Here is a 57,671-nt window from a genome sequence, read left to right as displayed (position 1 = left end):
AAGCAGTATGATAAATTTTTAATAGAGGTGAGTTATAGCACAAATAAAAAACAATTAGAAAGCGCTTTCTCAATCTAATGTCATTTTTAAGTTAACAGATCTAGGGGTGGTCAATTATCTGACATAAATAAAAAATAGTGATTCAAAATTGATCTTTTATATTATCTTTATGAATTTAATATCTTTTTTACTTTAACTTTATTGTTCATTAGTTTAGAAAAGTACACTCCCTGTGAAATTATTGTAAAAAATGTGTTGATCTAATTCATTTGTTGAATTAATGTTCGGAAAGCGCTTTCTTATCGAGGTTTTTTGGTCCAGTTTTTGAGAAAGCCCTTTCTGAGGCGCTAAAGGTTCAAACACACTTATATAACAGATGAAAGAGAGAGCGATCGTGACACACAAAACACCACACAAAAGTAAAATCGCAACAAGCTTGTCGTTAATACTGGGAACCGCATTAAGCAGTGGCGTTGTGTCACCGGTCGCCGCACAAGATTCGGACAGCGATATTGAAGTGATTCAGGTATCCGGTATCAGAAGCAGTGTTCAAGAGTCGATGGGAATAAAGCGTGACTCGTCGGGCGTTGTCGATGCCATTTCAGCGGAAGACATCGGAAAGTTTCCAGATACGAACTTAGCTGAATCCCTTCAGCGGATAACAGGTATCTCAATCAGTCGAAATAATGGTGAAGGTAGCCAAGTCACTGCCCGTGGTTTTGGACCTGATTTTAACATGGTCACCTTAAACGGTAGGACCATGCCAGGCTCTGCTTTACCTGGAGGCGGCGGGACGCCAAATTCTCGTGCGTTCGATTTTTCTGACCTTGCTTCTGAAAGTGTGCGGGCAGTGGAGGTGTATAAAACGGGCAGAGCGAGCATTGCCACGGGAGGTATAGGTGCAACGGTTAACATTCGAACTGCTCGCCCATTTGATGCAGCAGACAACGGTATAACTGCTAGTGTTGGTGCTAAAGCCTTGCACGATACAACAAATCGCGTGGGTGATGATGTTACGCCAGAACTGTCAGGATTTATTAATTATCTTAATGACGATAATACATTTGGCGTCACATTTACGGGCTCTTTCCAGCAGCGCGACAGTGCAGCACAAGGTGCATTTGTTAATCAATGGAGAGTAAACCCTTTCGATGGAACTGTTCCTCAATCTCCAGACCCAGCGAACCCAGACAGCGGTGACCCTGTTGTATTAAATAATGCGCCAGCTATGGGACAACTGTTTGCTATTCCTTCTGACCTTCGTTACTACATGGCAGACCGAGAGCGTGAGAGAACCAATGCACAGCTAACGTTCCAATTTGCGCCCTCAGAAAAAATGACGGCTACGCTTGATTATACTTATTCGAAACAAGATCTTTATGAAGCACGTGCTGAACAGTCAATTTGGATGGACGATAGGTATTTCGCTGAGCTAACTTTCGATGATGAAGCAGTTAAAACACCAATATTAATTTCACAAGAGCGCCGTGATTTGCTTCCTCGCGATTTAGGCCTAGCGCTACAAGAACTTAACCAAGTAAACGAAAATAAATCGATTGGCCTAAACCTTGAGTACTTCGTTAACGATGACTTTACGCTGGTTTTTGACCTTCATAACTCGTCAGCTGAAGGCCGCCCAGATGCCCCTTATGGGACGTGGACAAACTTAGGGCTAGGTGCAAATGTGGTTAAAGGGCAAGGCGTCGACTTTAGCGGCGATTTCCCTGTTATGTTTGTTGATTTTGACGATGCCGCGCGGGACAACTTGAACGGTAACGGCGTGTTAGATCAAGATGATGTGGGCACGTCAATTTTGGATATGAACTTTTCATCGCAAGATACTGAAATTACTCAAGCCCGTCTTGATGGGTCTTATACGATGGACACAGGAGGCATTAACTTTGGTATAGAGTCGCGTTCTATGGAAAGTACATCGCTTCAGTCACTAACGCGCCACACCATGGGTAATTGGGGTATAGAAAACCCTGGTGAATTGCCTTCAGGCTCGCTAACTCCGCTCGATTTAGCAAGCGAATTTGATGACTTCAATACCGATGGTATGTTTTCTCAAGGTTTTACTGGGAGCGTGGCTGAGATTGGTGCATTTGCAGCGCAGCAGTATGGTTTTGACTTAGTTGCTAACAACCCGTTTGCTACCAACAGAACTATTGAAGAAGATATTACCGCCGTTTACTTCGAGCTAGACTTATCGGGCGAATTAAACGGAATGGAATATAACCTTCTGACCGGTGTACGCTACGAAAATACCGATGTTACTTCAATTGCAAATATTAGTTTGCCCAGCGGTATAGCATGGGAAGGAAATAACGATTTCAATGTACGCTTCGGTAGTGAAATGGAAGACGTTGAAGTGGAAGCCAGCTATGACCATGTGCTTCCTGCGTTAGACTTCGATATTGAAATTATTGAAAATGTGATTGCTCGATTCTCTTACAGCAAAACAATTGCGCGCCCTACCTATAACAATCTAAGTGCTGCTGCGTCAGTGTCGCCGCAAAGTGGACCTACCCTGCTTACCGATAGTATTACTGCAACGGCGAGTTCTGGTAACCCATCTTTGATACCGCTTGAGTCTGATAATTTAGACCTATCTGTTGAGTACTATTTCGATGAAACAAGCTATGTGTCGGTGGGCTTTTACGACAAGCGGGTGAAAAATTTCATAGGTAATGAACAAGTTGAAGAGAACGTATTCGGCCTAAGAGATGTGACAAATGGCCCTCGCGCAGAAGCTGCGCGTGCAGAGTTAGAAGCCCGTGGAATACCGGTAAACGATACATCTCTCTTTAATATGGTTGCTGCCATAGAAAACGGTATTGAATATGACTCATTGACCGATGAACAATTTGAGCAGCAGTTCGATATTCTACCGAACAGCGACGACCCTCTCATCACTTTTATCAACTCAAAGCCAGTGAACAACAAAGCCGCAAATATCTATGGCTTTGAAGTAGCTGCGCAACACTTCTTTGGCGACAGTGGTTTTGGTGTGTTAGCGAACTACACGTCTGTTAAAGGTGATATCGGGTTTGACAATGAAGCGGCACCCTCAATTACTCAGTTCGCGCTAGTGGGATTAAGCGACACTGCAAACCTAGTATTCATGTACGAGAAAGACGCGCTTCAAGCTCGTATTGCATACAACTGGCGTGACAAGTTCTTAGACACTACGTCTCAGTATATTAATGAGCCGGGCTATACCGAAGCTTATTCACAAATTGATTTGAGTATCTCATACGATATAACCGAAGATTTAACAGTGGCCTTCGAAGGTATCAATATTACTGAAGAAAATATTCGTCGCCATGGACGCACCAGTGCAATGCTTTGGAACTTGGATGAGTTTGGCGCAAGGTATGCACTAAGTGCTAGATATACATTCTAAAAATTGGGGTGTGTTTGCCCGCTATAGCGCTTAGGGTTGCGCTTTAGCGGGCTTTTTTGTCATAGTGCTGTTTGAATAGTATACAAAAAGCTTCGACACGTGAGAGAAACAGAGCTTTTCAAGATAGCGTGGTTATCGTTTTATGAGTAATTCACAAAACCAATGCGGCCTACATCGGGTCGTCATTGTTGGAGGTGGTACTGCAGGGTGGCTTGCTGCTGGCGTTCTTGCAGCGAAGCTTAGCGAAAAACACTCGGTTACCCTTATTGAATCTCCTACGGTGTCATCCATTGGCGTTGGTGAAGGTTCATGGCCGTCACTTCGCGATACTCTTCTGGATATTGGCATTAATGAATCTGAATTTTTAACCCTATGCCAAGGTGCTTTCAAGCAAGGCTCTAGCTTTGTTAATTGGCGTAAAGGCGGGCACCACTATCATCATCCATTTACTATTCCAACGGGCTACAACGAACTTAATATTCATGCTTGTTGGCAAGCTTTTGCGCCTGACATACCATACGAAGACGCCTTTTCTCTACAATCGACAATGTGTGCAGCAGGCAAGGCGCCAAAGCAAATTGCTACGCCCGACTATGCTCATGTGCTTAATTACGGTTACCACTTTGACGCCACAAAGCTCGTTGATTTATTGAAAAAGCACTGTGTAAACAAGCTGAGCGTTGAACACGTTATAGGCCATATTGCCTCAGTCACTTCACATCCAAATGGCTACATTGAAAAAGTAGTAACAGAATGTGGACAGGAGGTGTTTGGCGATTTGTTTATCGATTGTTCCGGTAACAACGGTTTGCTTATTGATAAACATTTTGATGTTCCGTGGGTACCCGTTAAGTGCGTCATGCTTAACGATAGAGCCATAGCCTTGCAAGTGCCTTACGCAGACAATGATAACGAAATAAAAAGTACCACTGTGGCTACTGCACAAACCTGTGGGTGGACGTGGGATATTTCATTGCAGCACCGGCGAGGTACTGGCCTGGTTTATTCTTCCCAATTCACAAGTGAAGAGCAGGCAAAGCAGGCCCTTATTGACTATGTTTGTGAACGTTATTCTGGTGCAAATGAGCATGAACTTGCCTTTCGCACACTTTCTTTTGAGCCGGGCTACAGGTCACAGTTTTGGGTAAAAAACTGTTTGAGCTTAGGTATGTCTTCGGGGTTTGTTGAACCGCTTGAAGCATCAGCCATTGCCATGGTCGAGCTTGGCTTACGTATGCTCTGTGAGGCGTTTCCGCATAATAAAGAGCACATGGAAATAGTCAGTAAGCGCTATAACACGCGCTTTGCATATCGCTGGCAGCGAGTTATCGACTTTTTGAAGCTACATTATGTTCTTAGTGATAGAGAAGAGCCTTATTGGGTAGCACAGAGAAGTGATGCTTCAATTCCTGAGTCACTCGCTGAGCTGCTTAAACTGTGGAAGTATCAAAGCCCTTCACGCTTAGATCTTATCGAGAACGAAGAAATTTTTCCTTCTGCTAGCTACCAATATGTTTTGTACGGGATGGGCTTTACTACGTTAGGGCCGCCACTACGTTTAAACGAAAAAGATAAGCGTAAAGCCCTGCAAATTAGTGAAACGTTACAAAAGACTAAAAATACCTATTTGCAGGGGCTGCCAACTAATAATGCGCTGCTCAAAGATATCGCAAATCGCTATTACAATGAGCAGAAACACCTTCACTCTTATACTCTACGTCAGGACTATGGCAACGCTTGCGCTTCAAGTGAAGGTGATCGCGCTACAAATTTAAACAACAATACCTCTTCATATAAAAAGGACACCTCATATGGCCGTATCGGGTTTAGATAGCAGTAACAATCAAACGCCCGTTAAGAACGTTGTTATTGCAGGTGGCGGCACTGCAGGATGGATGGCGGCCACAGCGCTGTCACGGCTTTTGGGTAAGTCAATAAACGTTACGTTAGTCGAGTCGAAAGATATTGGTATTGTAGGTGTGGGCGAGGCGACTATTCCGCCTATTAGAACATTTCACAAGTTGCTTGGCATCGACGAAAAAGCATTTATGCGTGCCACACAAGCCACGTTCAAACTGGGTATTGAGTTTGAAAACTGGCGCGAACAGGGTCACAGCTATATTCATTCTTTTGGTATAACCGGAAGAGAGTGTTGGGCTGGCGAGTTTCACCATTTTTGGCTGAGGGCTAAAGAATACGGATTTGGTGGTGAATTTGGTGATTATTGCCCGGAACTTATTGCCGCTAAACAGAGCAAGTTCGCCACATCAGAAGCCATGTCGCTTAACTTTGCCTATCACTTTGATGCCGTTGCCTACGGTCGATTTTTAAAATCGTTAGCGTGCGAAGCTGGGGTGACGCACAAGGAAGGAGATATAGAAAAGGTCGATGTTTGCCCGCAATCAGGCAACATCCAGTCCCTACAATTAGCAAGCGGTGAAGTGGTAAGCGGTGACTTCTTTATAGACTGTACAGGCTTTAAAGGCCTGCTTATTGAACAAGCTCTTCATACTGGATACGACGATTGGCAGCACTATTTATTTTGCGATAAAGCAGTAGCCATGCAAACAGAGCTTACTGCTCCACCTGTGCCATACACCAAAAGCGTGGCACACAGGGCGGGCTGGCGTTGGCAGATTCCACTTCAAGAGCGCATGGGCAATGGATTGGTATTTTGTAGCCGCTTTATGAGCGAAGAGGACGCCATTAATACACTTAAATCGCAGGTAACAGGCGCACCAATTAATGAACCTAGAGTCATTCGTTTTACGCCTGGTAAACGCAGGCGAGGCTGGAATAAAAACTGCGTAGCGCTAGGGCTATCCAGTGGCTTTATTGAGCCACTAGAGTCGACCAGCATCCATCTAATCATGACCGGCCTTATACGCTTAATGCGCCTATTCCCTTTTGATGGCATCACCCAAAGCGCAATCGATGAATACAACAACAAGTTTGATAGCGAAATGTCGGCCATACTCGACTTCATTGTTATGCATTATAAGGTTACACATCGCGAGGACAGCCCTTTTTGGCAGCAATGCCAACGCATGGAGATTCCGCCGTCACTTAAACATAAATTGGCTTTATTTGCCGAAACTGGCCGCGTGTTTTTGGATGACGGAGATATTTTTCGTGTTGATTCCTGGACTCAAGTATTAATGGGCCAGGGCATGACACCAAGCCAGTACCATCGTGTTGCCGATGAAATGAGTGAACAGTCACTTAAGCAGTTTATGGCAGGGTTAAAGCAGCAGGTGGATAACCACGTAGCTAAACTTCCCACGCACGAGGCCTTCTTAACACAGTATTTGAAATGAACTATTAGAAGCGTTAGTTGTTAATAACAAATAGTGCGTTAACGGTGAGCCGAGCAGCTCCTAACTAAAGAGTTACCAAACATACTGCATCAGCACCATACCCACATAGAAGTCTGGGCTTAGTGCTATCTAAATTGGGAAAAACGCAAACAAAGTACTGACAAAGATAATCCATTTTATAGTTGGCGGTAGTTTGTTACTGGAAATGATTGTTGCTTTACATTGAAACGGTAGATTTCTACCGAAGCTGTGCTAATATTTTATACTAAACGGTAATAAACTACTGGATAGATGATGCAAACAGTCACACTGCAATTATTTAATCAAGGCCAATGGTGGGATGCTGCTACTTTGTGTTTTTCTGATGAGCGGATCAATGCAAGTTGTTCGCTGTATTATGAGCATGAATATATTGCTAAGGTCGCAAGCTATGAGCTTAAAGATTGCTGGGCATGTTCCGTCAATGCGCCTATTAGCATTGTTCCTAAAGACTACCCTCATTGGCCAGCTCTATTAGATGATATTTTGCCGGTGGGTAAGTCTCGAGATTGGTGGCTCAGTTATCTTAATGTCAGTCGCTCAGACGAGTTTCAACAAAATTACGCACTGTTGACTAATGCTTGTATGTCGCCCGTTGGTAACTTAAGAATAAAAGAAGCCGTACCGACAGAAGCTAATATCGACTCTCGCCGTTTTCCAATTGAGAACGTGATTTCATTACAATATGACTTTTTAGAGTATGCTAATGAACAAGGCGCCGCAGTAGGAGGGGCGACAGGAGCTGGTGGTGTTGCACCAAAACTGCTACTCATGCTTGAAGATGATAATGTTTTCATTGATGGGGACTTTGCAGGTAAGCCGTTGACCGCCACACCTTATTTAACCAAGTTTGCTAGAAATAGACGCTCAACTCGAGATAACAACATCTTAAAAGCTGAGGGCGTTTTTTATAAGGCACTTTCGGAGATTCTGAAGGGGACCAATGTTTCCACCATCGATGTTGAAAAGCTAAAAATATTAGAAGATAAACAAAGTGGCCAAGCTAGTTTATGGCTACCTCGCTTTGACGTCCGCATAGAAAGTGGTGTGGCTAGTCGTATTGGATTGGAAAGTATTTATTCAATCATTAATGCCGAGCCTGGCAGCTATCAAGATCATTTTGATGTGATGGAGACGGTGTGGCGAAGAATAAATTCTGCAACTCAAATGACGAAAAACGAATTTGCTAAGCAATATGTTGTTAGAGATTTTTTAAATATTGTCTTCGGTAACTCAGACAATCACGGCCGCAACATTTCATTTTTAAAATATGACGGCGATATTTGTTTTGCACCCATCTATGATTTTGCTCCTATGAAAGCCGATGAAGAAGGGGTAACCCGTTTATTTAAGTGGGGGCGAAGTTGCGAAGTAGGTGGGCACGTTAATTTTTTAATCATTGCAGAGCAGCTTTCAGATTATTGTGAGCCTTATGAAATAATTTTATTTTTGCGGCAACTGGCAGAAAAACTAATCGACTTGCCTGAGAGGTTGAAAAGATTGCACTGCCCAGATGAGATATTGAATTTTCCGGCGATTGGTTTTAGTAACACTAAAACTAAGTTAGTAGCAATGGGAGTCTATGATGGTTAGGTTGACGGGTGAACAACGAAAAGAAACTTTAGCTCAGCTTGAAGATGATCTTGCAAACAATATTATCGGCATAGGCGAACTAGTAAAGCAAGTTCGTACCCAACTTTATGGCATGACCCAAACACAGTACGCGAAATTTATTAAGGTGTCTGATAAAACATTGCGCGATATCGAGAAAGGGAATACCGATCCTCGCGTCTCGGTACTAAATAAAATTTTAGCGCCTGGTGGTTTTCAACTTTCTGTTCGATCAGTTCGCCGCGATATATAAAAATATCTTTGAGGTGCATCAAGCCATGGGGCTTCATAAAAATAAAAAAGCCCAGTATGGCTGGGCTTTAGCGGAGGCTTTTGGACTCCAACGGATATTATTCAATATTCTGAATTTGCTCGCGCATCTGCTCAATCAGTACTTTAAGTTCAACGGCTGACTGTGTGATGTCGGTGCTGATAGACTTTGAACCTAACGTGTTCGATTCGCGGTTAAACTCCTGCATCATGAAATCTAAACGGCGGCCCACTGCCCCGCCCTTCTTAAGGATATTGCGGGTTTCCTTAACGTGAGCATTCAGACGATCTAACTCTTCCGCCACATCTACTTTTTGCGCCAGCATGATCATTTCTTGTTCAAAGCGGCCTGCATCAAGCTCTACCTTTGCCTCTTCAAAGCGGGTTTGCACTTTTTCTCGCTGCCACACCATGATTTCAGGCATACGTGCGGCCACTTTTTCAGCTTCCACTTCAATGGCGTCTAGGCGCTGCGTGATCATACCTTTAAGGGCTTCCCCTTCTGTAGCGCGAGCACTGATAAAGTCGTTTAACGCTTGATCGAACGCTGCCATTACGTCACCGTGGATGGTATCCATATCGGCTTCTTCCGCTGCAATTACCCCAGGCCAGCGCAAAACGTCTAGTGGGTTTACACCCGTAGACTGACCATGTGACTGCACCCAGTCGGCAGCGTGAAGCACTTGTTTAGCCAGTTCTTCGTTTAGACTTAACTTGGTTACAGCAGCATCGTTAGCAGTAAAGCGAAGTGCACATTCAACTTTGCCTCGCGCTAGCTTTTTGCGGAATCGTTCACGTAAAACTGGCTCTAATGAACGAAACTGTTCCGGCAAGCGAAAATAGGTTTCTAAAAAGCGTTGGTTGACCGAGCGTATTTCCCATACGGCTGAGCCCCACTCTTTTTTGGTTTCTACGCGTGCAAACGCTGTCATGCTGTAAATCATAAATATCCTTTAAATTTAACTGAAAGCCTGCAAAAACAACCCGAACGTCGTGTTGTATACGTGAATATCTACAGCAGGTTTTCTTGTATTTTGTATATTAGCGCACATTTACGTAATTCAATAAGCAAACATGTAAAGTTCGTTTTTAACGGCCGCGGGTATTGCGTTATACTTAGGCGCAATTTCGTAGCTACATCGAATTTATAGGTTTTGACCGCGAATTGGGCTTTCTATTCACATATCGCCAATAAAACCTGTAAAACGCTACCCTTTTTTAAGCACTTACGTTGTGGAGAACACTATGCGTCCAAGCGGCAGAACCGCCAGTCAAATTCGCCCTGTTACAATTACTCGCCAATACACTTGTCACGCAGAAGGCTCTGTTCTTGTAGAGTTTGGTAACACTAAGGTGTTGTGTAATGCGACGGTAGAAGAAGGTGTGCCACGCTTTATGAAGGGCCAAGGGAAAGGCTGGATTACAGCTGAGTACAGCATGCTTCCACGTGCTACTCATACGCGAAGCGGCCGTGAAGCGGCGCGCGGTAAACAAGGCGGCCGCACGTTAGAGATCCAGCGTCTAATTGCGCGTTCACTACGCGCAGCGGTAGATTTAAAACTTCTGGGCGAAAACACCATTACGTTAGACTGCGACGTTATTCAGGCCGACGGCGGTACGCGTACAGCGTCAATTACCGGTGCGTGTGTAGCTCTTGTTGATGCACTTACTTACATGCGTGCAAAAGGCATTATCAAAACTAACCCGCTTAAACATATGATTGCCGCCCTTTCAGTAGGTATTTACGAAGGTACGCCAATCGCTGACCTTGAGTACACCGAAGACTCTGAGGCAGAGACAGATATGAACATCGTAATGACCGAAACCGGCAAGCTGATTGAAGTTCAAGGTACTGCAGAGGGCGAACCGTTCTCGTTTGAAGAGCTTGACGAGATGCTGAAAATTGGTAAGCACGGTTTACGTGAATTGTTCGACATTCAAAAAGCGGCGCTAGCGTAAGCGAGTCATCGACACGTAGTTAGAACCAACGCGTAAATTAGAAATTAAGAGGTCATCATGAAAGCGTTTCAGCGTGATTTTATTGAGTTTGCCATTGAACGTGGCGTACTGAAATTTGGCGAATTCACTTTAAAGTCAGGCCGCGTTAGCCCGTACTTTTTCAATGCCGGTTTGTTTAATCGCGGCGGCGATTTGGCCAAGCTAGGGCGTTTTTACGCTGATGCGCTAATGGATGCAGGTGTCGAGTTCGATGTACTGTTTGGTCCAGCGTATAAAGGCATTCCTATTGCGACGACTACCGCCGTGGCACTGGCCGATAGCCACAAGCTTGATGTCCCTTATTGCTTCAACCGTAAAGAAGCGAAGACCCACGGTGAAGGCGGCAATTTGGTAGGCAGTCCGCTTGAAGGCAAGGTTATGCTGGTGGATGACGTAATCACCGCGGGTACCGCTATTCGTGAATCGATGACATTAATTGAACAGCAGCAGGCAAGTTTGTCTGGCGTATTGATCGCATTAGACAGACAAGAGCGCGGTAATGGTGAACTGTCAGCTATTCAAGAAGTAGAGCGTGATTTTGGCACTCAGGTGATTTCTATCGTATCGCTAGCCGATGTGGTGGCTTATCTGATTGAGAAAGGCGGTTTTGATAATGAAATCAATGCCATTAACGCCTACCGTCAAAACTATGGCATCTGATTTTGATAGCGCCTTTAGCGCAGCAAGTCAGCATCTAGACGCACTAGGCTTACGTTGCCCGGAGCCGGTGATGATGGTGCGTTTAAATATTCGTAAGCTGGCCGATGGGGAAACCTTATCGGTCACGGCTGACGACCCATCAACGGCAAGAGATATTCCTAGCTTTTGCCGTTTTATGGATCATACATTGATAGCGTCTCAAACAGAGACTTTGCCTTACCAATATGTTATTAAAAAAGGGCGAGCTTAAGCGCCCTTTTATCATTCAAATTTAAGCTCTTAGCACCTTCCATTTAAATTTCCTACTCTACCTTTCTGTATTTCGCCTCCAGCGCACAATAAAGGCCGAACATAACAAAGCCTGCGCCTACTGCACCAATTAGATAAGGGCCGAAGGGTTGCATCATTAAGGTTTCTAGTGCTTTTTGTAATCCACCTGCTTGCGATGGGTTACTTAATATGGCGGCAAGGATAAAAAATCCACCTACTAAGGAATAAACGACTCCTCGTGCGGTATACCCCAGGCGACCAGTTACTTTCACACTCTTTCTAATGCGCTGATTTAAAGCGTTTAGTGAAAACTTCTTTAAAAAGTCTGCTGTGTAAGCATGTTTGAACTGCACAATGGCAAATATGATGATGCAAAGTCCGATTGCGGCTACAAGCAACAGCCCCCATTCGTATTGCATTAGAAATTCACTCACCTTCTTTCCACTACCTTGCGATGAAGAATCACTTTGTACTTCTAATAAGGTTTTACCCCCCGCGTAAGCAGCAACAAAATAGAACGCGCCTGATATAAAGAAGAACAGCTTATTTATAATGTGAATGAACCAACTGTCATCATCTGATTTTTCAGTAATGAAAATCTGCAGCCAACGCCAGCAGGCATAGCATGCTAAGCCAAGAACAAGAATGCCTAATAAGATCTGTCCGAGTGGTTGTTCTTTAAGTGTAAGAAAGACATTGGACTGAGAGGCTTTTTCACGGTTAAGCGCAGTAAATACAGATGTAAGAATGAAGACACCAAGCATAACGTACATGACGGTTTTGGCGCTATATCCCGCTCTAGCGGTTATCTCTTTCCATTTAGACGAAGGTTCCACGGTATCCTCTCATAGCTTAATTGCAAAATAAAAACGTTTGAGTTATTTATCCTGTATCAAGTTATGTTCCGTTTTGCTCCTGTCTGTATTATACGCTTGCGAGCTAGCGTTTCAGGTTAACGTTCTGAACTGTCTGCAACGGCTTTTAGCAGCAAGTTTTGAAGCGTACGTTTGCTGTGAGCACAATGGCAGTGAACATCTGTCATATGTAGAACTTCACCTTTAAGCATTTTTTGAAGTACAGATGCTCTCACACTTAAAGAGACAAAGCCGTCTTCATTTGGGATTTGTTTCGACATCATCATTTGCTCCTTCAACTGTTTGATTTAATGCAGAGCTGCAGAAGCAAGCTGTCTGCTAATTTGAGGTTCGTAGGTTTGCTCAAGCGTGTGCTGAATGGCGGATATAAGCCGGCATACAGACGGGTTAGTGGCATGCAAAGGCAATATGGCAATTAGCTGCTGTTGGCACTCCTGCAAAATTGCGTGAGATTCTTGTCTTTTGTGCTCTTGAGCAAGTAAAGATGATAAGTACATGCCCATAGTGCCGAACGCGAGTATATCTTCTTGCACCGCGTTTACTTTTTGAGAGGATATGGGCTGCAGCGCGTTAAGAATGGCCTTCGCGGCTTCAAAAGTTTGATAACCCAACTCTCTGGCATAATCTAATTCACCCTGTTGATGGGCTTTCTGCGTTTGTGCCTGCATTGCTAAGCGATGCTCTCGCGCGCTTGAAGGGTTTAGCTGTAGCCACTTTCTGTAAACTGGGCATAAACGTTGAACATTCATATAAGCACCTCCTGTTTTATATTACATTAGTGCAAATAAGAATCATTATCAAATGTAAAGTTCAAAAAATCTATTGGCGTAATTTGATTTGGGAATTTAAGGGGGAGCTCGCACGATTTAGTCGATGCTATCTTGATAGCTTTAGCGCCTTCAATTCGAAAGACTCTTCAGTTAGGAGAACATATTAGACAGCCACCACAGTAAGACTACCACTAGCGTGATAGCAAACACGGCTTTCATCTTGTAGCGTTTTATAAGTTGCTCTGCTTTGTCACCTGCGTAATACACCACTACTGCAAGGCCAAAATAGCGAATAGCGCGGGCAATAACCGTGGCTAAAAGGAAAAGCGGAAGAGAGTATTGGGTGGCACCGGCAGCTAACATGGCCACTTGAAAAGGAATAGGCGCGATGCCTAGCGTCATCACAAACCAAAAGCCTTGATTTTGCATTTGTTGTTTAACGCTGTCGAACTGGTCTTGACTAAAAAAGGTATCAATAACCCACTGACCAACAAGGTCGAAAAGGTAATAGCCAAGGGCATAGCCAAAAACAGCGCCAATCACACAGCCCACGGTAGCCATCAATGCAATTTTCCAGAGCGACTCTCGTCTAGCTTGCATTAACGGCACCATAACGGCTTCAAGCGGTATAGGAACAATGGTCGATTCTAAAAATGACGCTAAGGTAATACCCTTTAACATGTGTTTGGAATCGATAAGCTTTTTGGTTTTGTGCTTAACCTTTTTACCTAGTGCCATGTAACCTCTACCACTTTTATTGTTTTACTGCTTGTGAACTACCCCGTCTTTCATCACAAAAGACACGCTTTCCATAAGCGATATATCATCAAGCGGATCGCCTTGAACAGCAACAATGTCTGCTAACTTGCCTTGTTCTAACGTACCTAAAATGTCGCTTATGCCCAGTAAATCTGCGCTATTAACGGTAGCACTAAGTAGCGCGTCAGCAGGTTTCATTCCCGCTTCAACCATTAAAGAGAATTCCTGTGCATTGTCGCCATGGGCCGATACACCACTGTCTGTACCAAAAGCAATTTTTACGCCCGCTTTGTGGGCTTGTTCAAAGGTATTTTGAATTAAAGGTCCGATGGCTGCTGCTTTAGGGCGAACGAGCTCAGGAAAGAAACCATCAATCTTGGCTTTATCTGCTACAAACTTCCCAGCCAGTATAGTAGGTACATAATAGGTGCCGTGCTTCTTCATTAGGGTGCGAATTTCATTGTCCATGTAGGTACCGTGCTCAATAGAATCCACTCCTGCTTCTATTGCGCGTTTCATGCCCTCTTTACCATGAGCATGCACTGCCACCGTCATACCGTAATCTTTTGCTGTATCGACAATCGCTTCTAATTCGTCGGTCATAAACTGAGGGTTTTGGCCACTTTTAGCTACGCTTAGCACGCCGCCAGTTGCAGTAATTTTGATTAGGTCAGCACCATCTTGATAACGGGCTCGCACCGCTTCGCGGGCTTCCACTTCGCCGTTAACTACGCCCTGTTTAGGGCCTACATCTGGTCGAAGTAAGTGAGACATACCATTGCTTGGGTCGGCGTGTCCGCCTGTAGTCGCAATAGATTTAGCTACCGTGTAAATACGTGGGCCGGTAGCATAGCCTTTCGCAATAGCATTTCTTAAAGCCACTGTTTCGTTATAGCCATCACCAAGATTACGCACTGTGGTAAAGCCTGCATCTAAGGTTATTTCTGCGTAGTTTGCTGCACGCAGTGCGTAATCGGCTTCATTAAGTGAAAAACGTTCTAAGTAGGTTTGCGGCCCGCCGTGTTGCGACGATAAATGAACATGCATATCCATAAGACCGGGCATAACCGTTGAAGCACTTAAATCGATGACGGTGTCGCCTTTTTGTGGTTTAGCAAACCCTTTCTTTATCTCCGCTATTTTGTTGCCTTCAATAACAATGGTCATTTTTTCTTGAAGTGATTTTGAGGTGCCAGTAAACACTTTTCCCGCGTGTATGAGGGTATCGGCAACCGTAGAAAAAGGTGATGAAATTAGTGCGCTGGTAATCGCAAGGGTGATCAAAGGCTTTTTCATAATGTAGGTCTTCTTTTGATTGTTTTATAGACTACATCGAATGTAATGCACACAACGAGATAACGCAAAATAAAGTGCTTTTAATGACATGTCGATGGCGATACGTATTTTAATAGTAGGTGCAAGTTACAGGCGCAAAATAGCTGTGCAAGACTAGTAGCGTAACCATAGGTAACGTAAGAGTAAAAAACGGGAATTAGGGTGTTTAAAGTATTTCACCCAATACGAAGGTCGTACCACTAGATTGAATACTAAATTGCGTATTCGAACCATTCGATGACTCTTTGGCTTGTTCTAACAGCTGATAATAAGTGTTTTGATGTAGCCTTGCCCATAGGTTTCTACGAACGCGAATGTAAGGAATAGGTGTTGCCTGTGGGTCCTGAATAGCTTGTGGGGGAACTCGAAGTTCTAGCTGATCTTCGCGCTCTAAGCGAACAGTGTCGCCGGTTTGCGTAGTAAATACATAGGTGCAGTCACTAGTCGGTTCAACCTCTATCTCAATTTCACTCGCTTCGCCGCCTTCATTTCTTTCTATATGCCATTGGGTGATTAGGAAGGGCGTGTCCTCAACAGTGATCCCTACCTTTTCGACAGGGGTAACTAAAAAGTACTTATCGCCTTCTCGCTTCAGTACAGAGGCAAAAAGCTCGACCAGGCTTGCCCGCCCGATAGGGCTGCCTTCGTAAAACCATCGGCCATCAAGGGCTATCGTCAGATTAATATTACCGCAAAAATCTGGACTCCATTGGTCGACGGGAGGCAAAGGGCGCGCTTTTAAAGACGTGCCCTTAAGTTGTTGTTGAAATTTAGTTAGATCCACGCTCTTCAACCAAAACTTTCAATTCACGTAGCTTTGCTTTAATACGACGCATATTGTCTGGCCCGGTACGCAGTAGCTGCTTTTGTGGCTCATTAAGGTTTTCTAAACGATCGTCGGCATACTTGTAAGCTACCGAATCTGTATACACCTCAACAGGAACCGGTACTTCTGGTGTATCAAGTAACTGGTCTATGGCCTCTAGCAATACGCTGTTAAAGTCTTGGTCTGGATTACCAATCTCTGCAAACTTCGCTTGGATATCGTCTTTATAAATACCGTAGATATTCAGTAGCGCTTCATTATCGAACGACTCCAGCATATCTACATAAGGCGTATATCGTTTATAACTTGCAGCGTCAATCCACTGCTTTCCTGCTTGAGAATAAACACGGAAATTTTGTTCTGGCGGCGTAAGTAGTTGATGGTTTGGTGCCATCTCATCGTTCGCTAGATTAGTTACAGAGACTACAAAGCGCTGAATAAGCCCTTCATTAACCAGCATACGATTTACGGTTTCTTCGTCTGCTGATGAACTCTCAATCAATGACGCTTTGACTGCTGGGTCGCTTGTATCAAGTGGTTCTGGATCTGGTTCAACGGGTTCTGGCAATGGTTCAACGTCGTCTTTTTCTTCAAGCTCGACGGTGGGCGCAGGCTGGGTAGGCTCAAAAATCTCTGGCTCTTGCGGCGCTGTGACTTCAGGCTCGGTCACTTCAGGTTCAGGCGTAATGACTGGCTCTGGCTCTTCGTCACTTGGCCAAAAAACTACAGCCAGAATAACGATAAGAAGGATGCCGACAATAATAAAATGTGGGCCTAACGATTTCTTTTCTGACGATTCGCTCATAATGACTCCGCTACAAAAATATCCTTTCGGTAATACTACCAGAGATAACACCCAAAATTAGAAAATCAATCAAGAGAAATGTTCCCTCAAAATCCAAATTCCTTATTTTGAACAGATTTTAACGTTTGAAAGACACTTTCCGATTTGTTTTCGTCCAAAAATTAGTGGGAACTCCCCATTTTTTCGATCTTCCAGTTCGCCATATAATGTAAATGTGAAAGTAATTTTTAAAACAATTGTTTAACATTTGGGGTTTTGTGTACTAATGTGTTGATTAATCATTGAAAAGCAAATGCTAGAGCACTGCTATTTACAGTAATTAACTAACATTTTGAGTCCTTGAGTCCCAGTGTTGCCTAAATGTGCCCTTGTAGGATAGTAAGCGTGAGTAAATTCAAATCATATCATCCAAAGTTACACCGAGCCGTTACACGGTACACTGCTATACAATACGTTATTGCACTAGGGATAATGCTTTACCTATTTTGGAATATGCATAGTCTGCCACCGCATCATCAACTAATTACTGTAATAACCGTAGTTGTTATGGGCATACAAAATGGCTTTATTTTGTCGAGAGCAAAAGTTGCACTCGCTGTAGAAGGGCCTAGGTTGCTGGTTTTCCCACTCCTATGGATAGCAACTGGAATGGGGGTAGCTGCTCTTGTGTACACCGCTTTTTCTATTGCTTCGTTGTTGGTTTTAGCTAACGCAGTGCGACATAAAAATCACCGCCCTCCACTTCATCTTGTGAATGAACCTGAAAACCTCGCATAGCGTATAACAGTCATTATTTCGCCCTTGCCATATTCAATATAAACAACGCAAAGCAGGGCGAGCGTAATGCGCACGCTAATTTCATGAGGCTGGAAAATGCATAAGTTTTATTTTCGGGATATTGAAGAGTCGCCGGCGGTTATTGACTACTTAGAAGTTCAGTCTTATGAAATGAACGTCTATTTGGTTTATCTGACTATCGATAAACAAAGCGGTATGCTTTACGACAATAAAGACAAGCCAATGCGTTTTTTTAGTGCCGGGCATATACGTGAAGCGTTCGCTCATTGTCGCGTTCAGCAGGCTGTAATGAAGCACGATACACCGTACGACGAGATGATTGGTAACCCGCCGAAAAGCAAAGAGCAGATGGCCTTACCTTTTAGTATGGAACTGCCCTATTAAACGCAACGCAATCTACCCAATACTACCGGCTCAGTGCTATTAGAAGTGTAAAAATTAGGCGAAGGCATCAAGCAGAGTCTTCGTCCTTTTCCGATAATCCCACTTTCAAACAAGCAGCATTCAAACAAGCTGCCCAAAGCGCGGTAGGATTCATCGTAAGATGGGAGCAAACCTTGTTAAGAGCAAAGCCAGTTGCCTGCGGCCTTTCGCATATCCACTTTGGCTTGCAACCGCTTCGCTAACAAAAATAAACCTCCGAGCTTTCTATGTATAAAGAGCGCATCGACCGGCGGTGTGTGCCAAAAGTTATGTTCCATTGTAAGCGCCATTCCTTTTTCGTGAAGTCTTGCGATTAAATCACTTTTTCCAAAATCATAAGCCCCCTCAAAGCGAATGGCTTCACAGGCTTCCATGCCTATATCTATGACTGCATTTACTTGCATCTGAGAATGACTGTCATCAATAAGCCCAATATTGTATGCAGCTTGCTGCATCAGTGCTTTATCATTGTCTGCGGCGCTCTTAAGCAAAGTTTGGTATTGCTGAGATATATTTTCAGGCACTTCGCGAGTGGCACCAAAATCTAGCAGCACGATTTCCTTGGTATCAGGTTTAAACTGATAGTTGGCTAAGTTAGGGTCGCTTTGCAGCAGCTTAAAGTGGAAAACCTCATTAAAAAACAACGTCATTAACGCTGTCATCACGGCATCTCGGACTTCTTGAGGTTCATCACTTAGCGCATCTAAATCTTTCGCCTCAATAAAGTCCATGGCTAGTACCGTGCTTGTGGTAAGCGGTGCATAGGTCTTTGGAATAATAAACGCGCTTTGTTCTTCGCATCGGATAGCAGTGGTTTCAACTAGGTTGCGATAACGATTAAGCATATCGGCTTCTCGCTCATAATCCGCTTCTTGGTGAAGCTGTGCTTTGGCTTCCTGTAATAGCGGGCCTATATCTAATGATTTTGGCACCAAGCCAGTAAGCTTTATAAGTGTTGCTACGTTATCCACATCGCTATCAATACTCTTTTTCACGCCTGGGTACTGTACTTTTACCGCTAACATTTTACCGTCCATAGTAATAACTTTGTGAACTTGGCCTATGGAGGCTGCGGCAACAGGAGCAAAGGAAAAGTAAAGTAAGTCATCTTGCCATCTGTCGCCCCAAGACTGATTTAGCGTGGCTATTAGCTGGTCCTTGGGCATGGGGTCAGCATCATCCCGTAAACGTCCTAAAATGGCGGCGAGTTCTTCGGGTAAAAAGTCACCCGCATCCATGGAAATGAGTTGTCCAAGCTTCATGGCGGCGCCACGCATACTGGCAAGCTGATCGGCAATATTTGAAATATTCTTTGGTGTTAAAAGCAGCGAAGACAAGACCGGCTTCTCACCTTTTAGTAACTGGCCAGCACCCTGAGAAACCACATTACCTGCAATCCTACCTGCTAACGTGCCTAAGCGGCCTATACGAGATAGGCGAGACGAGGGTACTGCCTTGCTTGAACGGGGCGGCGATTCGGGGGATTTATTTGGCTTCTCTGCCATAGGTTCACTCTGTTTTATTGAAGACGGAAAGGAACATTAATATTTATCGTTTAAAGCATGACTTAAAAAGTACTCTGACCCTTTATACATTTAACTACGGCGGCTGGATCGGGTATAGGAGCCATAAGTCACCAAGTATCTCATTGGGTAGTTTGATAGTAAGGTTAAGATTATAGAATCAGGCAGAGATTTAAATATAAGATTGAGCACTGCATAAGAAGTGTGCGGCCTACACAGTGCTATATATTTAGATGATCTGAGAAATAAATTGAAGCACTAGTCCTATAACGCTGCCATAAGCAAAGCCAGCCCAGCCGCTTTTTGTTCTGTAACGCCAAAGTGCAGCACCAAAGAATCCACACCATAGCATTGCAGAATAAGTTGATATTAGGCCCCCGCCCATGCCTGTATCTGGCAGAAATAGCATTACGATAAATGTCAGTGCCATGGCACCGCTCAACAGCACCCACATGATATTTTTCTTATCAGCGAACGCATTGCTGGTTTTACCCTTTGCTAAATTAGTATCTTGGGTTAGTTCATCATTTACCTTTTGCTCAGCGCGCTCTACAGCGTTAGCAGTACGCATTTTTTTAGCGCGGCGCTCGCTTCTTGTTTGGGTTTTCTTGACCTGTGAAGGCAACGGTGCTGTAGCGCTATTGGTCATGATGTACCTCATTAACTGTTTATCCATAGTTAAGGTAGAGCATGCATGCCAAGATGACTATACGACTTCGGTCTCACACGACAATTATAAAGTGTGTTTTAGATATTTGATTTTCCCTATTCGAATGCGACTCTCGAACTAGAGGGGGGCGAGGACTGAGATAGGCATCCATTATCTACAAGGGCACCGTGAAACACGTAAACAAAAAAGCCCACCAGCTTTCACTGTCGTTTGACAAAGAATGCTGGTGGGCTTTCATAAACCTATACTGCTAGGTATTAATGATGGTCGCTACTTTGACTTTTAAAGCTCACTTCCAGCAGATTTACACTATCAGCAAAGGTGAGGGTTTTAATATCGCCCTTGCCTTCTACATTTAGCGTATTCACTTGCTTCGGCCATAAGTCACGCAATGCATCATGACGAATTTTAATGCCTTCTAGCACAGGCGGTTCAGCAGTTTCTTGATAAACCCAAAAGTGCTTACCTTCAACTTCAAAGCCCACATCTGCAAGTTTTAACGATTCGCCTGCCGCATTTAAAATCGCAAAGTGATGGGCAACGTAATCAGCAAACTGCTGCTGTGTTTCAACGTCATCCATAATATCTGCATGCTTATCGAACAAGGCTTTAACCGCGTGCTCAGCATCATGCAAATTAAAGCGGTGCATCACTTCGATATTTTCTGTTCTGGGGTTGAACAGTACCGTTGTTATCGCTGCTTTTATTTGATGCGCTTGGGCAATTGTGCTGAACGACATCGCGCTAACAAATAGCGAAGCCGCAATAGCCAACCCACTAACGCTTGCAAGCAGAGCATGAGAGCTCTGCAGCAGGCGGGATAAAGACAACTTATTCGTCATCTTTATCCTCGTCGTCAGTTTTTAGCTCGGTCTTTGAATCGTGCATAAGATCGCGGTACTCGTAAGTGTTACGCGGCTTGTTCTTATACGCTTCAATGCGAGAAGGAATGATACGGCGTGGGTAGTGGTTATTTTCCACGTCTACGTCCGCAGTTTCCCAATGTGGGTCAACCGTAACGCTTACCAGCTCTTTGTCTTTGTCAGTCACAATAAGCTTGCTGACGGCCTTAGGTGTACGACGCCAGATTTCCGCCGGAATGCGCATTTCTTCTTTCGTACCGTCTTCAAAGGCTAGCTCAAGAATAATCGGCATTACCAAACCACCTTTGTTACTAAAATCTAGCACGTAGTAGTTTTTGTCCTCTTTTACCGCACGTTCAAAGGCTTTACGCTCCCAAGGTTCAAGCTTATCAAGGAACTTCTTGTACTTGTTGCGCTCTTTGTTGGTTACGGTATAGCGGTCGTTTTCATCGTAGAAATCGCTAATATCTTCAAAGCGGTCTACCCACAGCTTTCTACCTTCTTCTTTATTGCGAATATCGGTAAGTGACTTAGGCTTTTCCATTTCCGCTTCGCGCTCACGAGCAAAGTCGATATCTGGATCTTCAGTGTCTAAACGCAGCTTGTGTACACTGTCTAGGCTAATATCTACGTGGTCCGTGGTATAAAACCAACCGCGCCAGAACCAATCTAGATCTACACCCGAGGCCTCTTCCATAGTGCGGAAGAAATCAGATGGAGTTGGACGTTTAAACATCCAGCGCTGCGCGTATTCTTTAAATGCGAAGTCAAATAGCTCACGACCAAGGATAGTTTCGCGAAGAATGTTTAATGCTACCGCTGGCTTGGTGTAAGCATTAGGACCTAGGCGAAGTACCGAGTCAGACTGGGTCATAATTGGCACCTGCGTCTGAGACTTCATGTAGCCTGTGATATCACGCGGCTCTACACCCCATGGAATCGTTGGGTCCCATTCGCGACCGGCAACGCCATCTAGGAAGCTGTTAAGACCTTCATCCATCCACGTCCACTGACGCTCATCAGAGTTTACTGTCATAGGGAAGTAGATATGGCCCACTTCGTGGATAACTACGCCAATTAGGAAGCGTTTCTCAGCTAGCGAGTAGGTGCGTGAACCGTCATCACGAAGTTCTGTACGAGGTCCATTAAAGGTGATCATGGGGTATTCCATGCCGCCAACTGGACCATTGACTGACTGCGCTACTGGGTATGGGTAATCGAAGCTAAAACGGCTGTATACATCCATAGTGTGGATGATTGACTCTGTTGAATACTTCTGCCAAAGCTCACCACCTTCTTTCGGGTAGAAGGACATTGCCATTACAAGCGGCTGAGTGTCACCACCTTGCTGATAGCCACGTGCATCCCATGCAAACTTACGCGACGAAGCCCAAGCAAAATCACGTACGTTATCCGCTTTAAAGGTCCAAGTCTTAAGCTTAGAGGTGCCTTCTTTTTCGTTTTCAATAGCTTCTTCAGGAGAAACGATGAATACGATACGGTCAGCTTTTTCTGCTTTTTTCAATCGATCCCGTTGTGTTTTGGTAAGCACGTCTTTCGGGTTTTGAAGCACACCTGTTGACGATACGATGTGGTCAGCTGGAACCGTGATATCTACTTCGTAGTTACCGAATTCTAGGGTGAACTCACCACGGCCAATAAACTCTTTGTTAGTCCACGCTTCGTAATCGGTGTAAGCCGCCAGACGAGGGAACCACTGAGCTAGCAAGAAAATATCGTTGCCGCCTTCGCGCTCATCATCTGGGAAGTGCTCGTAACCTGCACGTGCTGAAACCGCATCTTCTTCAACAATATTAAAGGCAAAGTCGATATCAAAGGTTACTTTGCTGCCCGGCTTTAGTGGCTTAGCTAGGTCAACCCGCATTAGGGTACCCACAATGGTGTGGCGTAAGTCATTGCCCGCTTTGTCTTCAACGCGAGAAATGGTGTAACCCAGTTCATTGTCTTCAACAAACTGCTGGCGGCGCAGTGCGCCCATGCTTAATTTAGCGGGCGTATTGCCACTTGCGGCTTGCGTGCCTGGTCCACGGTTACCAATGCCACCGAAAGTGGTAGTAAGCGCAGACATTGAGTCGTCACGGAATTTGTTTTGGTCAAGCTGGACCCACAAGTACTTAAGGGTATCGGGCGAGTTGTTGTAATACGTAATTTCTTCGCTTGCTTCGATACGGCGCTCGTCTTCAAGCAGCTTTACATCGATATCGTAATCTACTTGCTGTTGCCAGTATTGATGACCAGGCTCACCAGCGGCGTTGCGATAAACATTGGGAGTAGGAAGTACTTCGTCTAGCTGACGGAATTTATCTTCAAAGTCGCCTTTTGTTTGTTTTATAGCGGCGGTACTAGGAAGAGAAATCAGCATAGACAACACTGGCGCTAGCCAGAAAAAGTGTCGTTTTGCGGTGCTCATGCAGGTTCCTTGCAACTTGTAAGTTAGAATTGTTATAAGATAACACTTGCTAGTATATAAGCATGGCACGCACAATCCAATTTTTTGACCGTAAACTAACCATGTTTTAACGCAAAAAAACTGTAACAGAACGTTTTGTTATACGCTTTAACTGTCGTATTCTTAAGCTCTTGTTATCTTTTTTCTTCCCCCCTATGAATTGTTTTAATTGGCAACGTGCTGTTATTAAAGTTGGCAGTGCCCTTATTGCACCTGAAGGTAATGGGTGTAGCGGACGCTACCTTTTATCTCTTGCTCGATTTATTACCGCAAGCCGAGAGGCTGGCAAAGAAGTAATTTTGGTTTCATCTGGCAGTGTCGCCGCTGGTCGTAGCCAAGTTAAAGTTCGCCACAACGCTTCTATTGCGGAGAAGCAGGCCATGGCTGCAATTGGCCAGAACCTGATGATGGCCAACTGGCAGCGCTTTTTTGACTTCCCTTGCGCTCAGGTATTGCTAACGGCAGATGATTTACGCAATAGAACGCGCTACGTAAATATCAAAAACACGTTACGTGAAATTTTAAATCACAATGCTCTACCCATTGTGAATGAAAATGACACAGTTGCCGTTAATGAACTCAAAGTGGGTGATAACGATAATTTGGGGGCTTACACGGCATTGGTCGCGCAGGCTGATACCTTAATTATTTGCTCTGATATTGACGGTTTATTTACTGCAGACCCCAGAAAAGATGACTCTGCTGCCCTTATTCCGAAGGTGGAAAAAATCGACCGTACTATTTACGGACTAGCGGGGGGCGCGGGTACTGCGGTAGGTACAGGTGGTATGCGTACAAAAATTGAAGCGGCGGATAAGTGCACCAGCAGTGGTATCCAAACCCTTATTGTTAATGGGCGAAAAGGCGAAACCTTCGATGCTTTACTTGAAGGCAAGGTACCTGGGACTTTATTCACTGCTAGCAGCACACCGGCCAGCGCCCGAAGGCTTTGGCTTACTCACACCCTTAAAACCGCTGGCAGAGTCGAGGTAGATAGCGGTGCGAAAGAGGCGCTGGTAAGCAAAGGTGCGTCGCTATTACCCACTGGTATTTTGAACGTGATCGGTTCATTTGAACAAGGTGATGCCGTTGAAGTGATGTGCGATGGAGAAGTTATCGCTAAAGGCCTTTGCTTATATAACGCAAAAGACTTAACCCTAATAAAAGGGAAAAAGTCGAAAGAAATCGCCAATGTGTTAGGTTATGAAACAAGCGATGTTGCCGTTCACCGTGACGATATGGTGCTTTATTCATAGCACAAACAATAAAATACGATATAGCGCTTAGGCGCTATATATGTTCACTGTTTGTGTTGATTGGGCAACAACACTCATCTAAATCTATATGCCAAGGATTGATCATGACTGATATTACACCAACACTTGCCGATTACCCTTATAACGTCACTATTGCCACCCGCTGGCAAGACAATGATGCATACGGTCATATCAACAATGTTGTGTATTACGGTTTTTTTGATAGCGCGGTAAACCGCTTTTTGATTGAAAAAGGCAATTTAGATATACACAACGGGCAAACCGTTGCGTATGTGGTAAGTAGTCAATGCCAGTACGTGGCTCCGGCGGCATATCCTGAAGACATTTTTGTAGGACTACGGGTAATCAAAATTGGCCGAAGTTCGGTGACCTATGGCTTGTCTGTGTATGCCGGCGAAAATAAGCGACGCGTGGCGCATGGTCAATTTGTACATGTATTTGTAGATAGGAAGACCGATAAAGCTATTCCCATTCCTGTAAACGTAAAAGCAGCGTTAGAATCTATTGTGGAAGTAATGTAGGCCTATCGACAATGACAAAACACAATACTTCGAACGGTAAAGTTGAAGATAGCCAGACACAATCGTCGCGCAACGGGCAAAAAAAGCGAGTTGTCTTTTTAGACGCTGAAACCATGGATTTACCGAGCCTTGATACTTCTGTGCTTGATAGTCTCAATGCCGACGTCACACTTTATCAGCAGACCCATGCTAAAGAGATTGTCGAGCGTATTCGAGCAGCCGATGCGGTTTTAGTAAATAAAGTTGTGCTAAATGCCGAAGATTTAAAGCAGGCAGAACAGCTTAAGTATATTGGTGTAACGGCCACTGGTATGAACAATATCGATCGTGATTATTGTAAGCAAGCGGGTATTTCCGTTCAAAATGTAGAGGGCTACGGCACTGATAGTGTGGCGCAGCACGCGTTAACCTTAGTGCTGAATTTGGCTACGAACTTTGTGGCATATCAACGCGATATGGATAAGCAGGCATGGTCCGCTTCTTCTCATTTTTGCTTACTTAATCACCCAGTGATCGAGCTTGCAGGTAAACACGCGGTGATCGTGGGGCACGGCGAACTTGGTAAGCGTGTAGAAGCATTGTTCAAAGCTATGGGGATGAAAGTGAGTATTGCTGCTCGCCCCGGTAAACAAGACGACCCTCGCCCTAGCCTTACTTCCCTTTTACCCGATGCCGATGTGATAAGCCTCCATTGCCCGCTTACTGAAGACACCGAAAAGCTTATTAACGCAGATACGCTGTCATTGATGCGGCCAACAGCTTTTCTTATCAATACCGCTCGTGGCGGGCTGGTTGATGAAAAGGCGCTTTACCATGCGCTTAAGCACAACAAGATTGGTGGTGCAGGCTTAGACGTACTGAGCGTAGAGCCACCGCCCATCGACCATATATTACTAAAAGAACCCTTACCTAATTTATTGGTAACGCCACATAATGCGTGGATTGGGAATGGGGCCAGGCAAAAGCTGCTTGATAAAGCCCTTGCCCATTTAACAGAGTTTTTAGGTTAAAACGCGGTTATGAACAATGCGACCTTATTTGCTCTTTGTTGCCTAATTTGGGGCTCAACCTGGATAGCAATAACCTATCAAATCGGACACACATCAGAAACGTTTGCCATAGCGCTTCGCTACTTCTTAGCGTCGGCGTGTTTGGGGGCATACTGTGTTATTAAACGTTTACCGCTAAAACTTCCCTTACACGTTCATGTGAAAATGGCGGCAGTAGGGCTCTTCTTATACAGCTTAAACTACACGCTGCTGTATATTGCGCAAGCGCATATCATTAGTGCGCTGCTGGCACTTATGAGCTCATGCATTATTTACATTAACGTTGTACTTCGCCGGTGGTGGCTAAAAGAGCCCATAAGAAAAGAAGTAGTGGTTGGGGCCACCTTTGGCTTAGTAGGTATTGTGTGTTTATTTGTGCCTGAGTTTTCAAAAGTCTCTATGGACGCGGCTCTAGCCACCGGTCTTGCCATCGCATTTGTCAGCTTTTTCTGTGCGTCAACGGGCAACGTTATTTCCGAGCGTATTTTGACCTCGGGCACACCTGTTATTCAAATGAATTTTTATGCTATGAGCTACGCCATGGCGCTGCTTTTCATCACCTCGCTGGCTATGCCTGGTGAACTAAGAATACCTACCCACATTGAGTTCTATCTATCACTTGTTTATTTGGCTATTTTTGGTTCTGTGTTTGCGTTTGGCGCCTACATGAAGCTTTTAAAACAGATGGGCGCTGACAAGGCTGCCTACGTGGTGCTGGTATACCCCATGGTTGCACTGGTTATCTCAACGTTTTTTGAAGGCTATACCTGGAGTGTGTTATCCGTACTCGGTGTCGTGATTGTGCTGGTGGGTAACGCTATTGCAATGGGGAAAGTGCCCCGCTTTATGCGTCGCCCACCCGTATCTAGCTAGTGCCTGTTGAACTTTACTATACATTAATTCAACGACCCCTGATAAGCGTGTTTACTTAAGGGCGTTGATTTTTTTGTTTAGCTCGTAAGCAGGCTCAGTGACAATGGTTTCAAGGGTTTCAATCCTAGCCATCAGAGATTCAATTTGCGCATCTTTTTCCGCTAAACGCTTCTGCTGTTTGTCAGTAACGGCTTTTACAAAAGGGTTACTGCACTCGCCATTCATCCAGTCGTTCAATCGCCACTGAAATTTTGCGTCTAGGTAGCTTGCCAAAAGCGCAAGCGACGTGATGCTGCCAATCAACAAAACTAAACTTAACGTAGACATAGTGTTTTCCTCATTTAAGGTCGAAGCATTTAAAGAAGTGCCTGCATCTCTCAATACAGCATGTTCTATTTTCATTTCTATTATCAGTAGTCGGGAGCTGCTCAAAAAAATTACAACGGGAATGAAAAAAGTTTGTAATAAAAACTGGCATGGGCAGACTGATAGAAGTAACACAATAAAATAACAACAGTTTTTGCTATTAGGGATGTGACCTTGGGCCAGGGTTTTGAAGATGTTTTTGCGCAATACGGAGCACTACTTGGCCGTGTAGCTAACAGCTATGAGGCAAACGAAGCGATGCAACAAGAGCTATTGCAAGAAATTGCTATTGCAGTCTGGCAAGGACTGTCTCGCTTTAAAGGCGATAGCAGCGTAAAAACTTATATTTTGAAAATTGCTCACAACCGCGCTGTGACTCACGTAGCAAGTCAAGTGAAGCGTATTGATACCCACCAATACGACCACGATGATACGGGCTCTGAAGGGTACGCGAGTAACACAAAATCCCCAGAAGAAATGTCTAGCCAACACCAGTCTTTAGAACGCCTGTTGCGCGCTGTCAGAGCGTTACCACTGCAACCAAGACAGGTGCTTACCCTTTCCCTTGAAGGCTTAAGTTACGACGAAATAGCAGACGTATGTGGCCTAACTAAGAATCATGTTGGTGTGATATTAAAACGCGCCAAGCAAAGTATCATGCAGGAGCAACCGCATGCATAATTCAGATAAAGAAAATCAAAAGACGCCGCCAATATCAGTAGGTAACGAACAAAACGAGGCCCTATCTGCGCTATGGCAAACTCAGCCAGTTACGACTATCGATGTTGAGGAAGTAAAGTCCAGTTTGCGCAGCGAACGAACGAAGCAGCGTTGGTATATGGTGATAGACTCGCTAGCGTTTATACCCGCGGTTTATTTGCTTATTAATAATTGGGATAAATTTACGTTTGTCGCTCACGCAATGTTTATATTCATGCTTACTACTGCTCTTCCCTTGCTTATTTATCAGCTATGGCTAAGAAGAGTGGCTGCGTTTTCAAAAGATACGCAAACCGCGGATCATCTCATTAAGTTGACTAAACAAATTAAAAATAACGTGAAGATTGCCTTCATTACTAAGCACTCAACGTGGACGGCAGTGCTCTTTGGATATGCTTTCTTGTTGGAACGTTATTTTTTCGGTGACCCTGCTCCAGAGAAAATCACCAAGATGACGATAGTTATGACATCACTTAGTATCGGAATGCTAGTGTGGTATGTATGGGCACACAAAAGGCAAAAGCGCTTCGAGCGGCAGCTCAAAACGCTAGAAAGTATGGCGCAGCAGCGCTAGAAAATAGGGCCTTAGAAATTCAAAGCATTACCACAGAGCGTTTAGTTGTCTTTGCTGGAACTTGAGGTTTCAGCGTTGCTTCTCTGTGATGACTCTGAATTATTATCAACCTCATCGGTATCATCACTGTCATCATCATCGTTATCGCTTTTGCGAGTTCTGTTATCACCTAAAAAGAACTCATAATAAAGGTCTAACGCAAATTCTGATTGATCTTCCAGTGTGGTTTGGATTGCCTCTAAATACAGGCTAGGTAGTAACTGATATTTAAGTGCCAAATCAGGTGGGAGTTGTCGACGTCTCAAGGTGCTATTGGCATCGTTATCTTTTATACCTACATCCACATTGTATTCCACCGAAAGCCGGTCGTTGATTTGGCCGGTAACAGAAAGCAAGTTTTCATTGGTACTCAAGCTAAAGTCGTCGATGCCTAAAGCACTACCTAACTGCCCGGTAAGGGTTTCCGTGTTCGACAGCCCAAAACCTAATAGGAGTGCTGCGTAGTTAGGATCTGCTGAACTGCCTGAATCTGGCCCAGACCCCGTTAATAGATACGATAATACGCCCTGCTGGTCCATAGAGGGTTCAGAGAAAAGGTTGATGCTTGGTGCGTCAGCGGCTCCGTCAATACGAATACCTGCTATCACATCATCGTCGGTTTTAGCCGGGTCTCTTATAGCCTCTACCAGTAACAGCGGTTGGTCGATAGGACCGTTGAACTGCACTTCGCCGGTTTGAATAATCAACTGCTGACCATAGGCGCTGTAGCGCCCGTTTATTATTTGCAGGTCTCCATAGCCAACTAACGCCGGCTGAGTGTTCACGCGTATACCGCCGAATAGGCTAGCCGTAAGGCCAAAGGCTTCAAGCTTTACCTCTTCTGTTTTGTTTTTATCAATATTAACCAACACAGATGCATGAACAATATCCAGCGGCTCTTCTTTGTCTGGCTCTCCGCGCAAGTGAACGTCCTTTGACGGTGACACTGCACTTTCAGGTAAGGACTCTACTTCAATACGGGCCCACGGAATATTAATATCGCCCGTTACATCGACCTTCTCTTTAGTTGCGGCAACATCAATATTAGGCGATACCTTCAGACGAATGTTTGGCTGTCTTATTTCAAAGCTGTTGCCCTTTAACTTGAAGTTAGCGCTAGGCTCTGATGACCAGTCGAGTTCACCTTCTAGCGTACCTTTACCTCCTCCGAGTATAAAACTGCCATCAAGCGCTGCAGTTTGGTCGCTAAGCACTACTTTTTGATTCCAGTCGGCTAATGTGACAGGCGTATCTTGAATATCTATTGCGCCGTTAGAAACGGTAAGCTCGCCATTTAGGGATGGGTCATTGACATATCCGCTAAGAGTAATATTACCGTTAAGCACCCCTGTTAAGGTGCGAATAGCGGGAGAAAGAGGTTTCAGTGGCGCTACATCAAGTCCCTCCATGACCAACTTACCGTCCAAAGGTATTTCCTCTTCAAACGGTCGGGTGTTTAACGTAAGTGTTGCATCACCGATATCTTGACTGGAGATCAGTGAGGTTGACTCCAGCTGCCCTTGTTTTATTTTACCGCTAGTTTCAAATGAGTTAATGGTAAGCGTTAATGGTCTGGTTTCACCTAATTGCCACGGGGCTGCACTCATTGACGCAGTAAAAGTCGCATCGATAGGATCTTGTTGTGAATAACTGCCTTTTGTTTGAATACTTAATGTAGCTTCAGAAGGCGCTGAAACCATAGTTGGCACTAGTTCATTCGCCCACAGCCCTACAGGTAGTGACGTTGCTTTGATATCCCAACTTGCTTTGCTGTCTTGATAATTCACGTTCGAGATGCACAGCTCTCCTTCGCGACGTGATGTCCAGCAGTGCTGGCCTATTTTGGCAGTCACAGGCGCGGTGCCTATATCAAGTGTGAACGGGCTTGATAACGCCCATTGCATATTAGCAAGCTCTAGCTGGGTATCGCTTATCTCACCTATCCAATGATTGTTTGCCCATGAACCGTTAAGGCTGAAGGCAATTTGATTATCGGGTAACGAAAGGTTTAGCTGTGCTTGGTGATCTTTATAAGTGCCATCTAGTGTTATCTCGCCGCTCAACGGTCCTTGCTGCGCAGCAGAGGCATTTAAATTTGGTGATATAGTGATGTTGGATAAATCTAACGTGCCGTTAGCACGTGGATTTTGCCACGGACCAGAGGCAGATATCTTACCATTTATCGCACCGGATACTTCTGGGTAAAGATTATTTATTGTGTTTGCGTTAATAGTAATATCGGCGTTTAAATGACGCTTGTTTAAGACTTGTGCAATAGCTCGAATAACGTTCTTTTCATTTTCCCCTTCTTGCACGATGTTTACGTTAGTAACGAATAAGTCACTGGGGCCGGCATACACGGCGTTGCCTTTTATTTCTAGTGGTTCACCTTGTAGCACGCCAGATACCTGCATATCTTTAAAGCTCATATGCAGCCCGCCACGCTCTGAGTACTGTAAAATGCTCTCTATCTCGCCGCTTAAGTTCTCAGGTGCGTAAGCGCTGAAACGCTGTGCAGACACGTTTGAAAGCGTGGTTTTTCCCTCCCAAGCAATACTCTCGTTTAGGTAAAGGGTACCTGTATTGACTAAGCTACCTTCTAGCGCCTCAATATTCGCCTGATTGACATAAATATTGTTCTTTTTAAGCACAACATCCAGGGATACAGGCACATTACCTATGTCTGGCAAGATTGCTGCACCGGTGCCTTTTAACTGGTAATCGCCCATAGTACCTTCAAGTGTCAGCGTACCTGCTTTTAACGTGGCGCTTTCCATTGTTGGAATGGGTTGTTCTTGCCACTTTGCAGTGAATTCAATGGGGAGTTCGGTATTAAGAACGTTTGCTGCCAAATTAGCGTCGGCGTTTACAGCCCCCGTTGTGTTGACGGAAAGTGCCAAATCATCAAGTGCCCCCGATGCGTTTAAGTTTACGGTAAGGGGAGCATCATCAAGTACTGTCTTTGCTCTAGCTGCAATGCTTAGCGGGAAGTTCCCACTAAGGGTGGCGCTCGCTTTTGCTTTTACTTCCCCTTGTTCATGCGCGACAACCATTTCTTCAATGGCAATATCACTGTCTTTGAACTGTGCGTCGAGCAGCGATATCAATGCTATTTGTTGTGTGCTATCGCCTTGGGTAACGTGTAAGTCTTCAACCAATAAAGTACCAAGCGATATGGGAATAGGAGCGGTGATTGTTGGTAATTCAGGCACCTCGTAGCTAAGCGAGTATGACTTAGGCAAGGCGCTTTCTTCATCTGGTGTCGCTAGCCCTGCTGTTTTTTCAGCACTTTGTTTAGGTGTCTGTTTTGACGTGGAAGGCTGAGCTTGAGAAGCTGTATTTGCTGCTGGTGAGCTTGTTTTTGTATTTTGTTCTAACAGGGCTATACGAACCCCTTTCGTGGCTAAACTGTCAAGAGCCAGCGTCTGGTCGCCGCTGAAATCTGCAAGCTCTAGCTCATCCACTTCAACGGTTGTGGTAAGAAGCTCAACGTTAATGTTTGCAAGGGCTAGATACCCTACTTCAATGGGAATAGGCAAAGAAAATTCATCGCCAGTGTTGGTTTCTTCAACTGTTTCTGGAGCAGCAGCGAGTTGCGTTAACGTGGCATTTTCAAGCGTGAGTTCATTTACGCAGACTTTTGGCTCAAAAAGACAACGCCACGTTATATCAATATAGGCGTACTGCGATGCCACGCGCCACTGCGCGTTTTCCCAGTGTAAATTGTGTATTTCAAGGGTATCGGCAAAACTGCCATCGATATCATCAATGGAAAGGTTTGTAACAAAGCTGTTCGCGATAAGTTTTACTGTTGGGCCGCCCAACGGGCTGATGAGTAGCGCATAAATGGCAACCAATAGCAGTACAGGCGAGAGCAAGATGGCAGAAACTGTACGTTTTCTCATAGCTCAGGCCCCAAGATTATGTGAATACGCCAATCATTTTCTTGTTTTGATAGCCCTCTGGCTAAATATACTCTTACAGCGCCAATAGGTGACAGCCAGTGAACCCCAGGGCCTATACCATAAGCGAGGGAGTCGCTTATATCGTTTGCAGCTTTACCCGCGTCTACGAAAGCGGCTATTCGCCAGTTATCTGCAATTGAGTACGCGTATTCTATGCTTGATGTGACTAGGTACTTTCCGCCAATAGATTCAAGGTCAAGCTCGCCAGTCTCTGGGTTAATAACATCTGCTTTCGGCGACAAATCACGATAGCTAAACCCTCTAACGCTTTGGTCGCCTCCAGCGTAAAAGCGAAGTGAAGCAGGCACGTCATCGAAAGAGTTTGTTTTAATTGCTCCAATTTCTCCGCGTAAAGTTATTCTGTGCTTATTAGCGAATGTACGAATTAACATGCCTTCAACGGCAGTTTTAGCATAGTCAATGTCTGAGCCAAAGCCCTCTTTGCCATATTGAGCCAGCACTTGAACATAGGTGCCGTTGCCAATGTTGAGCTCGTCGTCTTTATCTCGGTAGGTTAGTGAATAGCCCGGTAAAACTAACGAGGTGGTATTAGTATCAAGGTCCCCCTGATCGTAAGTCTCTCTAAGGTAGGTTACTGAATAATCATGTTGCCAGGGCGAACCATCTTGTTGCGTGTATCTATGTGCTGACAAAGAAAGGGTTTCGCTTTCAAATGACGTATTGGCGTACTCAATAAACTGGTAGCCCGCTTCGATACTGGCATAGTCGCGAGTGATATTTTTCATTGGAATGCGGTAGTCGGCGGTAACCGATTGTTCAGGCTCTGAAATAAAAATATCTGATGAAACCGAGTGCCCTTTGTCATTAACCCAAGGACGTTCCCAACCCAAACGTACTCGCGGACCTGTATCAGTAGCCGCACCTACCGAGACATTAAATGCATCGGTAGGTCTGTGTTGAAGCGAGACTTCAATAGGAACCAGTAAGCCTTCTGCGTCGCTGACTACTGGCCTTGCTATGACCCGGTTGAAATAGCCTGACTGATTTAAACGTCTGTTAAAATCGCCTAACACTGATGATGAATAGGCATCGCCAGTTTTAAAAGGTTTTAGGCGTTTAATAATCGCTTTAGCTTTATCATCACCTACGAATTTGAGTTCACCAAACTTATATTGAGGTCCGCTTTGCGCAATTAGCAGCACGTTTGCTTGTTTTTCGTCACGTACTAAATCTAGCCGTGTTGCCTGCCAGAAATAATCAAAATAACCATTGGAAAGAGCGTAATTAAACATGGAAGATTTAAATGACTCATAGATGGTCTGATTTAACACATCACCTTCTTTGAGTTTAAGTGAGTTAAAACGCTCTCTGAATGCTTTATCTTCACGACCAGCACCAATGATTTCTCGGGTAACTTTGTTGATAGTAAGAGGAGTATTCAAAGAAACCGTTACTGTGACCTTGTCCCCTTCTTGTATGCGTACCTTGGTTTCACTGTTGTAAAAGCCATAGGGTTGTACTGCCGTCGCCACCGCTTCTGCCACTTCGTCTTGCCAATAAGGGTCAGTTAGTAATGCTTTTTCGACATCAAGTCCGCTTAAATGCAGCCGAATGTTGTTACGTAGCTTAGCGTCTTCTACACCTTGAACATCGTAGGTAATTGACTCTTGAGCAAAAGATACCGTGCACAGCAAGCACAGCTGCACGCACAACAACGCCTTAGCTAATAAAGAGTCTGCTTTGGATATTTTGCGCACTAATTGTCGTGAAAATAGGCCTTGCAAAGTGGCAAGCCCGCTCCAAGTTGAAGGCATGAAAAGGCTAGATCCTTAAGGTAACGCTGGGCTTAGAAGCTTACTGGTTTAGGGTAAAATCCATATTATATCTGTGGTTAATAATACCATATCTGCATTTTGTATTCGCAAAGTACGACGAGAGATCAAATTATTGCGTCAATATTATCTATATTAACCCGTATGGGTTGGTTTTTTGTACATTTGGTCACAAATTTGTATACTCGAATTAACATGGTTTTGAGGCTTACTCATTAGCTAAGTTCCGCCCATAATAAAAAATTACAAGGGAATGTTATGTCTTACAGAAAGGCTTTCTCACCAGCTACGCTTATTGCTCTACTATTGTTAGCTATTTCAACTACGTTGAGCGCTGAGTCGACTACTCAGAAAAATGCCTACGATGCGTTTAGTTCGCTGCCAACCTATTGGACGCCATCTTTGTCACCCGATGGAACAAAAATCGCCTTTGTTCAAAATGTTGAACAAGGAGATGCGTTTGCCATGCTCGCCACCTTCGATTTGGAAAAGGGTGAAAAGCATTACCTACTTCGCTCTGACAATGAACGTGTAAAGATTAATTGGTACAAGTGGGTGAACAATGAACGTGTCGTGGTTAGCGCGCGCTATGAAACTCGCCGTGGTACCACAAAAGTGCATGACACCCGCTTGTTAAGTATTAAATTCGATGGCGAGGGCGGCGCGTTTAATATGGTTGAATGGGAACGAATTAAGCGTCGTGCCGGTAATCCTAACCACATTCCTCAATTTCAAGATGACGTTATCGATTGGCTACCTGATGACCCAGATCATGTGCTTATAGCAATAGATGCCGAGGTGCTAGGTTTACCTTCAGTGTATAAAGTCAATGTTAATACAGGAGGCGTAAGTCGCATTATGCGCGGTAAAAAGCGCATCAGAGATTGGCTTACCGATCAACAAAGTAACGTTCGTATTGGCGTTTCACTTAATTATGATAGCGGTGAGCGCGAGGTCTTCCTAAAAGAAGAAGATGGCTGGCGAACCTTGTTTGCCTATAACGCCATGACGGAGAAGGGCGAATATCCAGTGGGCTTTGCTAAAGACCCAAATATTCTTTATTACAAAGGCTACAAGGGCGACTATCGCGCATTATATAGCCTAAACCTTAAAACCAACGAGCGAACTGAGGTATATGCCGACGAAGGCTATGACGTCAACGGCAGCCTTATTTATTCACCCGTTACGCGAGATGCTATCGGCGTGCGTCATGACGGCCGATTTTATTGGGATGAACGCTATGTTGCACTTCAAAACGGTATCGACCAGGGCCTTCCTGATTATAACAACACGTTAGTTAGTTTCAGTGACGATGAGCAAACTTATATTGTTTATTCTGAGTCTGACATATTGCCCGGTGTGTATTTATTGGGTAACCGCAAGGAAGGCACGCTGAACATGCTATTTGAGCAATACAGCCAAATAGACTCGACGAAACTTTCCGAGCATAAACTTATTGAGTACGAAGCCAGAGATGGTATCAAGATTGAAGCATATTTAACCCTTCCTAAGGGGGACGGGCCCTTCCCAACCATTATTCATCCTCATGGCGGACCGGGGGCTCGGGATTTCAGCGGTTTCGATTACTGGACTGCATACTTCACCTCGAAAGGCTACGCGGTGTTGAGGCCAAACTTTAGAGGCTCAAGAGGCTATGGTTATAGTTTTGCGCAAAGCCAAATGAAAGGATGGGGCCTAGCTATGCAAGACGATATCACTGACGCCGCAGGTTGGATGGTAGAAAAGGGATACGCAGAGCAAGATAATATGTGCATAGTTGGCGCAAGTTATGGCGGCTATGCAGCATTAATGGCAACAGTTAAAACGCCTGAACTATTTCAATGCGCTGTAAGTTTTGCTGGTGTCAGTTCGCTTAAGCACGTCATCATTCATTCTCGCCGTTTCCTGAATAACGAATTTGTTAAAAATCAAATTGGTGACGACTACGATGATTTGGAAGCACGCTCGCCTTATTACAACGCAAAAGGGATCAAGACCCCTATTCTACTCGTGCATGGCGAAGAAGACCGTGTTGTTCCACCTCTTCACAGCCGCTATATGGCTGATGAGTTAGAAGACTACGACAAAGTTTTTAAATACGTAGAGCTTGAAAATGGAGACCACAGCCTTTCTATTCAGCGCAATCGCCACCTATTCTTTAAAGAAATGGATATATTTTTAGACCAATATCTGAAACCGACTAAGAACGGCGAGGCGGTAACAGCTAGTCTGTCAGAGGAATAAGACTCGTTAAAGATCGTAGTATTTACGATAAGATAGCCAAATCTGACGGCTTTTTAACCAGGTTTCAGTTATACTAATCAAGGCGCGACGGTTTCGCGCCTTTTTTAATTCCCTCACTTAATTTCATATTCGAGACTTTATGCCCCAGACATCTAATGGCGTATCTGATGATACTGCAGTTGTGCAAAAGCCCGCCCTTGGCCTTGTTGAATTTGTTGCTTTGATGGCGACCATGACATCGCTGGTGGCACTTAGTATAGACGCTATGTTGCCCGCACTTATTCAAATTGGTGAATCACTTAATGTGCAAGAGGCGCATCAAACTCATCTGATTGTCACCGTGTTCTTTTTAGGTATGGCGTTTGGTCAAATGTTCTTTGGCCCCTTTTCAGATAGCCGCGGCCGCCGTCTTACCATTTTAGTGGGTTTATGTATTTTTGCGTTGGGTACCTTTGTATGCATGCTCGCCACTAACCTTGAAACCATGCTGGTTGGGCGGGTTATTCAAGCGTTTGGTGTTTCGGGGCCTCGCATAGCTTCAATGGCCATTATTCGTGATTTATACGTGGGTGATGCCATGGCAAAAGTCATGTCGTTTATCATGATGGTGTTTATATTGGTGCCCATGTTGGCCCCAATTATTGGGCAAACTGTGATGGAATTGACGTCATGGTTTCATATTTTCACTATGTTCCTCATAGTGGCTACTATGGCTGGAATCTGGTTTTTCTCTCGCCAGGGAGAAACCTTGCCTCGGGCGAAGCGCAGAAAATTCTCGCGCGCACATTTTTTTAAATCCTCAAAATTTATCCTGACCCACCCCGAAGTGATGGGTTATACCTTTGCAATGGGCTGTATCTTCGGGGCGTTTTTAGCATATTTAAGCGCGTCACAGACCATCTTCACTGTGTTTTACAATGTTGGAGAGTGGTTCCCCTATATCTTCGCTACTCTTGCTTTTTCTATCGGTCTTGCCTCTTACTTTAACGGAAAAATGGTAATGCGCTTCGGCATGCGCAAGCTCTGTCGATTTGCGCTTAAAGGAGTAAATTGTTTTGCGGTGGTGTATTTGGCACTGTTATTTGCTTACGATGGCCTGCCGCCGTTAATTCCTACTGTGGCCGTTATGTTTGTTGGCTTTTTCTTCGTGGGCATACTGTTTGGTAACTTAAACGCTATGGCAATGCAGCCTCTTGGCGATATGGCAGGCTTAGGTGCTGCCATTATTGGCTGCTTTTCAAGCTTATTCTCAGTGCCCGTTGCGCTTATTGTCGATAGTTTTTTAAACGGGAATTTGATGCCAATAGGTTGGGGTTTTCTTATCTTTTTTGCGTTAGCTTATGCATCAGTTCGCTTCGCTGAACGCGTTCGGGAAGTGGTTGTTTCTTAAAGAGATAAGTGGTTGCTATTAACTGCTTTGATTTAGCTAAGCAGTTCGCTGTAAAGGATACGTGACTCACTGAGTTACAGGCATAAAAAAGCCCGACCAAAATGGTCGGGCAAGAGGGCTTAGTTAAGCACCTAACGACAGAAACTGTCCTATCCTATGATGGCTTTCATGTCAGTCATGTAGCCACGCAAGGTCTTACCTACCGATTCCACACCGTGTGAACGGATGGCTTCGTTAATTTCAACAAGGCGTTTGTTCTCTACTTGGTTAGAAGCAGAAGCTAAACCCTTACCGATAACGCTGGTATCGATGGTAGGCATAAATTTCTCACGCAAAATTGGAATTGCTGCGTTAGCAAACAAATAGTTTCCGTATTCTGCTGTGTCTGAAATAACCACATTCATTTCATACAAACGCTTACGTGCGATTGTGTTAGAAATTAGCGGTGTTTCATGCAGTGATTCGTAGTACGCAGACTCAGGCAGAATTCCAGCTTCAACCATTACGTCAAACGCAACCTCAACACCACACTTGATCATGGCAACTAGTAAAATGCCGTGGTCAAAGAATTCTTGTTCGCTGATTTCACCTTCGTAAGCTGGTGCGTTTTCAAACGCGGTTTCACCGGTTTCTTCACGCCACTTAAGTAGATTCGCATCACCATTTGCCCAATCTTCCATCATGGTGCGAGAGAACTCACCGCTGATGATGTCATCTTGGTGCTTTTCAAATAGCGGACGAAGTAAATCAGTTAACTGCTCAGAAAGCTCAAACGCTTTCACTTTTGCAGGGTTTGATAGGCGGTCCATCATGTTAGTTACACCGCCAATCTTAAGTGCTTCAGTAATGGCTTCTAAGCCGTACTGAATTAGCGCACCTGCATAACCTGGGTTGATACCATCATCAACCATTTTCTCGAACGCAAGTACTGCTGCAACTTGTTGCATACCACATAAGATGGTTTGCTCACCCATAAGGTCAGATTTAACTTCAGCCACAAATGAAGACTCAAGTACACCTGCGCGGTCACCGCCAGTTGCACTTGCCAGTGCCTTAGCCTGATCCCAACCTTTCCCTTCAGGGTCATTTTCTGGGTGCACAGCTATTAGTGTTGGTACACCAAAGCCACGCTTATATTCTTCACGTACTTCTGAGCCTGGGCTTTTCGGCGCACACATAATTACTGTGATATCGCTACGAATTTGCTGGCCTTCTTCAACAATGTTGAAACCGTGTGAGTAACCTAGGGTTGCACCTTTTTTCATAAGCGGCATTACTGCCTCAACTACACTTGCGTGCTGCTTATCAGGTGTTAGGTTGTAAACTACATCAGCTTCTGGAATAAGCTGCTGATATGTACCAACAGTAAATCCATTGCTTGAAGCGCGTTTGTAAGAGTCGCGTTGCTCATCGATCGCCGCCTGACGCAGCGCATAAGAAACATCTAACCCTGAGTCACGCATATTCAGGCCTTGGTTAAGGCCCTGCGCGCCGCAGCCTACAATGACAATTTTCTTGCCTTTTAAGAACTGACAACCGTCAGCGAATTCATCGCGTGCCATAAAACGGCAGCGGCCAAGCTGGTCTAACTGCTGGCGAAGTGACAGGGTGTTGAAATAATTAGCCATAAAAATTTCCGAACAACATTCATTTTTGTCAATATCAAACACCGACCTTGGCGTTGACAGACCTCGTCTATGACGACTTGGTAGTGAGACTAAAAGATTTCTTTTGTTTTGGAAAATGATATATTTGCAAGATAATATTGCATAAAGTGAAATGTATATGGATTTTCGCAGTCTACAGCTCTTTAACCACTTGGCTACCAGCCTACACTTCGGCGTTACCGCTGAGGCCATGTATGTATCGCCATCTACTTTAAGCCGCGTAATTCAGCGCCTTGAAGACGAGTTAGGCTGTACCTTGTTCAAACGAGATAACCGTAAGGTCGCGCTCACTCATAGTGGGCACAAGCTACTATCCTTCTCAAAACAAGCGCTAGCTGATTGGCAGCAATTAAAAATTGATTTAAAAGAAGATAGCGATGCACTTCAGGGGGAACTAAGCGTATTTTGCTCGGTAACTGCTAGTCAAAGCCATTTGCCCGCTATGCTAAGGCAGTTTAGGCAGCAACACCCGGGGGTAGATATACGTTTAATAACCGGTGACCCTGCCCTTGCCATAGAGAAAGTTAAAAGTAAGCAGTGTGATTTATCTATTGCTATTTATACCCCTGACATGCCAACAGATTTGCATTTCACCGCTCTTGATAACGTGCCTTTGGTTCTTATTGCGCCAAGGGAATGGCGACTTACTCAGCTAAGTCAGCTAGATTGGACCAAGCATCAGGTGATAATGCCTGAAACCGGGCCAACTCGACGCACCGCCTATCACTGGTTTGCCGAGCACGGTATTCGGCCTAACGTGTATGCCTATGTAGGCGGTAACGAAGCTATTGTAAGCATGGTAGCGCTAGAGTGTGGTGTAGGCTTTGTGCCAAAGGTAGTGCTCGATCACTCCAGTATGGCTAATGCGGTAACCCAAATTCAGGTTGAAGATATCGAGCCTTATGCCCTTGGCCTATGCTGTTTACAAGATAAGCAAAACGAACCGCTTATCAATGCCTTTATGCAGCTAAACCTGCATTCCCGAGGGTAAGTTATTTTATTAGTTACGCTTAGCTAGCACTGAGCTGCTTTATAAGGTTATCGAGAGCTCGATAGCCCAGAGCTTCCGCGATATGCGCCCTTGATACGGTGTTTTCTTCTTCAAGGTCGGCAATGGTTCTAGCCACTTTTAGCGTGCGGTGAAATACGCGCATAGATAAATTAAGCTGTTTCGCGGCTGCCTGTAAAAAGAGGAGATCTGCGTCATCTAGCAAACAGATGTCGGCAAGCTCCCCCGCGTGTAGAGCGCCATTGGCTTTGCCTTGTCGAGAGTCCTGTCTTTGCCGTGCAGCTATCACCCTTTCCCGCATGTCATGTAACGAGTCGTCAGGTCTATTGCCCCGCTCTGGCAAGTCGTAGTCTGGTAGTCTAGGCACCTCGACTTGTATATCTATTCTATCTAGCAGCGGGCCTGACAAACGGTTTAAGTAATTAAGTTGTTGCTGAGGTGTCAGGCGGTTGTCGTCAATATCCCCAGTAGGGCTTGGGTTCATGGCGGCTACGAGTTGAAAATTAGCGGGGTACGTTGCACTTCCTGATGCACGGGATAAATGCACGTCGCCAGTTTCAAGCGGTTCGCGCAATACATCCAGCGCTTTTCGGCCAAATTCGGGGAGTTCGTCTAAAAATAAGATGCCGTTGTGGGCCAGTGAAATTTCTCCCGGCACAGGGTTAGAACCACCGCCAGTAAGCGCTATCGCAGAACTTGTGTGATGGGGGGAGCGCAGGTGGCGGGTTAGAAAACGTTCAGCATTTAGCTTTTCGCCTTTCACTGAGTGAATAGCGGCGACTTCCAAGGCTTCTTCTTCACTCATATCCGGTAATAGCGACAACATTCGGCTGGCAAGCAAGCTTTTACCTGTGCCTGGCGGGCCTACCATCAGTAGGTTGTGAGCCCCGCTAGCTGCAATAATTAGGGCCCGTTTAGCCTGCTCTTGACCGATAATATCATCCCAACCCGTTGGGGATTTGCGTGATGAATGAGAGGTGAAAGGCTGGCCTTTGGCGAGCTTTTTGTTACCAGTAAGGTGTTCATAAACAGATAGAAGATCGAAGGCGGGAAAGCGTGTGGCGTGGGAAACCAAGGCTGCTTCAACATCGTTATCTCCCGGATACACCAGGGCTATATCTTCGTTCGCTGCCGTCATCACTACAGGAATAAGCCCGTTAACCGGTTTAATCTCACCGTTTAGCGCTAACTCGCCCACAAAGGCAATATTAAGCAGGCTAATATCTGAAATGTAACCCGATGCTGCTAAAATGCCAACGGCAATAGGAAGGTCGAACCGGCCGCCGAACTTTGGGATATCAGCCGGCGCTAAATTAACCGTTATACGTTTAGCAGGAAATTCGAAACCACTGTTAATTAGCGCGCTGCGCACCCGCTCACGGGCTTCTTTTACACTGGTTTCAGCCATACCGACCAGTTGAAAGGCAGGTAGTCCATTAGCCAAGTGAATTTCAACACTTACCTCTGGTGCAGACACCCCCTGCCCTGCAAAGGTTTTAACAACAGCCATTCCCATATTGTGAACACCCTCTCTTCTTACACACTCATTGTTCGCCTAATTGAAATTTCAAAACTCAAGTGCGGCTAAATAGTTAACGCTTTGGGCATAAACTCTAGTGAGAGTGGGATAAAGATGTAACTGTACTAACGACGGGATTTATCGCCAATACTCACCGAGCTAAGTCATTGATTACCCTGCTCGGCAACGAAGGTTAGATGCTAATAATGATCGTTGTAAAATACAGGTAGCTGCCAATGCCAGCGCATGGCGCCTAATCTAAACAATACGGTGGTTGCAAGAGCTGCAATACCGCACCATTGGGTAGCAAGGTTAAATTCAAGTGCGATGCCATATACAATACCGCCAGCGATACAGGTCATCGCATAAAGCTCGCCGTTTAGTACCAGCGGTACTTCGCGGCAGATGACGTCGCGTAACAACCCTCCAAACACACCAGTAATAGTGCCCATTGCTACCGCCACTGCCATGCCTGTGTCGTTGGCTAAGGCTTTCTCTATGCCTACTACATTAAAAAGTGCTAGCCCAAAAGCATCGGCAATTAACAGGTAGTGAAAAGGGAAGCGTGGGCTAATTCGCAGCCAAACAATGGGTATAAAGGCGGCAATTAGCGTGGTGTACAAGTAATCGGTATCGGCAATCCAAAACACGGGTACATCTAGCATCACATCTCGCAATGTACCTCCGCCAATGGCTGTAGCACTGGCAAGCACTACCACGCCAAATCCATCCATGCGTTTTTGATAAGCCATAAGGGTGCCTGAAATTGCACACACAGCAACGCCTGCTAGGTTTAACCAGTGAAACCAATCGAACATGCTTATTACCCTTTTACTACTCTTAAGAACTCGCTATTTCTACCGCAAAAAACTTGATCAAACCGTGTGTTTCATGCTATTTCTTTGCGCAATACCAATTCGCGGTTTATCGCGTATTGCGTGTAGGGGAATGCCATAACCCCTAACGAACAACATTTCATTTTTATAATGTCAACGGAATACGGCATTGTAAGTCAAAGATATCATATAAAACAAAGCGCTACTGATCTGTAAGCAGTAAGGCTTTGTCGCCCTTCGCTTAAACGACCTAAGATGATTTAATACATCATCAGTATGACATGCAATTTTGAGTAAAACAGCGCGTATTGGAAAACAAGCCAAAGCATTACTGGTTTACCACTGTTTTTAAGTTTCACACAAAGGTCTAGCATTAAACCCTAGCACCTAAAATTAACGGGAAGGATTTATGCCCAAGTTACGTTCTGCAACTACCACACAAGGTAGAAATATGGCCGGCGCTCGTGCGCTATGGCGTGCAACCGGAATGAAAGATTCTGATTTCGGCAAGCCTATTATTGCTATTGCTAACTCATTTACGCAGTTTGTACCTGGGCACGTTCACCTCAAAGACCTCGGTCAGCTAGTAGCGCGCAGCGTGGAAGAAGCCGGTGGTGTCGCCAAAGAATTCAATACTATAGCGGTAGATGACGGTATCGCAATGGGGCACAGCGGCATGCTGTATAGTCTTCCGTCTCGTGAAATCATTGCTGATGCAGTGGAGTACATGGTGAACGCACATTGCGCGGATGCCATTGTTTGTATTTCTAACTGCGACAAGATCACCCCGGGAATGTTAATGGCGTCTATGCGTTTGAACGTGCCCGTTATATTCGTATCTGGCGGCCCAATGGAAGCGGGTAAAACCAAGCTTTCAGACCAGCTGATTAAGCTTGATTTGGTTGACGCCATGGTAGCGGCTGCTGATGATAAAGTGAGCGATGCCGACACTGACGAAATTGAGCGCTCTGCTTGCCCTACTTGTGGGTCGTGTTCAGGTATGTTTACTGCAAACTCAATGAACTGCTTAACTGAAGCGTTAGGTCTATCACTTCCGGGCAATGGCTCTATGCTCGCCACTCACGCCGACCGTGAAGGTTTGTTTAAGCAAGCCGGTAAGCAAATTGTAGAGCTTTGTAAGCGCTACTACGGCGATGATGATGAAAGCGTATTGCCGCGGAACATTGCTAACTTTAAAGCGTTTGAAAACGCCATGAGCCTAGACATCGCCATGGGTGGTTCGACCAATACCATTCTGCACTTGCTAGCGGCAGCGATGGAAGGTGAAGTGCCTTTCACTATGGATGATATCGACCGCTTGTCTCGCAAAGTGCCTCACTTGTGTAAGGTGGCGCCTTCTACCCCTAAATATCATATGGAAGACGTTCACCGTGCCGGCGGCGTACTGGGTATTTTGAACGAGTTGAACAAGGCAGGCTTACTAAATACCGATGTGAATCACGTCTTAGGCAAGCAGCTTACTGAGGTTATCAGCGAGTGGGACATAACCAACCCAGAGAACAAAGACGCTATCACCTTCTATCGCGCGGGCCCTGCGGGTATTCGTACGACAAAAGCCTTTAGCCAAGATTGTCGCTGGGATGAGGCCGATGCCGACCGTGAAAATGGTTGCATTCGCTCTATCGAGAATGCATTTAGTCAAGAAGGTGGCTTAGCGGTGTTATACGGCAATTTGGCCGAAGATGGCTGTATTGTTAAAACCGCAGGTGTGGATGAGTCCATCCTAAAGTTTAACGGTACCGCGCGTATCTACGAGAGCCAAGATGATGCAGTGGCAGGCATATTGGGCGATGAAGTAAAAGCCGGTGACGTCGTGTTTATTCGCTATGAAGGCCCTCGCGGTGGTCCAGGTATGCAAGAAATGCTGTACCCAACGTCGTACTTGAAATCGAAGGGCCTAGGTAAGCACTGCGCGCTAGTAACCGACGGGCGTTTCAGTGGTGGTACAAGTGGCTTGTCTATCGGTCACTGTTCACCAGAGGCTGCCAGCGGTGGCGGCATTGGCGTAGTTGAAGACGGCGATAAGATTGAAATAGATATCCCTAACCGAAGCATCAACATCGTTATTTCTGATGAAGCACTTGCCGAGCGCCGCGCAAAAATGGAAGCAAGCGATAAGCCTTGGAAACCGAAAGATCGTGTACGCGAAGTGTCTACATCACTTAAGACCTTTGCCGCGCTGGCAACCAGTGCCGACAAAGGTGCAGTGCGCGATGTCAGTAAGTTGGAAGACTTGTAATGGAAAACGAGCACGTTAGCGACCACGAGTATCTGAAAAAGATATTACTCGCTCCCGTTTACGATGTGGCGGTGGCCAGTGAACTGTCTTATATGTCTTTGCTTTCAGCGGAGCTTGGCAACGAGATCTTTTTGAAACGAGAAGATCAGCAGCCAGTAAAAAGCTTTAAGCTGCGCGGTGCCTACAACCGTATTTGTTCGTTAAGTGAAGCACAGCTTCAAGCTGGCGTTATTGGCGCATCAGCGGGTAATCATGCCCAGGGCTTAGCATACAGTGCAAAAATGAAGGGCATTCAAGCAACTATCGTAATGCCCGAAACCACCCCTGACATTAAAGTGGACGCTGTACGTCGCTTCGGTGGTGATAACGTAAATGTAGTCTTGCATGGCACCAGCTTCGACCAGGCAAGCAACCATGCCAAAGATTTGTGTGATACCCACGGGTATACCTTTGTTCCGCCCTTCGATAACCCCGATGTAATCGCCGGACAAGGTACTGTTGCACGAGAACTGTTAGAGCAAAACCCAAACCTGGATATTTTGTTTATTGCTGTTGGCGGTGGCGGTCTAGCCGCAGGCATTGCGGTGTACTTAAAGCAACTCAAACCCAGTATTAAGATTGTAGCCGTTGAGTCAGAAGAGTCGGCCTGTTTCATTAAAGCAAAAGCGCAAGGCGAGCCTACTGAGTTGGAAAGCGTAGGTATTTTTGCCGATGGCGTGGCTGTGAAAGTAATGGGGCAAGAAACTTTTCGCCTGTGTAACCGCTTAGTTGATGAAACTATTACGGTTAGCAATGATGAGATTTGCGGGGCTATAAAAGATATTTTCGATGATACTCGCGTTATCGCCGAGCCTGCTGGTGCATTATCGGTAGCGGCAATTCGCAAATATGCCAAGCAACATGACCTTAAAGGTAAAAAGCTAGGCGGTATTTTATGTGGCGCAAACATCAACTTTCATACCCTGCGCTATGTGTCTGAACGCTGTGAATTAGGTGAGCAGAAAGAAGCCGTTTTTGCCGTTAAAATTCCTGAAACTAAAGGCGCGTTTAAACAGTTTTGTGAATGCGTAGGGGCAAAAGCGATTACTGAATTCAACTATCGCTATGCAAGTGAGAGCGAAGCGCATATTTTTGTTGGGGTTAAGCTAAAGGGCGGTCAACAAGAATTTGCGTCCCTTCAAAGTGACCTTGAAAGTAAAGGATATGACTGCGTTAACCTAACTGATAACGAGTTAGCAAAGCTTCATGTTCGGCATATGGTAGGAGGCCGCCCGCCGACCATTTTAAACGAGCAGGTGTTCAGCTTTGAATTTCCGGAGCGCCCAGGTGCACTACTAAACTTCTTAAATACATTGGGCGAGCAGTGGAACATTACTTTATTCCACTATCGTAACCACGGAGCTGCGGAAGGCTTGGTATTGGTTGGTTTTGACATTGCGCCAGAAAGCAGGGATGACTTTAACCAGCATGTAGCTGAATTAGGCTATAAGGTAGAAGAAGTAACGGATAACCCTGCGTATCGCTTTTTTCTGTCGCAACCAGCATAACGTTTTGCCGGCTATGCACAGCAGCCTTTGATAGCTATACATTCAAAAGCGAAACTTAGCTCGTTTTAAACCTTTTTTCGCTTTGTATTGCTTCACGTTAAGCGCAGGTTTACCGAGGAGCGATACAAAGCGGCACTATTTCAACTTTACTATATCAGCCTCTATGGAAGTCTGGCTGAGTACCTATCGAAATATAGTTTTAAGTTAACAATACGCTCAATAAAAAACCCATGCGGATGCATGGGTTTTTTTACGCCTTTAACAAAGCGATAGTCTTTGTTGCTTACAACGCTAATTTGCCGAGTTAAGCGCAACATTTTCCAAATGCTGAATCATCTCAGGCCATATCAGCGCCATCACGTCAGCCCGCAAGGCTTCACACTCTTCCGAGTATTTTAAGCTGCCGTCTTTTTCTGAATCTAACCAATGGTTATCTTTCAGCGCGCCGATAAAGCTAGACAATACGTTCTTATCGTAAAACTCAGGAGAGCTTAAGCCATAAAGGGCTGATAAGCGCTCAGCGACTTGTTTACTTTCTCGCTCTAATGCACTGCGGCTAATCACCTTTTCTTTATCAAGAATCGTCAGCACTACGGCATAACGCTGCAATGTTTCTTGCATACAGCGGCTTAATAACCAAGCAGAATGGAACTGCTTGCAGTGTGCATCTGGTGGTAAAAGCTCACCGTCTTTTTGGCGCAGCAGTCCGTTGTCTAACATCGCCGTGATTAGCGCATCAGTATGCGCAAGCGCTTCATCTTGCGTTAGATGTAAAAACAGTTCTTTTTGCAGCAAAGGATAAAGTGCTGCAATCAGTTGGAAAATACTGTTCTTGGTTGCGCCCTTCTTAGCGAAGATAGACGCCATGATAAGACCTGGTATGGCGAACAAGTGCAAAATATTGTTGCGATAGTAGGTCAGGTATACAGCAGATTTAGGCTGAGGGCTGATCAAACGACCGTAATCGTCTTCTTTAACATCAAAACGACCTAACTTTAATGTATCCCGAAGCAATTCTTGTGCTGATGAATCTGGAATAGTGGCGTCATCACTAAAGGGCACTGTTTTAAACAAGTTCATGAAGTCATCCATGGCTTGTTTAAGCTCAACCTCACTCATAGTCTGCCTTTTAGAAGACAGTAGACATAGCGAAGCTAATGCCATGCCGTTAAGTGCCGCAGCGCGATTGATACGCGTCATGACGTTGTTAGCTAATTCATTAACGGCAGGCGTTAACCAAGCAGGCTTCTTCTCTGGTTCGGCATCGCGACAGTCGCGCCAATTCGGGACATGACTTTCAAGGAACTGATTAAGAGCGATAGGCTCACCAAAGTTCACATACCCATGCCCGTAATTCTTAAGTTTACGAATGGCTGAAAACACCTGAAGATTAGACTCTTTTTTCTTCTTTGACCCTTTAAGTTCGTTCAGGTAGCTCTTCACTTCCATCACGTTTTCATAGCCAATGTAGACAGGAACAATACTAACTGGGCGGTTAACGCCTTTAAGCATGGCTTGAATTGTCATGGCCAGCATACCGGTTTTCGGCGGTATTAAACGGCCCGTGCGGCTGCGTCCACCCTCAGGGTAGTACTTTACAGAATAGCCTTTGTTAAACAGCAGCTCTAAATATTCCCTGAACACTGCCGTGTAAAGCTTGTTGCCTGCAAAACTCCGGCGAAGGAAGAAAGCCCCTCCTCGGCGGAATACTTTTCCTACGGGCCAAAAGTTAAGATTGATACCTGCTGCAATGTGAGGCGTTACCATACCTTCGTGATAAATCACGTAGGTTAATAACAGATAGTCCATGTGACTGCGGTGGCAAGGTACATAAATAATTTCGTGCCCGTTAGCTGCCAACTCGCGAATGCGATCTGCGTGGCCTACGCTAATACCGTTATAAATTTTGTTCCATATACGAGTTAGCAGTCTGTCGCCAAAGCGGATAAGCCCTTCACGATAATCTGCAGCAATTTCGGTGATATAGCTTTGAGCCCGCTCCTTGGCCTTTTCGTGAGTGACCTTTTTGCTTCTTGATTCTTCCGCGATCGCACGGCGTACTGCATCCGAACCCAATACACTGTTGTTGAGTTCTTGTCGCTCTAGCAGAGTAGGGCCCGTCATACTTTGACGCTTACGTTGAAAGTGAGTACTTGCTACGCGTACAAGCTTATGGGCGATGCTCTGATCACTACCGTGTTGATTTGACATGGCCCGCGCTGAAACAGCTTTAGAATAATTAATAAAGTTATCTCTGCCTAAAAACAGCACGATGAAAAGTTTACGTAGCCAGCTCGGTGCAGCCTTATCAGCTATTAAATCGCTTAAGCCCGGATTACCACGGCCTGGGGCTCGACCCCAGGTTACATAAACAGGAACTACCTGTAAGTCGAGGTTTTCGTGATCTCTGTGCAAATGAAAAAGGTCAGTGAAAACGTCTTCAATTCCCGTATCTTTGGCTGATGAGCGAAAAAGAGGTTGGGTTTTACGTAAAAATAGAGTAGACGAATACTCTCTACCTGCCAGTGTAAGTGTGTCTGTTGGGCTAGGAAGGCCTAGGTATTTGGTCGACATTCTCAGCGCAAGCTGGTCGGTCACTGAGTTTGTGGGAAGTAGATAAACAATAGGCTTGCTCTTATCTATTCCTAATTCGGTTTCAACGTTAACTGGAATACTGTGAGCTTTAACCAGTAACTTAACAGGATAATGAAATACCGACAAAAGGGCTTTTCGCATCCACGACATGAATTATGTAATCCTATGAAATAAAAACGGGTGAAGTGTAACACAATCGCGTCACAATCTCGCGACGAGCCAATGTTATTGATTTGCCTGTTTTACAGACTCCCTACCTAGCGGTAAGTTCAAGATGTTCAAAAGTATCTGTGTATTTAAGCGTTTTTTAGAGTAAACCTCACTTACCCTTTGAGCAATGCAACATTAGCAGTATTTAAATTGCTATAAGTGGTGACTATTACTATTTTTATAAAGATTAACGAATATGAGCATGTTGTAGTGGATGATCAAAACCGATTGAAGACGATTGATGACTTTTTGCTCAGCAATGAGGTGCCGTTGGATCTTGACGATCTTATGATGGTGTTAGCAGGGGCATATAAGGTGCCTATCGCGCTAATAGGAATTGTTGGTGAATTTGAAGAAACATTCAAAGCGCGATATGGAACTACTCTTTCTAAAGTAAGCCGTGAGCATGCTTTTTGTAGTCATGTGGTAGAAGAGCGCAAACAAGTTGTTGTTAACAATGCACATGAAGACCCCAGATTTAAAGATAATCCGTTAGTAACGGGAGAGCCGCACATCTGCTTTTATGCAGGAACTCCCATTGAAATTAATGATGAGATTATCGGAGCTGTATGTCTTATTGATACTGTTCCTCGAGAAATCGATGCCCAATACCTTGAAGTGCTGAATAGAATTGGTGCGCTTGTTAGCCAGCATATTTCTCTATCAAAGGAACATGAGGCACTTAAGCGCGAACACGGTTTAATTGAAAAGTCCCCTATAGTGTTGGCCACTTGGAGAAATACTACGTCGTTACGGCTAGTTCATATTTCTCAAAATAGTGAGCGTGTATTGGGTATATCGGCACAAGACTTACTATGCGGCGCTGTAGAGCTTGGCGATGTTCTAACTCAAGACGCTGAAAGCGACTTTACTTTTGCTATGCAGGCGCATATGGAAGGTGTGGAAACCCATTCATGCCGCCTTCAAATAGCCACCCCTACGCGAACTATTTGGGTGAGCATGATTTCTACGGCAAGCTTTCGTGAAGACGGGATGCTGTATTCAGTGCAAGCATTTCTTTTCGATACCAGCGATCAAAAATATGTTGAAGACAAACTTCACAAAACGAACCAGCGCATGCGCCTGCTATTGGAAGCCTCTGAATTAGGTACGTGGGACTGGAATTTGGCCGCTGATGTAAACCAAGTAAATAAACGTTGGTGTGATATCGTCGGCCTTGAATATGAGTATTATGATACCAGCTCTCGCTTTTTCAGGCAGTTAATTCACCCTGCGGACTATGTAAAAGTAGAAAAGCAGTTAAATGAACACATTATTGGTGAGAGCAAGGTTTTCAATACTACCTTTCGCATGAAACATACTAACGGCACGTGGGTTTGGGTTGAAACCTATGGAAAAACTGTGGAATTTAACGCTGCGGGTAAGGCTATTCGCGTTGCTGGTATTCATCGCGACATTACCCAGAGAATGGAAAGCGAACTTCATGAGAAAAAGAAAACCCAGCTACTTCAATTTATAAATAAAACCCGTGCCTCTTATCTTCAGAACAACGATTTAACCATGGCCTGCCAAACAGTATTGCCTGAGCTCATTGATATCTCGGATAGTCAGTTTGCTTTCATTGGGCAAATGAAAGGCGAAGGCGATGCCTCGAAGCTGTTTATTCATGCCATTTCTGAAATAGTGTGGGACAGCAGCAGCTTCTCGCAATACAACGAGTACAAAAAGCGGAACTTGTATTTCGATAACTTTGATAACCTTTTTGGTACCACAATTTTAACCGGTGAGGTAACGTTAAGTAATGCCTCAGGAAGTCATCCAAGCTCAAAAGGGGTACCGCAAGGGCACCCCCGCATTAGTCGTTTTTTAGGGCTACCGATTAAGGTTAAAGATAGAGTAGTGGGCATGATTGGTTTAGCCAATAAATTCGAGCCCTACGCCTTAGATGATGCAGAGTTTTTACAACCTTTATTAGACGCATTAGCAGGTCTTTTCTACGCGGTAGAGCTGGAAGAAGCGCGTGCGATAGCTGAAGAGAAGTTGCGAAAGCTGGCTATGACTGATTCGCTAACTGGGCTGTACAATCGGCGAGCTTTTGTTGATAAATGCCATCAACTCTCTGCACAAAGCAATAGAGTGAGCGTAGCGGTAATAGATATAGACCACTTTAAAAAAGTTAACGATACTTATGGGCATGATGCAGGGGACCAAGCCCTAATTTCAGTAGCCCACCTCATAGAAGAATATTATGTGGAGCCCGATATTGTTTCACGTCTTGGTGGAGAAGAGTTTGCGATAGTAGCAATTTCAGACAACAAAAAAGACGAAGAAATGCGATTTAACAAACTTCGAGAGGCTGTTGAAAAAACAGAAGTTAAATACAAGAAAGACACGATATCTGTAACAATAAGTATTGGCGCCGTTTTTGCTGAGGATAGCTTGAATCTTGACTTTAGTGGGTTACTTTCTAAAGCTGATAAACTGCTATATACGGCGAAAAAGAATGGCCGAAATCAAGTTATTCTAGAGTGATGGGAACTTAGGGCAACGCTAGAAAACACGTTTTTTACAGCCCTAAGCCCTCCAACTTTTATATACTAGGTGCTAGTCCCATACAGCTTGCATAATATGTTGTTGTTGCTGGCCAGTCAGAAAACACACCCAGTACGCCCACATCTTTTGCTAGTACATCAAGCACAGTCATAACGTCACCATCGTTATCGATTGAGCTATCAGTGCCCAAAGAACCATTAACGCTTTGGTAATACCAACCCCCACCTGTATTCAGCAATCCAGAGCGCTCTAGAGACCATGTAATAATATCAAGCCCTGCTTCTTTCGCCGCAATCGCGTATGGGGAAGGCACTATCTTTTCATTTTCAACCGTCAATAAGACCCAAATTGGTGGAGCAATTATTTGTACCCCATCTGCAACAAGTTGTTCCATAGTTGGAGTTAACAGTTCGGGATTATTAACTAATTGCTCAGCGGTGACGCCATCTTCGCCATCTGCGCTTTGGGCGCCATATCTATCGTCTAGATACACCGCTTGATTGCCGAAAGCTGGTTCATTCTCAATCCAGTATTTCACATCTGCTAAGTTAAATGACTGCGGCCAGACATTTTCTGGTTCAATGCCTGCTGCTTTGTATTCATCTATCATCTTTTGAGCATATTGTTGCTGTGTGAAACCATCAAAAGGCATTTGAACAGATGGCGTTTTAAGCTCTGGTGTCATTTTCACATTTAACTTTTTGAACAGTTCTATACTTTCTGCGTGTGTTAACAGGGTACCTTTTGATGAATATAAGTCTGTGCGCCAGTTTGCTGTACCATCTAAATACTCATCTACATTGGTTGCATTTGGGTTCGCTGCGTCCATTTTACCTTTTAGCGTTTTGAATTCTGCGAGTGTTATATCGCTGGTGCAGCACTGCGCTTGGGCGGCAATGCCATTTTCAGGGTCGGCCGGTGTAAAGGGTACAGAGCAATTATCAGCCAAATCGGTAGAGAGTATATTCGTTGTAGTATGCAAGTCACACTGCGAATGCCTGCACACTAAAGCTTTATCTTTAGTAAATGTAACGTCACACTCTACTATCCCTGCGCCAAGTTTTGCCGCTGATTCGTAGGCTTCTTTCGTGTGCTCCGGGAACTGCAGTGACGCTCCACGGTGCCCAATTGAAAAATCTGTTTTATAAAACGGGCCTTCACTACATTGTTGTAGTGCAGTCTTTAGCTCTCCATCATCCATATCCTCTACAAGAAAAGATGGGCGCGCCCCTATCTGTATATTCGGGGCCTCTCCAGCCGGTACTTGAACGATAACAGGAACTTCAACTGTTTCGACCACGGTTACTGTGTTTTCGACAACTACCTGTTTTTCTAGCTCAACGACTTCTACAGAGTCGTCATCACACGCTGCTAAGCTTAGAGTGACGACTAATACCGTAAGTATTTTTTTAATTAGTTTCATAAATTTTCCATTGTAATTAATGAATTAAGTTTTATTTGTAGGGTAATTAACATCTGCCCAAAATTACGCTAAGCGTTGAGCGTGTCAGTTTCGTGATAATGGGGTTACGAATCGGCTACATTTTTTATAGGAAATAAAGAATGTTAAAGGCACCTCGAGCTTTTCTCACAAGGCTTACTACTTGTTATTTGTTTTTAGGTGTATATACTTACAGGAACTGTATGAACAGACAGGTCTTTTATGCGCCCACTCACAGCTCGACAAACTGAAGTTTTAGAACTTATTAAAACAACCATGCTAGAAACGGGAATGCCGCCTACGCGTGCGGAAATTGCTCGTCAACTTGGTTTTCGTTCTGCCAACGCAGCAGAAGAACATTTGAAGGCATTGGCGCGTAAGGGCGTAATTGAAATTTTGCCTGGTACCTCTCGTGGTATTAAGCTCAATATCCCCCTTGAGGACACTGCACCAGAAGAAGAAGGCCTGCCCCTAATCGGGCGCGTGGCGGCTGGTGAGCCAATTTTGGCGCAAGAGCATGTAGAATCGCACTACAAGGTCGACCCTGCTTTGTTTCAGCCTCAGGCAGACTTTTTACTTCGTGTAAACGGCATGAGTATGAAGGACATCGGTATCTTGGATGGCGATCTTCTTGCTGTGCATCGCACGACTGATGTCCACAACGGTCAGGTAGTTGTAGCGCGGGTGGATGAAGACGTTACGGTTAAGCGTTTAGAAAAGCGCGGTCGTGAAGTATTACTTCATGCTGAAAACGAAGAGTTTTCGCCAATTAAAGTAGACCTTGCTAATGAGCCTTTTGCTATAGAAGGTATTGCCGTGGGTGTTATAAGAAACGCCGACTGGATGTAAGGTTTTAGCATCTTCAATCAAAAGCGGCGTATTAGCCGCTTTTTTTATGTCTTTTAGTACCAAATTTTAGTTAAATTTCTTAGTTTAGCGTTTATTGGTATGTTTCAAAATTATGAAATCTGGCATCACCGTTGTATGAAAGATATGCGCTATTTGGCCCGAGTATAGAGTGGCTAAAGCACATTTATTATTTGAAAATTTGTTTGAAAAACACGAGAAGCGATGTGTTAATTGTTGATTTTGTGACTAAATAAAGCTTCATCCTCATCAGCTCCCCGTTCAAAATGCGCGTTTGATCTTTTAAGCGCCGTCAGCACGCCTTATACCCACTCTACCAAAATTGTAACGCAACCCTGCTACATGAAATGATTAAAAATTAACCTCTTCATTAAATTTTTAATAGAAAAGACTAGACGGCACGGCATTATTGCGCAATTCTTATACAGAGGTTAACAAAATAATAACAGTGGCTCTAAATTTGTTTTACAAGTTGAGGTGATGGGTCAATCGTTCGCAAACCATTTGGTAGGGCAGTGCGCAAAATAATCAGCGTTTTTGGTCTTGCTATTACGGAGGTGCTGAGTGAAACAACTAACGACCGTTTTCGCAAAGTGGTGTTCAACAATACCGTTTTTGCTTTTTTCCCCGTTACTTCTTGCGCAAGAAGTTAGTGAAGAAGTCTCTTCTCTTAATTTAAGACGCGGTGCCACCGACATCAGCGGGCAGGTTTATGATCTGCATATGCTGATGTTCTTTATATGCGTAGGGATTGCGGTAGTCGTCTTTGGGGTGATGTTTGCCTCAATGTATCTTCATCGGAAGTCTCGTGGCGCTAAGCCCGCTAACTTTCACGAAAATGTGAAGGTTGAAATAGCATGGACCGTTGTTCCTTTTCTTATTCTAATTTTTATGGCTGTGCCGGCGGCGAACACGCTTATTGCAATGGAAGACACGTCTGAGCCTGACATGACAGTGTTAGTCACGGGCTCTCAGTGGAAATGGCACTACAAGTACATGGACAGCGACGTGGAATTTTACTCACTGCTTGCAACTCAGCGTGAGCAAATAGAGAACAAATTTCAAAAAACCGACAATTACTTGCTTGAAGTTGACCGTCCGTTAGTCATTCCAACTGGGAAAAAAGTACGTTTTCTTATTACCTCTGACGACGTTATCCATTCGTGGTGGGTTCCAGATTTTGCCGTTAAAAAAGATGCAAACCCAGGCTTTATTAACGAGTCATGGGCCAAGGTCAATGAGCCGGGCATTTATCGCGGGCAGTGCGCAGAACTTTGCGGAAAAGACCATGGCTACATGCCAGTAGTGGTTATCGCTAAAGAGCCAGCAGAATTTGATAAATGGATGGGCGAACAAGAAGAAATTGTTCGCAAAGCCAAAGAAGAAGAGCAACGCCTACTTTCTATGAATATGTCCATGGATGAATTGATGAAAGAAGGCGAGCGCGTTTACAACGCCACGTGTGCAGCGTGCCATATGCCAAATGGTGAGGGTTTACCAGGTGTATTTCCAGCACTTAAAGGCAGCAAGATGGCGTTAGAAGATCAGCAAGGTCACATCGACATTGTCCTACATGGTAAGGCGGGTACAGCTATGCAGGCGTTTAGCAAAATGCTGAGCCTTAAAGAAATTGCTGCGGTTGTCACTTACGAGCGCAATGCGTGGGGCAATAACACTGGCGATATGGTTCAAGCCAAAGACGTTAATGCAGTGGCAAACGGAAACTAGGAGCAGACAAATGAGCAAAGCAACTGAAGTTATTTCGCCAGATACCTCTGCGCCTCATGTTGGCCAAGTGCATGGCGATCACCTACATGATGACCATGAGCATCACGACCATATTCCTAAAGGAATAACGCGCTGGCTGTTTACCACTAACCATAAAGACATAGGCACACTGTATCTGTGGTTTGCCTTCATAATGTTTTTGGTTGGCGGCGCAATGGCCATGGTTATTCGCGCTGAACTATTCCAACCTGGCCTTCAAATTGTTGAGCCTAACTTTTTTAACCAAATGACCACTGTGCACGGGCTTATCATGGTATTTGGTGCCGTGATGCCAGCCTTTACAGGGCTCGCGAACTGGCTTATTCCAATGATGATTGGCGCCCCAGATATGGCATTGCCGCGCATGAATAACTGGAGCTTTTGGATTTTACCCGGCGCCTTTTTGATTCTGCTTAGCTCGCTATTTATGGAAGGTGGTGGCCCTGCCTTTGGTTGGACTTTCTATGCGCCGCTCTCAACAACCTATAGTGGCGATTCAACCGCGCTGTTCGTGTTCTCTGTTCACATTATGGGTATCTCATCCATTATGGGTGCGATTAACGTGATAGTGACTATTTTCAATATGCGTGCGCCAGGCATGACTTGGATGAAAATGCCGCTATTCGTGTGGACGTGGCTTATCACTGCATTTTTGCTTATTGCCGTTATGCCAGTACTCGCCGGTGCAGTGACCATGGTATTAACAGACAAGTTCTTCGGAACCAGTTTCTTTGATGCCGCAGGTGGTGGCGACCCAGTTATGTTCCAGCACATTTTCTGGTTCTTCGGGCACCCCGAGGTCTACATTATGATTTTGCCCGCTTTCGGCATTATCTCGCAAATTGTACCTACCTTTTCTAGAAAGCAGCTATTTGGTTATGCCTCTATGGTGTACGCCACGGCGTCTATCGCTCTACTTTCTTTTGTAGTGTGGGCTCAT

The 57,671-nt window shown here is 44.8% G+C and carries 45 protein-coding genes (1 of these 45 cut by a window edge); 25 read left to right on the top strand and 20 right to left on the bottom strand.

Features of this window, described 5'->3' with window-relative positions:
* Nucleotides 1-394 precede the first annotated feature (394 nt).
* From PCAR9_RS19855 to PCAR9_RS19835, 5 genes are all read left to right on the top strand, one after another.
* The gene (locus tag PCAR9_RS19855; protein ID WP_420000785.1) at nt 395-3,406 is read left to right on the top strand and encodes a TonB-dependent receptor; all 3,012 of its coding nucleotides are present in this window, start codon (nt 395-397) and stop codon (nt 3,404-3,406) included.
* 142 nt (nt 3,407-3,548) lie between these two features.
* The gene (locus PCAR9_RS19850) at nt 3,549-5,240 is read left to right on the top strand and encodes a tryptophan halogenase family protein (protein WP_179985082.1); all 1,692 of its coding nucleotides are present in this window, start codon (nt 3,549-3,551) and stop codon (nt 5,238-5,240) included.
* Nucleotides 5,218-6,723 (top strand): tryptophan halogenase family protein, encoded by a 1,506-nt coding sequence (locus PCAR9_RS19845; RefSeq protein ID WP_179985081.1) that lies wholly within the window; start codon nt 5,218-5,220, stop codon nt 6,721-6,723. The genes PCAR9_RS19850 and PCAR9_RS19845 overlap by 23 nt, the downstream gene beginning before the upstream one ends.
* A gap of 294 nt (nt 6,724-7,017) precedes the next feature.
* Entirely contained in the window at nt 7,018-8,355 is a 1,338-nt protein-coding gene (locus PCAR9_RS19840) for a HipA domain-containing protein (protein ID WP_179985297.1), read from the top strand.
* Nucleotides 8,345-8,626, top strand: a complete 282-nt coding sequence (locus PCAR9_RS19835; protein ID WP_232091261.1) for a helix-turn-helix transcriptional regulator — start codon at nt 8,345-8,347, stop codon at nt 8,624-8,626. Before PCAR9_RS19840 ends, PCAR9_RS19835 begins: the two co-directional genes overlap by 11 nt.
* 97 nt (nt 8,627-8,723) lie before the next feature.
* Here the strand turns inward: PCAR9_RS19835 and PCAR9_RS19830 are convergent, their stop codons facing one another.
* Nucleotides 8,724-9,587 carry a YicC/YloC family endoribonuclease gene (locus PCAR9_RS19830; protein ID WP_025257194.1) on the bottom strand — a complete coding sequence of 288 codons (864 nt, stop codon included), beginning with the start codon at nt 9,585-9,587 and terminating at the stop codon, nt 8,724-8,726.
* Nucleotides 9,588-9,888: 301 nt separating this feature from the next.
* Here PCAR9_RS19830 and rph point away from each other — a divergent pair, with 301 nt between their 5' ends.
* Genes rph through tusA form a run of 3 tightly spaced genes read left to right on the top strand, consistent with a single transcriptional unit; the run spans nt 9,889 to nt 11,551 of the window.
* Nucleotides 9,889-10,602: a ribonuclease PH gene (gene rph / locus PCAR9_RS19825; protein WP_014951432.1), complete on the top strand. Its 714-nt coding sequence runs from the start codon at nt 9,889-9,891 to the stop codon at nt 10,600-10,602.
* Between the two features lie 57 nt (nt 10,603-10,659).
* Entirely contained in the window at nt 10,660-11,301 is a 642-nt protein-coding gene (gene pyrE, locus PCAR9_RS19820) for an orotate phosphoribosyltransferase (protein WP_179985080.1), read from the top strand.
* Nucleotides 11,291-11,551 (top strand): sulfurtransferase TusA, encoded by a 261-nt coding sequence (tusA, locus tag PCAR9_RS19815; RefSeq protein WP_179985295.1) that lies wholly within the window; start codon nt 11,291-11,293, stop codon nt 11,549-11,551. The genes pyrE and tusA overlap by 11 nt, the downstream gene beginning before the upstream one ends.
* Nucleotides 11,552-11,603: 52 nt before the next feature.
* Here the strand turns inward: tusA and PCAR9_RS19810 are convergent, their stop codons facing one another.
* From PCAR9_RS19810 to PCAR9_RS19780, 7 genes are all read right to left on the bottom strand, one after another.
* Entirely contained in the window at nt 11,604-12,407 is an 804-nt protein-coding gene (locus tag PCAR9_RS19810; RefSeq protein ID WP_179985079.1) for a DUF1206 domain-containing protein, read from the bottom strand.
* A 116-nt stretch (nt 12,408-12,523) separates the two neighbouring features.
* Entirely contained in the window at nt 12,524-12,706 is a 183-nt protein-coding gene (locus PCAR9_RS19805; RefSeq protein ID WP_232091260.1) for a hypothetical protein, read from the bottom strand.
* A 27-nt stretch (nt 12,707-12,733) separates the two neighbouring features.
* Nucleotides 12,734-13,195: a hypothetical protein gene (locus PCAR9_RS19800; protein WP_179985078.1), complete on the bottom strand. Its 462-nt coding sequence runs from the start codon at nt 13,193-13,195 to the stop codon at nt 12,734-12,736.
* 171 nt (nt 13,196-13,366) lie between these two features.
* A complete protein-coding gene (locus PCAR9_RS19795) occupies nt 13,367-13,954 on the bottom strand; it encodes a YqaA family protein (protein WP_179985077.1) in 588 nt (195 codons plus the stop codon).
* A gap of 24 nt (nt 13,955-13,978) precedes the next feature.
* On the bottom strand, nt 13,979-15,271 hold the full coding sequence (locus tag PCAR9_RS19790) for an amidohydrolase family protein (protein ID WP_179985076.1): 1,293 nt from the start codon (nt 15,269-15,271) through the stop codon (nt 13,979-13,981).
* A gap of 205 nt (nt 15,272-15,476) precedes the next feature.
* On the bottom strand, nt 15,477-16,094 hold the full coding sequence (locus tag PCAR9_RS19785) for a DUF1285 domain-containing protein (protein WP_179985075.1): 618 nt from the start codon (nt 16,092-16,094) through the stop codon (nt 15,477-15,479).
* Nucleotides 16,081-16,941 carry a DUF3014 domain-containing protein gene (locus PCAR9_RS19780; protein WP_179985074.1) on the bottom strand — a complete coding sequence of 287 codons (861 nt, stop codon included), beginning with the start codon at nt 16,939-16,941 and terminating at the stop codon, nt 16,081-16,083. Before PCAR9_RS19780 ends, PCAR9_RS19785 begins: the two co-directional genes overlap by 14 nt.
* Nucleotides 16,942-17,325: 384 nt before the next feature.
* Between PCAR9_RS19780 and PCAR9_RS19775 the strand changes: the two genes are divergently transcribed.
* Nucleotides 17,326-17,718, top strand: a complete 393-nt coding sequence (locus PCAR9_RS19775; protein ID WP_179985073.1) for a hypothetical protein — start codon at nt 17,326-17,328, stop codon at nt 17,716-17,718.
* A gap of 96 nt (nt 17,719-17,814) precedes the next feature.
* Nucleotides 17,815-18,123: a DUF6482 family protein gene (locus tag PCAR9_RS19770; RefSeq protein WP_179985072.1), complete on the top strand. Its 309-nt coding sequence runs from the start codon at nt 17,815-17,817 to the stop codon at nt 18,121-18,123.
* A gap of 176 nt (nt 18,124-18,299) precedes the next feature.
* Here the strand turns inward: PCAR9_RS19770 and PCAR9_RS19765 are convergent, their stop codons facing one another.
* The 4 genes from PCAR9_RS19765 to PCAR9_RS19750 all read right to left on the bottom strand — a co-directional run bounded on the left by PCAR9_RS19765 (nt 18,300) and on the right by PCAR9_RS19750 (nt 23,649).
* Nucleotides 18,300-19,667 carry an ABC1 kinase family protein gene (locus tag PCAR9_RS19765; RefSeq protein ID WP_179985071.1) on the bottom strand — a complete coding sequence of 456 codons (1,368 nt, stop codon included), beginning with the start codon at nt 19,665-19,667 and terminating at the stop codon, nt 18,300-18,302.
* A gap of 247 nt (nt 19,668-19,914) precedes the next feature.
* On the bottom strand, nt 19,915-20,334 hold the full coding sequence (locus tag PCAR9_RS19760; RefSeq protein ID WP_179985070.1) for a hypothetical protein: 420 nt from the start codon (nt 20,332-20,334) through the stop codon (nt 19,915-19,917).
* Between the two features lie 278 nt (nt 20,335-20,612).
* Nucleotides 20,613-21,197, bottom strand: a complete 585-nt coding sequence (locus PCAR9_RS19755; RefSeq protein WP_179985069.1) for a DUF6702 family protein — start codon at nt 21,195-21,197, stop codon at nt 20,613-20,615.
* Nucleotides 21,187-23,649 carry a M1 family aminopeptidase gene (locus PCAR9_RS19750; protein ID WP_179985068.1) on the bottom strand — a complete coding sequence of 821 codons (2,463 nt, stop codon included), beginning with the start codon at nt 23,647-23,649 and terminating at the stop codon, nt 21,187-21,189. Before PCAR9_RS19750 ends, PCAR9_RS19755 begins: the two co-directional genes overlap by 11 nt.
* Nucleotides 23,650-23,843: 194 nt before the next feature.
* On the opposite strand from PCAR9_RS19750, the gene proB reads away from it, so the two are divergent.
* From proB to PCAR9_RS19730, 4 genes are all read left to right on the top strand, one after another.
* Entirely contained in the window at nt 23,844-24,944 is a 1,101-nt protein-coding gene (proB, locus tag PCAR9_RS19745) for a glutamate 5-kinase (RefSeq protein WP_179985067.1), read from the top strand.
* A gap of 104 nt (nt 24,945-25,048) precedes the next feature.
* Entirely contained in the window at nt 25,049-25,486 is a 438-nt protein-coding gene (locus tag PCAR9_RS19740; protein ID WP_179985066.1) for an acyl-CoA thioesterase, read from the top strand.
* 11 nt (nt 25,487-25,497) lie between these two features.
* A complete protein-coding gene (locus tag PCAR9_RS19735; protein WP_179985065.1) occupies nt 25,498-26,496 on the top strand; it encodes a D-2-hydroxyacid dehydrogenase in 999 nt (332 codons plus the stop codon).
* A 9-nt stretch (nt 26,497-26,505) separates the two neighbouring features.
* Nucleotides 26,506-27,408, top strand: coding sequence for a DMT family transporter (locus PCAR9_RS19730; protein WP_179985064.1), 903 nt, complete (start codon nt 26,506-26,508; stop codon nt 27,406-27,408).
* A gap of 51 nt (nt 27,409-27,459) precedes the next feature.
* On the opposite strand, the gene PCAR9_RS19725 is transcribed toward PCAR9_RS19730, so the two are convergent.
* Nucleotides 27,460-27,735: a hypothetical protein gene (locus PCAR9_RS19725; RefSeq protein ID WP_179985063.1), complete on the bottom strand. Its 276-nt coding sequence runs from the start codon at nt 27,733-27,735 to the stop codon at nt 27,460-27,462.
* Between the two features lie 213 nt (nt 27,736-27,948).
* On the opposite strand from PCAR9_RS19725, the gene PCAR9_RS19720 reads away from it, so the two are divergent.
* Together PCAR9_RS19720 and PCAR9_RS19715 are read left to right on the top strand one after the other, a co-directional pair.
* The gene (locus PCAR9_RS19720) at nt 27,949-28,455 is read left to right on the top strand and encodes an RNA polymerase sigma factor (protein ID WP_179985062.1); all 507 of its coding nucleotides are present in this window, start codon (nt 27,949-27,951) and stop codon (nt 28,453-28,455) included.
* On the top strand, nt 28,448-29,068 hold the full coding sequence (locus PCAR9_RS19715) for a hypothetical protein (RefSeq protein WP_179985061.1): 621 nt from the start codon (nt 28,448-28,450) through the stop codon (nt 29,066-29,068). Before PCAR9_RS19720 ends, PCAR9_RS19715 begins: the two co-directional genes overlap by 8 nt.
* A gap of 41 nt (nt 29,069-29,109) precedes the next feature.
* Here PCAR9_RS19715 and PCAR9_RS19710 read toward each other — a convergent pair whose 3' ends face one another.
* Both PCAR9_RS19710 and PCAR9_RS19705 read right to left on the bottom strand, forming a co-directional pair.
* Nucleotides 29,110-33,012, bottom strand: a complete 3,903-nt coding sequence (locus PCAR9_RS19710; protein ID WP_179985060.1) for a translocation/assembly module TamB domain-containing protein — start codon at nt 33,010-33,012, stop codon at nt 29,110-29,112.
* Complete coding sequence (locus tag PCAR9_RS19705) at nt 33,009-34,847, bottom strand: autotransporter assembly complex protein TamA (protein ID WP_179985059.1); 1,839 nt, start codon at nt 34,845-34,847, stop codon at nt 33,009-33,011. The genes PCAR9_RS19710 and PCAR9_RS19705 overlap by 4 nt, the downstream gene beginning before the upstream one ends.
* Nucleotides 34,848-35,123: 276 nt before the next feature.
* Here PCAR9_RS19705 and PCAR9_RS19700 point away from each other — a divergent pair, with 276 nt between their 5' ends.
* A complete protein-coding gene (locus PCAR9_RS19700; RefSeq protein ID WP_179985058.1) occupies nt 35,124-37,109 on the top strand; it encodes an alpha/beta hydrolase family protein in 1,986 nt (661 codons plus the stop codon).
* A 139-nt stretch (nt 37,110-37,248) separates the two neighbouring features.
* Nucleotides 37,249-38,499 (top strand): multidrug effflux MFS transporter, encoded by a 1,251-nt coding sequence (locus tag PCAR9_RS19695; protein WP_179985057.1) that lies wholly within the window; start codon nt 37,249-37,251, stop codon nt 38,497-38,499.
* A gap of 149 nt (nt 38,500-38,648) precedes the next feature.
* On the opposite strand, the gene ilvC is transcribed toward PCAR9_RS19695, so the two are convergent.
* Nucleotides 38,649-40,127 carry a ketol-acid reductoisomerase gene (gene ilvC, locus PCAR9_RS19690; RefSeq protein WP_179985056.1) on the bottom strand — a complete coding sequence of 493 codons (1,479 nt, stop codon included), beginning with the start codon at nt 40,125-40,127 and terminating at the stop codon, nt 38,649-38,651.
* 157 nt (nt 40,128-40,284) lie between these two features.
* On the opposite strand from ilvC, the gene ilvY reads away from it, so the two are divergent.
* Nucleotides 40,285-41,157: an HTH-type transcriptional activator IlvY gene (gene ilvY / locus PCAR9_RS19685; RefSeq protein WP_179985055.1), complete on the top strand. Its 873-nt coding sequence runs from the start codon at nt 40,285-40,287 to the stop codon at nt 41,155-41,157.
* 19 nt (nt 41,158-41,176) lie between these two features.
* Here ilvY and PCAR9_RS19680 read toward each other — a convergent pair whose 3' ends face one another.
* Both PCAR9_RS19680 and PCAR9_RS19675 read right to left on the bottom strand, forming a co-directional pair.
* A complete protein-coding gene (locus tag PCAR9_RS19680) occupies nt 41,177-42,691 on the bottom strand; it encodes a YifB family Mg chelatase-like AAA ATPase (protein WP_179985054.1) in 1,515 nt (504 codons plus the stop codon).
* A 203-nt stretch (nt 42,692-42,894) separates the two neighbouring features.
* Complete coding sequence (locus PCAR9_RS19675; protein WP_179985053.1) at nt 42,895-43,512, bottom strand: trimeric intracellular cation channel family protein; 618 nt, start codon at nt 43,510-43,512, stop codon at nt 42,895-42,897.
* 427 nt (nt 43,513-43,939) lie between these two features.
* On the opposite strand from PCAR9_RS19675, the gene ilvD reads away from it, so the two are divergent.
* Complete coding sequence (gene ilvD, locus PCAR9_RS19670; protein WP_179985052.1) at nt 43,940-45,790, top strand: dihydroxy-acid dehydratase; 1,851 nt, start codon at nt 43,940-43,942, stop codon at nt 45,788-45,790.
* Nucleotides 45,790-47,337, top strand: a complete 1,548-nt coding sequence (ilvA, locus tag PCAR9_RS19665; protein ID WP_179985051.1) for a threonine ammonia-lyase, biosynthetic — start codon at nt 45,790-45,792, stop codon at nt 47,335-47,337. Before ilvD ends, ilvA begins: the two co-directional genes overlap by 1 nt.
* A 291-nt stretch (nt 47,338-47,628) precedes the next feature.
* Here the strand turns inward: ilvA and plsB are convergent, their stop codons facing one another.
* A complete protein-coding gene (plsB, locus tag PCAR9_RS19660) occupies nt 47,629-50,082 on the bottom strand; it encodes a glycerol-3-phosphate 1-O-acyltransferase PlsB (protein WP_179985050.1) in 2,454 nt (817 codons plus the stop codon).
* A 270-nt stretch (nt 50,083-50,352) separates the two neighbouring features.
* On the opposite strand from plsB, the gene PCAR9_RS19655 reads away from it, so the two are divergent.
* The gene (locus tag PCAR9_RS19655) at nt 50,353-52,635 is read left to right on the top strand and encodes a sensor domain-containing diguanylate cyclase (RefSeq protein WP_179985049.1); all 2,283 of its coding nucleotides are present in this window, start codon (nt 50,353-50,355) and stop codon (nt 52,633-52,635) included.
* 58 nt (nt 52,636-52,693) lie between these two features.
* On the opposite strand, the gene PCAR9_RS19650 is transcribed toward PCAR9_RS19655, so the two are convergent.
* Complete coding sequence (locus PCAR9_RS19650; RefSeq protein ID WP_179985048.1) at nt 52,694-54,079, bottom strand: glycerophosphodiester phosphodiesterase family protein; 1,386 nt, start codon at nt 54,077-54,079, stop codon at nt 52,694-52,696.
* A gap of 240 nt (nt 54,080-54,319) precedes the next feature.
* Here PCAR9_RS19650 and lexA point away from each other — a divergent pair, with 240 nt between their 5' ends.
* The 3 genes from lexA to ctaD all read left to right on the top strand — a co-directional run.
* Nucleotides 54,320-54,946 carry a transcriptional repressor LexA gene (lexA, locus tag PCAR9_RS19645; RefSeq protein WP_179985047.1) on the top strand — a complete coding sequence of 209 codons (627 nt, stop codon included), beginning with the start codon at nt 54,320-54,322 and terminating at the stop codon, nt 54,944-54,946.
* Nucleotides 54,947-55,528: 582 nt separating this feature from the next.
* Complete coding sequence (gene coxB / locus PCAR9_RS19640) at nt 55,529-56,692, top strand: cytochrome c oxidase subunit II (RefSeq protein ID WP_179985046.1); 1,164 nt, start codon at nt 55,529-55,531, stop codon at nt 56,690-56,692.
* A 10-nt stretch (nt 56,693-56,702) separates the two neighbouring features.
* On the top strand, nt 56,703-57,671 hold the 5' portion of the coding sequence (gene ctaD, locus PCAR9_RS19635; protein WP_179985045.1) for a cytochrome c oxidase subunit I. Its footprint extends 675 nt past the window's final position; the window shows 969 of its 1,644 coding nt (coding positions 1-969); the start codon lies at nt 56,703-56,705; its stop codon lies off the right edge, out of view.

It is taken from the genome of Alteromonas macleodii (assembly GCF_903772925.1).
GTDB classification, from domain to species: Bacteria; Pseudomonadota; Gammaproteobacteria; order Enterobacterales; family Alteromonadaceae; genus Alteromonas; species Alteromonas macleodii_A.
Note: the sequence above shows the minus strand (reverse complement) of the source record. Positions and strands in the feature narration are given on the sequence as shown.

What these genes read in the sequence shown, in the direction of transcription:
- PCAR9_RS19850 (WP_179985082.1), top strand. Translation starts at nt 3,549, where the DNA reads ATGAGTAATTCACAAAACCAATGCGGCCTACATCGGGTCGTCATTGTT.
- PCAR9_RS19845 (WP_179985081.1), top strand. Translation starts at nt 5,218, where the DNA reads ATGGCCGTATCGGGTTTAGATAGCAGTAACAATCAAACGCCCGTTAAG.
- PCAR9_RS19840 (WP_179985297.1), top strand. Translation starts at nt 7,018, where the DNA reads ATGCAAACAGTCACACTGCAATTATTTAATCAAGGCCAATGGTGGGAT.
- PCAR9_RS19835 (WP_232091261.1), top strand. Translation starts at nt 8,345, where the DNA reads ATGATGGTTAGGTTGACGGGTGAACAACGAAAAGAAACTTTAGCTCAG.
- PCAR9_RS19830 (WP_025257194.1), bottom strand. Translation starts at nt 9,587, where the DNA reads ATGATTTACAGCATGACAGCGTTTGCACGCGTAGAAACCAAAAAAGAG.
- rph (WP_014951432.1), top strand. Translation starts at nt 9,889, where the DNA reads ATGCGTCCAAGCGGCAGAACCGCCAGTCAAATTCGCCCTGTTACAATT.
- pyrE (WP_179985080.1), top strand. Translation starts at nt 10,660, where the DNA reads ATGAAAGCGTTTCAGCGTGATTTTATTGAGTTTGCCATTGAACGTGGC.
- tusA (WP_179985295.1), top strand. Translation starts at nt 11,291, where the DNA reads ATGGCATCTGATTTTGATAGCGCCTTTAGCGCAGCAAGTCAGCATCTA.
- PCAR9_RS19805 (WP_232091260.1), bottom strand. Translation starts at nt 12,706, where the DNA reads ATGTCGAAACAAATCCCAAATGAAGACGGCTTTGTCTCTTTAAGTGTG.
- PCAR9_RS19800 (WP_179985078.1), bottom strand. Translation starts at nt 13,195, where the DNA reads ATGAATGTTCAACGTTTATGCCCAGTTTACAGAAAGTGGCTACAGCTA.
- PCAR9_RS19795 (WP_179985077.1), bottom strand. Translation starts at nt 13,954, where the DNA reads ATGGCACTAGGTAAAAAGGTTAAGCACAAAACCAAAAAGCTTATCGAT.
- PCAR9_RS19790 (WP_179985076.1), bottom strand. Translation starts at nt 15,271, where the DNA reads ATGAAAAAGCCTTTGATCACCCTTGCGATTACCAGCGCACTAATTTCA.
- PCAR9_RS19780 (WP_179985074.1), bottom strand. Translation starts at nt 16,941, where the DNA reads ATGAGCGAATCGTCAGAAAAGAAATCGTTAGGCCCACATTTTATTATT.
- PCAR9_RS19770 (WP_179985072.1), top strand. Translation starts at nt 17,815, where the DNA reads ATGCATAAGTTTTATTTTCGGGATATTGAAGAGTCGCCGGCGGTTATT.
- PCAR9_RS19765 (WP_179985071.1), bottom strand. Translation starts at nt 19,667, where the DNA reads ATGGCAGAGAAGCCAAATAAATCCCCCGAATCGCCGCCCCGTTCAAGC.
- PCAR9_RS19760 (WP_179985070.1), bottom strand. Translation starts at nt 20,334, where the DNA reads ATGACCAATAGCGCTACAGCACCGTTGCCTTCACAGGTCAAGAAAACC.
- PCAR9_RS19755 (WP_179985069.1), bottom strand. Translation starts at nt 21,197, where the DNA reads ATGACGAATAAGTTGTCTTTATCCCGCCTGCTGCAGAGCTCTCATGCT.
- PCAR9_RS19750 (WP_179985068.1), bottom strand. Translation starts at nt 23,649, where the DNA reads ATGAGCACCGCAAAACGACACTTTTTCTGGCTAGCGCCAGTGTTGTCT.
- proB (WP_179985067.1), top strand. Translation starts at nt 23,844, where the DNA reads ATGAATTGTTTTAATTGGCAACGTGCTGTTATTAAAGTTGGCAGTGCC.
- PCAR9_RS19740 (WP_179985066.1), top strand. Translation starts at nt 25,049, where the DNA reads ATGACTGATATTACACCAACACTTGCCGATTACCCTTATAACGTCACT.
- PCAR9_RS19735 (WP_179985065.1), top strand. Translation starts at nt 25,498, where the DNA reads ATGACAAAACACAATACTTCGAACGGTAAAGTTGAAGATAGCCAGACA.
- PCAR9_RS19730 (WP_179985064.1), top strand. Translation starts at nt 26,506, where the DNA reads ATGAACAATGCGACCTTATTTGCTCTTTGTTGCCTAATTTGGGGCTCA.
- PCAR9_RS19725 (WP_179985063.1), bottom strand. Translation starts at nt 27,735, where the DNA reads ATGTCTACGTTAAGTTTAGTTTTGTTGATTGGCAGCATCACGTCGCTT.
- PCAR9_RS19715 (WP_179985061.1), top strand. Translation starts at nt 28,448, where the DNA reads ATGCATAATTCAGATAAAGAAAATCAAAAGACGCCGCCAATATCAGTA.
- PCAR9_RS19710 (WP_179985060.1), bottom strand. Translation starts at nt 33,012, where the DNA reads ATGAGAAAACGTACAGTTTCTGCCATCTTGCTCTCGCCTGTACTGCTA.
- PCAR9_RS19705 (WP_179985059.1), bottom strand. Translation starts at nt 34,847, where the DNA reads ATGCCTTCAACTTGGAGCGGGCTTGCCACTTTGCAAGGCCTATTTTCA.
- PCAR9_RS19700 (WP_179985058.1), top strand. Translation starts at nt 35,124, where the DNA reads ATGTCTTACAGAAAGGCTTTCTCACCAGCTACGCTTATTGCTCTACTA.
- PCAR9_RS19695 (WP_179985057.1), top strand. Translation starts at nt 37,249, where the DNA reads ATGCCCCAGACATCTAATGGCGTATCTGATGATACTGCAGTTGTGCAA.
- ilvC (WP_179985056.1), bottom strand. Translation starts at nt 40,127, where the DNA reads ATGGCTAATTATTTCAACACCCTGTCACTTCGCCAGCAGTTAGACCAG.
- ilvY (WP_179985055.1), top strand. Translation starts at nt 40,285, where the DNA reads ATGGATTTTCGCAGTCTACAGCTCTTTAACCACTTGGCTACCAGCCTA.
- PCAR9_RS19680 (WP_179985054.1), bottom strand. Translation starts at nt 42,691, where the DNA reads ATGGGAATGGCTGTTGTTAAAACCTTTGCAGGGCAGGGGGTGTCTGCA.
- PCAR9_RS19675 (WP_179985053.1), bottom strand. Translation starts at nt 43,512, where the DNA reads ATGTTCGATTGGTTTCACTGGTTAAACCTAGCAGGCGTTGCTGTGTGT.
- ilvD (WP_179985052.1), top strand. Translation starts at nt 43,940, where the DNA reads ATGCCCAAGTTACGTTCTGCAACTACCACACAAGGTAGAAATATGGCC.
- ilvA (WP_179985051.1), top strand. Translation starts at nt 45,790, where the DNA reads ATGGAAAACGAGCACGTTAGCGACCACGAGTATCTGAAAAAGATATTA.
- plsB (WP_179985050.1), bottom strand. Translation starts at nt 50,082, where the DNA reads ATGTCGTGGATGCGAAAAGCCCTTTTGTCGGTATTTCATTATCCTGTT.
- PCAR9_RS19650 (WP_179985048.1), bottom strand. Translation starts at nt 54,079, where the DNA reads ATGAAACTAATTAAAAAAATACTTACGGTATTAGTCGTCACTCTAAGC.
- lexA (WP_179985047.1), top strand. Translation starts at nt 54,320, where the DNA reads ATGCGCCCACTCACAGCTCGACAAACTGAAGTTTTAGAACTTATTAAA.